This is a genomic window from Sphingomonas profundi, from assembly GCF_009739515.1.
Taxonomy (GTDB): Bacteria; Pseudomonadota; Alphaproteobacteria; order Sphingomonadales; family Sphingomonadaceae; genus Alterirhizorhabdus; species Alterirhizorhabdus profundi.
The window spans coordinates 627,441-684,457 of record NZ_CP046535.1; the positions used below are offsets into that span (position 1 = coordinate 627,441).

Genomic DNA, 57,017 nt, shown 5'->3' on the forward strand with positions numbered 1-57,017 from the left:
ACGGCCAGATCGAGGGCATGGCGCGCATCGCGGCCGAGATCAAAGCCGAAGGGTCAGTGCCAGGCATCCAGATCGGCCATGCCGGGCGCAAGGCCAGCGCCAACCGGCCGTGGGAGGGCGACGATCATATCCCGGCGGGCGATCCGTCCGGCTGGGAGACGATCTCCCCCTCACCGATCGCCTTCGGTGGCGGGCTGTCGCGGACCCCACGCGAAATGACGCTGGCCGATATCGAGCGGGTCAAGGCCGACTTCGTGTCTGCCGCCAGGCGGGCACTCGCAGCCGGGTTCGAATGGCTGGAGCTGCATTTTGCGCACGGCTATCTCGCACAGAGCTTCTTCTCGGTTCACGCCAACAAGCGGACGGACGCCTATGGCGGGGATTGGCACGGTCGTGGACGGTTCCTCACGGAGACGTTGGAGGCGGTGCGCGCGGTATGGCCCGAGCACCTGCCGCTCACCGCCCGCTTCGGCGTGATCGAGTTCGACGGTCGCGACGACGAGGCACTGGAAGAGTCGATCGCGCTCGTGAAGGCGTTTCGCGAGCGCGGACTCGATATGCTCAATGTCAGTATCGGTTTCTCGACGATCAAGGGCAAGACGCCTTGGGCCGAAGGATTCATGGCACCCTATGCCGGGCGCGTGCGGCAGGAAACGGGCCTTCCCGTCGCGACAGGATGGTGCATCGACGATCCCAAGGCCGCCAATGCCGCTGTCGAGCTGGACCTGCTTGACCTTGTAATGATCGCGCGCGCGCACCTTGCCGATCCGCACTACCCCTACGTCGCCGCACTTGCGTTGAACGAGCAGCGGCCGTCGTGGGTGCTTCCCGCTCCCTATGCGTATTGGCTGGAGCGATATCGCGGCATCGGGAAGGCGGCGCCGCAATAGGCTGTCAATCCTGACACACCATCGACCCCGCGAACGCCCGCGCCATGTTCCTGACCACTTCTTTTTGCAAAAACCGGCAGGTGAAAGTAGACTCTGAGGTTTGTACTTCACCTTTTGGAACGCTCTTTATAGTGAAGCAGTTACCGCAGTAAGGAGCTGGACATGACAAATCCTGCCGCCGTGCATGGCAACTTCACTATCGAGCGGCGCTACGCCGCAGCGCCCGCCAAGGTGTTCGCCGCGTGCGCCGATCCCGCGATCAAGAAGAGCTGGTATGCGGAAAGTGATACGCATGAAATCAAGGCCTTCGAGAGCGACTTCCGCGTCGGTGGTGCCGAGCGGCTCACCTATCTGTTCGGGCCGGATACGCCCTTTCCCGGCGTAGAGCTGACGAACGACGGCGTCTTTCACGACATCGTTGACGGAGAGCGGATTATCATAGCGTCGCGCAGGGCGATCGCGGGCAGGCCAATTTCGGTTGCGCTGGAGACGATCGAGATTGCGGAGGCGGACGACGGAACGGCCCTCACCTGCACGTTCCAGGGTGTGTTCTTCGAGGGCTCCGACGGTCCCGCCATGCGTGAGCAGGGCTGGCGCGACCTGCTGGGTCGGCTCGGCCGCTCGCTGGCGGACTGACATGGCGCGGCCACGCCGAAAGGTGGACGCCGAGCCGATCGATCTGCTGCTCAATGCGCTGGGTGATCCGACGCGGCGTCGCATGGTTGAATGGCTGGGCGAGCGCCCGCATGCCGTGTCGGCGTTGGCCGACATGTCCGAAATCACGCTTACAGCTGTCGGTCAGCACCTCCGGGTTCTCGAGGAGGCAGGGTTGGTGACCAGCAGCAAGCTGGGCCGTGTCAGGTCCTGCCAGCTTGACTACAATGGCTTGAAGAGCGTCGAGCAATGGTTAGGCGCACGGCGATCAGCCTGGGACAGACGGCTCGATGCACTGGGATCGGTACTGTCTGATCGACAGGAAGGCGATCGATAGGCGGCGCTGGCTGCCCGCTTCGGCGTGTAACACGGGTTTGGGAATCATACGCTTTCCCATTTCACCATCGTTTACGGGAATGGCGAAAGGGTAGGGCAGCGTGCATCGATCGGGCGCTGCACGACAAGAAAGCCTCTCGGCCGAAGCTTGTATTCTAAGCTGAACGCGCGGCTAGGCCGTTCATGAAAGATGAGTAAGATGGTCTCGATGCGTTCTTGGTCACGCTGCTTCCGGCGCAGCTAGATTGGCCACCCGCTCAGTTGGGTATACCCAGTCGAGCCGAGGATCTATGATCGAACAGGAAAAGCTAAATCCAATCCAGGCAGCGCGGGTGTACCTGCGTGTCAGCACGGAAGAGCAGGATCTTGCCCGCCAGGAAGCGATTGTCGCTGGCACGCGTGCAGCCGGCTTCTACGTGGCAGCGGTTTACCGGGAGAAGGCGTCGGGCGCTCGACCCGATCGACCGGAGCTGTTGCGCATGATCGCGGACCTGCAAGCCGGCGAAGTGGTGGTGGCGGAGAAGATCGACCGGATCAGCCGGCTGCCGCTCGCAGAGGCGGAACTGTTGGTGGCGACGATCCGGGGAAAGGGGGCTCGACTTGCGGTGCCGGGGATCGTCGATCTGTCCGATCTCGTCGCCGACAGCTCTGGCGTTGCTCGCATTGTGCTTGAGGCGGTGCAAGACATGCTGCTGCGCGTCGCGCTTCAGACGGCGCGCGATGATTGAGGTGGTGCCGGGTATCTGGACAGGAGGCTAAGCTATCCCGGGCGTGAGGGATGGACGGCAATGAGGACGACGCGGAAGCGGTACACGGGCGAGTTCAAGGCCAAGGTGGCGCTGGAGGCGATCCGGGGGGACCTGACGCTGGCCGAGCTGGCAACTAAGCACGGCATCCACCCGACGATGATCGCGACGTGGAAGCGGCAGGCGATCGAGGGCATGGCCGCGACCTTTTCGGGCGCGACCGAAGCGGCCAAGGCCGCGGGCGACACCGAGATCGAGAAGCTGCACGCGAAGATCGGACAGCTGGTGGTGGAGCGGGATTTTTTGTCGAAGGGGTACGCGCGATGAGCATTGCGCGACGGCGGCAGATGATCGAGCGGGAGCATGCCAGCCTGTCGATCGCGGCGCAGTGCCGGCTGGTGTCGATCAGCCGGTCGTCCTTCTACTATGCGCCGGTGCCAGAAACGGGGGAGACGCTGGCGCTGATGGCGGTGATCGACGCCTCGTTCCTCGATCATCCCTGGTATGGCAGCCGCCAGATGGCACGGCACCTTCAGCGGCTCGGCCATGCGGTCGGGCGTCGGCGAGCGCGGCGCCTGATGGCCAGGATGGGGCTTGCGCCCATCTACCAGCGCCCGCGGACGAGCGACCCGCACCCGGAGCATCGCATCTACCCGTATCTGCTGCGCAATCTGGAGATCACCCGGCCGGGTCACGTCTGGTGTGCCGACATCACCTACCTGCCGATGCGGCGGGGCTTCCTCTACCTCGTCGCCGTCATGGATTGGGCATCACGAAAGGTGCTTGCCTGGCGGCTGTCGAACACGATGGACGCGGCGTTTTGTGCCGATGCTTTGCAGGAAGCGCTGATGCGCTTCGGCAGGCCAGAAATCTTCAACACGGACCAGGGCAGCCAGTTCACCAGCACCGACTTCACGGGCGTTCTGCGCGACGCCGAGGTGCGGATTAGCATGGACGGGCGTGGTCGCTGGATGGACAACGTGTTCATCGAGCGGCTCTGGCGGTCGCTGAAGTACGAGTGCGTCTACCTGAACGCCTTCGAAACCGGCTCCGAGCTGCGTACCGGGCTCGGCAGGTGGTTCGACTATTACAACGGGCAGCGGCCTCACTCCCGCCTCGCCGGCCGAACGCCGGACGAGGTGTACGGGCGAGACGGCGCAACGCCATATCCGGGGCATGCCCCGGATATGGCGCTCACCAGAATGGCGGCGTAAACCAACCGGGGTATCGCTTAGCTCAGCCGCCAAACTGTCCAGGAAGGCGGGACCACCTCAGATTACGAAACTCGGCGCGAACGCCAGCGCGAAGGGATTGAGCTTGCCAAGCGGGCAGGTCGCTATACCGGCCGCAAACCCGACATTGCTCATCACCGCCGGATCATCGGCCTGCGCGATGCGGGCATAAGCATTGCGCGCACAGCCGAACTGGCAGGGTGCAGTATTGCTCAGGTCAAGCGCGTGACGGCGATCCACAGAGCCAAGACAGCCCCGTCATTGGCCGCGACCGACATAGGCCCGGATAGCTGTAGCGACCTGCAGCGATGATCGGTCGGACGCGCAATATGGGCCTTTTCAGGCGTACATCGCATGAGACCTACCGGCGCCTCCAGCGCCCCGCTAATCGCTCGTGCTCGGACAGGGGGCGACCGAGGCGACGTTCTTGGTGTGGGATGAACTTGCTGGGCCTCACGCGTGTGTCTCCAGCTATAGGCCAGAGCACACGCATCTCCGAATCGTTCGCGCCTACCGGTGAATGCGGACGACCACATCGGCCTAGGCTGATCCCGGCGGCAATCAACATCGTAATCGCATTATAGCCGATCCCTCACGGGTGTCAGCCGAGCCCGTTCATCGTGCCGGATCAGCCATCTCATACGGAACGGTCCGGGGCGTCTCGCTGGCCGTTCCATGCTTCGAGGGTCGCCAATAACGAGACGTACTCATCTAACGCTGTAACAGGAGGATCGATAGGCCTCACCCTTGCTTACGGAATGGTCCTCGTTCAAGTTCCAAAACAGTGCGCAACAGCCAGGTGACAGGATGCCTCGCTATCATTTTCATCTTGAAAGTAGCTCGGGTCCGAGCGCCGATATCGACGGACGCGAGGTGGCCGATGACACCATTGCGGTGAAGGAAGCGGGTAGTACCGCGGGCGAGGTTCTCATGGACGAACTGACCGATGGGCGCACCAAACCCCGCGTGATGGTGACGGTCGAGCGAACCAATGGCACTAAGGTAGCGGTTATCAAGGCATATGCCGAGGTCGAGACCTTCTAAGCCGTCTCCATGACCTCCGCTGCCATTGCCTGACTTGCCGCCCCATTCCCTAACTCTGCCGGGCTTGAGTCACAGCGCGGCGGTGCCGTAAAACTCGCGGCAGGAGGCGTGAGCGATGACGGACCTAAACAACCAAGACTACTATCTTCGTCGCGCTCGACACTCGCGCGAACTCGCGGAAAGCGCCGCCAATCCGAGTATCGCCCGAATCCACTTGGAAATGGCGACGCGCTACGAGGAATTGGCGACCGCCACGAGCGCCGAGGCCGACGAACGACGTATGCCGCCGACGCCTTAGGTAAGAAGAGGCGGCTTTTTCACTTACCTATCGATTTCAGAAAGGCGCTAACTAGTCTGGCTCGGCTGCCGTTTCCTGACCTGCCAGGTAATTGCCTTCCGCAGGACATGCGACAGCTGCTCCACCGAGTAGGGTTTGTGCAGCAGCTCGAAGCCGTGCTGCCCGTTCTGCGACAGCACATGGCTGTAGCCGCTGGTCAGGATGATCGGTACGTCGGGGTAAAGGCGGCGAACTTCGCCGCCCAACTCGATCCCTCCCATGCCGGGCATCACCACGTCCGAGAAGATGACGTGGAAGCGGCCGCAATCCTCGCCGAGCAGCTTGAGTGCGGCGCGCCCGTCCGTCGCCAGCACGGTGTCGAAGCCGATCTCGCGCAGCGCCGCGACCGCGAACTCGCCGACCTGTTCGTTGTCCTCGACCACCAGGACGCAGACGCCGCTTCCGTCGATCTGCTCGATAGCGTCCAAGCCGATCACCGCTCCCCCGTCCGGATAGGCGCGCGGAAGATAGAGAGTGAAGGTGGTGCCCTCGCCCGGCACGCTGTCGACCTTTATGTCGCCGCCCGACTGCTTGGCGAAGCCGATGACCTGGCTGAGCCCGAGACCGGTCCCGTGCCCGACACCCTTGGTCGTGAAGAACGGCTCGAAGATGCGTTCGATCACATCGGCCGGGATGCCGCTGCCCGTGTCGGAAATGGTGAAGGCCACGAAATCGCCGACCTGGGCGGCGTGCCCCCGTAGCGCCGGAATGCCCGACACCGGCCCCGTGGCGATCGTCAGCCCGCCCTCGCCGCCCATCGCGTCGCGAGCGTTGATCCCCATGTTGACGATGGCGGTGTCGAACTGGCTCCGGTCCGCGTTGATGAAGAAGGCCGTCTCGGGCACCTTGATGTCCAGCGTGATGCGCGATCCGGTCATGGTGCGAACCATGGTGGCGACCTCTTCCAGCGAGGTCCCGGCGTCGAACACCTCCGATTGCAACGCCTGCCGGCGTGCGAAGGCGAGAAGCTGGCTGGTCAGCTTGGCGGCGCGATCGGCCGTGTCGCCGATCGCGTCGATGTAGCGCGACCGCTTGGCTTCGGTGAGATTTCCGCGCCGCAACAGGTCGACCGATCCCCGAATGACGGTCAGCAGGTTGTTGAAGTCGTGCGCGACCCCGCCGGTGAGCTGCCCGATCGCATCGAGCTTCTGGCTCTGGCGTAGCTGCTCCTGCGCCTGTGCCAGCTCCTCCTGCGCCTTCGTTCGGTCGTTGATATCGACGCCGTGCTGGACGGCGCCGATGATGCGGCCCTCCACATCGCGCAGCGGATTGTAGATGATCTCCCACATCGGCACCGCATGATCCGGGTGGCCAAACCGTTCGGTGACGGTGAAATCCTCGCCGGCAAGCGCGCGATCAAGGTAGCCCCCGATCAGCGCACCCTGATCGGGGAGGAAGAGGTCGGGAAAGGTTTCGCCGACTTGTGCCCTGTGGCCGTACACCCGGAAGAACTCGGCACTGAAGGCGTCGTTGAAGGCGATGATGACATGGCCCGTGTCGAAGGCGCAGACCGGGTTCGGGTCCGACTGCACGATATCCTGATACAGGCGCAGCGCCACCGAGCCTTCCTCGACACGGTTTTCCAACGTCACATTGGCTGCCCGGAGCCGCGCTTCCGCTTGTTTGTAGGCGGTGACATCGTTGAAGGCGCCCACCATGCGATACGTGCCATCGTCGTCTTGGACGACGGTGCCGCTGCTGGCGATCGATCGCCGTGACCCATCGGGCACGATGATGTCGTAGTTCATGTCGAGGGACTGACCCGCTACGAGCGGGTCCGGACCTGTCCGCCCGACAGCGGCCCCGGTTTCGGCTTCTGCGCGGTCCTTGTCTTCCGGCACCATGCGGTCGAAGATGTGCGCTTCGGTCAGGGCTCCCTCTTCGGGCAAGCCGAAAATCTCTCTTCCACGAGCGTCCAGATCGAGGGCGCCGGTGGTCGGACTCCACGAGAATGCGCCGAGTTTGCCGACCCGCAGCGCCACCTCGGTCCGCGTCCGAATGCGCAGGTCTGCAAGCTCCCGCTCTTTGCGCTGCGTCTGCTCCATGGCGGTGGAAACCAGCGCGACGACCGCTCCTCGTTCGTCACGGAAAGGCGCGTAGGTGTACGTCCAGAATGTCTCGGTGACGCGGCCGTCGCGGTCCATCGTGAACGGCCGATCCACGAACTTGAACGTCTCGCCCGCAAAGGTGCGGTCGACGGCGTCGCGCACGTCGTCGTAGACGTCCGCCCATACCTTGGCGAAGAGGCTCCCCATCGCACCGTTCAGCCGGTTGGAGAGCTGGGGCGCATAGGCTTCGTTGAAGAAGAATAGCTGATCCGGTCCCCATGCCATCCACATCGGTTCAGGCGAAGCCAGGATGAAGGACAGAGCGAGCCGGAAGGCGACGGGCCAGCGATCCTGCGGCCCGAGCGGCGAGGCGACGCAATCGAACTCGCGCAACTGGCGGGCGGCTTCGTCCGTGCCTGTGAACAAAAGTGGGTCGGTCATGCCCCAAGCTTAGGATACTCTGCTCGTTGCGGCCATTGTTTGCGCCGGCCAGCGCTTCCCAAAAAACCATAAAAATTGGAAACGATAAGGCCGTTCCTACTGGCTTGCGCGCGCCCTCTCGTAGTCGACGTGAGTTATGATATCAGCAGGCAGGGAAGCGGGGACGCTGTGCCCCTGCCTGAGCTTTGGACATGCAGAACACCAAGACCCTACCCTTCGTCGATCGCCTCCTCTCGTGGTCGTTCCGGCACCCGATTTCCGCTCCGCAACGCTACGCTGCCGCGACCGTCCTGACCATCGCCATCGGGCTGTTCCGCGCCCTCGTCATCACCTCGATCGTACCCTGGCTGCTGTTCATCCCGGTGGTGCTGGCGATCGGCTTGGTCCTGGGGCGCGGTCCGGGGACCTATGCGGGCGTGCTGGCCGCGATCGTTGCCGGCCTGTCGATTGGGAGTGTCCGTGAGACCCTGTGGCTGACGAACGCGCAGTGGGTCGGCAGCATCCTGTTTGTGCTGGTGACCACCGGCATCGCCGTCTTCTCGGCCGAATTGCGTGCCGCCTTCGCGCGTGCGCGCCAGCTTACCGGCGAGAAGGACGAGGCGCTGGCTCAGCTCGCCGAACGCGAGTCCTTCCTCTCGGGGGTGCTGTCCAGCTCCACCGACTGCATCAAGATACTCGATCTCGACGCGCGCCTGACCTTCATGTCGGATGGCGGGCAGAAGGTGATGGAGGTCAGCGACTTCAACACTATCGCCGGTTGCCCCTGGCCCGACTTTTGGCAGAACGAGGGCAATGCCCAAGCGCGGGCGGCCATCGCTGCCGCCAAGGCGGGACAGAGCCGGAGCTTCATCGGCCAAGCCGCCACCATGGGCGGCACCGACAAATGGTGGCACGTCGCGGTCAGCCCAATCATGGGCGCCGATGGTCGGCCCCAACGCATCCTCTCCGTCTCGCGCGATATCAGCGACCTTCGCGCCAGCGAGGAGGAGCGCGACCGCTTCGTGCGCTTGGCGGAGAACAGCACCGACTTCGTGGCAATGGCGCGAACTGACGGTAGCGTCTTCTACCTCAACGGTGCCGGACGCCGGATGGTAGGCTTGGATGCGGATGCCGGCTCGCTATCCATCGCCGACTTCTTCGCGCCGGAGGAAGCCGCGAAAGTCGCAGGCGAGGTGCTACCGGCGGTCGTGCGAGACGGACAATGGACGGGCGAAATCGACTTCCGCGATTTTCGTACGGGCGAGCCGATCCCAACGCTCTACTCGGTGTTCCCCATCACGGACGCGGGCGGCGCTCTAGTGGGCTATGGCACGGTGACGCGCGATTTCCGTGAGCGGAAGCGGGCTGAGAACGATCTGCACCTGATGAACGGTGAGCTGGCGCACCGCCTCAAGAACGTGCTGGCCGTGATCCAGTCCGTCGCCCAGCAGACGCTGCGCAACGCGCCGGACACCGAGAGCGCCAGCCAAGACCTGTCCGCTCGGCTCGCGGCGCTAGGCGCTGCAACGGACGTGCTGACGGGCAAATCCTGGCGCTCGGCCGACCTGCGCGAGCTGACCGAACGCGCGCTCGCCCCCCACGGCCTTATCGGCAGACGCATCGTGATCGACGGGCCGGCGGTGACGCTGAAACCGGAAGTTACGGTGGCCTTCGCGCTCGCACTCCACGAGCTGGCAACGAACGCGAGCAAGTACGGCGCACTGTCCAACGAAGCCGGGACGGTCGCCCTGAAATGGACCTTGGAAGGTGACGGGGAGGACGCCAGGCTCGCGCTGCGCTGGGAGGAGCGAGGAGGACCCGAAGTAGCGGCACCGGAACGGAAAGGCTTTGGCTCTACCCTCATCGAGCGGTCGCTTCGGTCGTATTTTCGAGGACAGGCTGCAACCGACTACCGGCCAGAAGGGTTGGTTTTTCAACTGGATGCGCGGCTTGGAGACGCCGCGATCGTGACCGGGAAGTAAGCGTGGGCCAGAGTACGCCGATCGGCACCAAGACGATCCTCATCGTGGAGGACGAAGCTCTGATCCGCTTCGATCTGGTCGACTTCTTCGAAGCCGCCGGATGGCAGGTGTTCGAGGCTGAGAACGCCGACGACGCAATCCGCATCCTCGATCATCATAAAGAGGTCCGCGCCGTCCTGACGGACGTGCAGATGCCCGGTTCGATGGATGGCGTGAAGCTCGCCCACTATGTCCGCGAGCGGTTTCCGCCGACCGTCCTGTTCGTCGTGTCGGGCAACCTCCGCATTCCGGACAGCGAGTTGCCGGCGCACACGACCTTCCTCCCCAAACCGCTCGATAATTTCCGGCTATTGCGGGAGTTGGAGGCTGTGCAGCGGTCATGAGCAGCACGAACCCGTAGCCCGGCGAGGGCGCTGTTCGCCGCCATCGCCGGGCCGGCTATGGCAAACCTCCTCGTCACCCCCTTGGCCCTGACGATCCGGCCAGCCCGTCAGCGGATCGGAGCCAGCGTATTCACGCCGGCATCGGCGTCCGTCTCGCCGGAGGGTGGCGCGACGCCGCCATCGCGATAGGATGGTAGTTCGACGCTGCCGTCTGGCACAGGCCGTGCCTCCAGCCGGGCGATCTCGCGCTTCATCTCGGCGATCTCGCGGATCTGCGCATCGATGATCCGGTCGGCGATCAGCCGCACGCGCGGGTCGCGAATGTGTGCACGCTCGCTGGTCATGATGGCGATGGAATGATGCGGGATCATCGCCTTCATCCAGGCGACGTCGTCGACCGTCTCCTGCGAGCGCACCAGCCACAACGCCCCGGCAAAGACGACGGCTGCGCCTGCGACGATGCCGACGTTGGCACGTCGGTCCGGGTACATCCCCCACATGAAGCCGATCATAATTACCGCCATGAGCGCGCCCATGACGAGCGCCATCCACATGCGCGTCTGGCTGAACTCGACGTGGCTGATCGCATAGGTGTTCAGGTACATCAGGCCGAACATCAAGATCGTGGACGTCGCAATCATCGCGGCGAACCGTCGGTAGCTCATGGAGTCGACTCCCTCACGATTGCCGCGGCAGCGCGAACGCCATCGTATAATCGCCGTAGCGCGTGCCGAGCGCACCGTGGCCGCCGGCAGTGATGACGACATACTGCCGGCCGTCACGGCCCATGTAGGTCATGGGCGTCGCCTGTGCCCCGGCGGGTAGCCGCGCCTTCCACAACACCTTGCCGGTCGCGAGATCGTAGGCGCCCAGATACTGATCGGTGGTCGCGCCGATGAAGGCGACCCCGCCGGCAGTGATGATCGCACCGCCGAGGTTTGGCACGCCGGTCTTGATCGGGACGCCCAGATGTGTGCCGAACAGGCCCGTGTCGCGCGCCGTGCCGAACACTTCGCGCCATTTCACCTGCCGCGTCTTGAGGTCGACGGCCGTCAGATGCCCCCAGGGCGGCGCGCTGCACGGCGCCCCGAAGATACCGATCCACGCCTTTACCACCGCGACGTAGGGCGTGTTGTACTGGGTCTGGAGCATGGCGGTTCGCGCGTTCTCACCGCCTTCCTTCTTCTTCATCAGCGCTGGCACGCGCGGATCATCGCGCCGCATGAGCCAGATCTTGAACGGCATCTCCATTGTGTTGACCACGAAGGTCTGGGTGACGGGATCGACCGCCCCGCCGCCCCAGTCGGTCACGCCGTCGAAGGCGGGATGGCCGATGATCGGCTTCAATCCGACGGGCTGGTAGATGCCGGCTCCCTGCGTTCGCTGAATCTCGATGCGGCACATCAGCTGGTCGATCGGGGTCGCGCCCCAGGTCGCCGTTTCGGACGGCGCGGGCGGCGTAAAGGATGGGAAGCCGACCGACCAGGGCTGAGTGGGCGACACCCGAACTTCGGGGGTAGCGCCCTGCTGCGGGGCGGGCCGCTCGACGATGGGTGTGATCGGCGCGCCCGTCAGCCGGTTCAGGAAATAGACCTGGCCCATCTTTGTCGTCTGAAGCAGTGCGGGGACGGTGCGCCCGTCGGGCAGACGATAGTCGAACAGCGACGGGCCAACCGGCAGGTCCATGTCCCACATGTCGCGATGGACGAGTTGGCGTACCCACCGCAGCTTGCCGGTGGCAATCTCCAACGCAACGATGGCGCTGCCAAAGCGGTCGTCAAAGGGACGACGCCAGCCGATCCAATAGTCCGGCGAGGCATTGCCGGTGCCGAGATAGACGAGGCCGTTTGCCGGATCGGCGGTCATCGCGCCCCAGACGTTCGGCGTCCCGCGCGTGTAGACCTGTCCGGGCGGCAGAGGCGCGATCGCATCGGACGATCGGCCGACGTCCCACGCCCACACGGGGCGACCGGAGATAGGATCGTAGGCGCGGACCACGCCCGAGGGGATGTTGCGATTGACGTTGTCGACGATGCGTTCGCCGATGATCAACCTGCCGTTCGCCACCACCGGCGGCGAGGTGCTGATCTGGTTGGCCGGCCCGGAGACGCCCATGTTAGCGCGCAGGTCGATATAGCCGCGACCGCCTTCTCCGAAGCCCGTACAGGGCCGGCCGGTGTCTGCGTCGAGCGCCATCAGCCTGGCATTGAACGTCGGCGCGAAGATGCGGCGGGGGCAGGGGGTTCCGGCCGGCGCCTCGAAATAGCTTACACCTCGACAGACCAGATAGGAGTTGCCGGTGCGATCGGCCTTCTCGTTCCAAGACCATCTGGTCTTGCCGGTCGTCGCGTCGATCGCCTGCACAAACGAGTGCGGTGTGCAGGTGTAGAGCATATCGCCGACGTGGATCGGGGTCGCTTCGGAGTGATACTCCCGCGTGTGCTCCACGGTCTCGGCGCGGTCTGGCAGGTCGCCGGTGCGCTGCGTCCAGGCGAGTTCGAGGCGATCGACGTTCTGGGGCGTGATCTGCGCGACGCCGGAATAGCGCTGGCCGGAGAGGGTGCCACCATAGTCGCGCCAGTCGGCTGCCGACCTCACCTGCGGCACGGGTTGTGGCCCATCGCCAGGCTGTGCCCGGACCGACGCGCCCTGAAGGAGCGCGATGCCGAGCGTCGCGGCACCGACCACGCCGAATGTCGCGGCGATACTTGCATGCCGACCCGTTGAGGGCCGCGCCTTCCAGTCCCTCCAGAGCTTTGGAAGCCAGATCAGCACCAGAAGCACTGTTGGGGCGACGATCCTCGGCACAAGTTGCAGCAGGTCAAGTCCAACTTCCCAGCCGGCCCACAACATCGTGGCGAGCCACAGCGCGGTGTAGAGGCGACGCCCGTTCGGGCTGCCTCTACCGAACAACGCCCCTGACGCGATCATCGCGACGCCCGCGAGCAGATAGTAGACGGAGCCACCCAGTCCCACGAGCACGCCACCGGCAATAAGGAAGTAGCCGCCAAGGATGGCCAGCAGCCAAGCAAATGCCTTCCGCGCAATCTCGGCCATGACCGTCCCCTTGCTCTTCAGCCGTCTGTGTCAAACTGTTGCTGCTCAACGAATGCAGCAGGTTAATGCTCCCGATCACCCGGGAACTTGGCGTTCCATTCCGTCTGAGCGGCCGTACCGTATCGCTGCGCCAGACCGTGATAGAGCCTCTCGCGCGAGATCAGGGAGGCGGCGAACTCTGCGATCAGCGCCGCGGCCAGCAGCGGCATCATCAGGCCGCGGCTTCCGGTCGTCTCGGCGATGATAATGACCGACGTCAGCGGTGCACGGACCACACCCGCGAAATAGGCGACCATGCCGAGCAGTACCACCGCGCCTGTCGGTTCGGCGGGGAACAGGACGTGAATGACATTGCCCAGCCCGGCGCCGGTGGCCAAGGTGGGGGCGAATATGCCGCCCGGCAGACCGGCCGCGGCGGTGGCGAGCGTCGCCAAGAACTTGGCGGGGCCGAACCAGAGCGGCGCATCGGCCCCCGCCAATGCACTGCGTGCGGCGCCGTAGCCGGTGCCCCATGTCAGGCCCGTGGCGGTGCCAATTGCCGCGACCAGAAGGCCGCAAACGGCCGCGAAGGCGATCGGACGCCCGCGCGACAGCCGTCTCGCGCCGCTCCGCGAGAGCCACAGCATCGCACGCGAGAACAGGGCTCCGCTGACGCCACCGGCTACCCCGGCGACCGGCGCAATGACCAGTGTCGCACGCAACGACAGGGTCTGACCGACCAGCCCGAAGTAGATGTAATCCCCGGCAAGGCCGAGGCTGACCATGCCCGCAATCAGCACCGCGGTCATCACCAGCAGGGTCATTCGTTGCTCATAGGCGGCCGCGAGTTCCTCGATCGCGAAGGCGACGCCCGCCAGCGGCGTGTTAAACGCCGCCGCCACGCCGGCCGCAGCCCCGGCAACCAGCACGGAGGCGCGGACCGGCACCCGGAGCAGCCGATGCGCATAGGCCATCACCGTCGCGCCGACCTGCACCGTCGGCCCCTCACGCCCGACGGAGGCGCCGCAGGCGAGCGCGGCGACGGTAAGGACGACCTTGGTGATAGCGGTGCGGGCCGAGGCGAGCTGGTCTGTGGCGCGCTCGGGATCGGCCTTGGCGGCGATGATCTGCGGAATTCCCGACCCGCCTGCCGCTGGCGCCAGTCGCTGGGTGAGCCACGCGATGGTGGCGAAGCCTGCCGGGGTCAGCAGCAGCGGCAGCCCGCCCGCCTTGCTCGCCACGTCGTTGAAGAGATCGCTTGCGGCGTCGGCGAGTCGGGCGAACAGGATGGCCGCCAGACCGACCACGATTGCGCCGCCGAAGATCGCCGCCCGCCGTCGCCACATCGGTGCGGTTGGACCGTGTCGACGGATCAGCACCTTACCGCGGCGGATGTGCTCGCGTGGCGACCGGCGCGAAGGATCAGGATCGTCAGTCAACGGCAGGGCCGACAAAGGCTTCGATGATCGGGCAGGGACCTTCCTCTCCGCTGGCGCACTGCCCCTCCAATTCGCCGAGCCAGGCGCGGGCCGCCTGGAGTTCATCAATCCGGCGGTCCAGCGCTCCTAGGCGCTGGCGTGCAAGTGTCCTGATCCGTACGCGATCGGTGTCGCGGTCCAGCGCGACGAGCTCGCGGATCTCTTCAAGCGAGAAGCCCGCCCTTTGAGCCGCGCGAATGAACTTCAGGCGCTGAGTCTCTGCCTCGCCGTAGCGCCGCACCCCGCCGCCGCTACCCGGCCCGAACGGCCGCTCGGGCTGATCGAGCAGCCCTCGGCGCTGATAATAGCGGACCGTCTCCACGCCGACCCCGCCGGCACGCGCCAGCGCGGAAATCGTCAGGCTGGCCATGCTTGTCTCTGTACCATGGTACGGTCCCACATAGGGTCGGTGGGGAGCTGGTCCAACCGGCTTCGGTAGCAGGAGAATGACGTGAGCGCCCGATTACCCAAGAAGGCCGCCCTCTATCGAATGGTCATGCCCGAGCATATCTGCCCTAACGGGCTGAAGTCGAAGTGGCAGCTGGAGCGGCATGGGTTCCAGGTGGAGGACCATTGGCTCCGCACCAAGCAGGAAACCGAGGCATTCAAGAAGCAGCACGGAGTCGCAACGACACCGCAGACATTCATTGAAGGCAAGCGCATCGGCGGCAATGACGACCTGACCCGGTTCTTCGGCGGCCATGTTCCGGGCAAGGACGAGACGAGCTACCGACCGATCATCGCGCTGTTCGCAATGACGGCGCTGATGGCGCTCGCCGCGAGCACCGCCGCGTTCGGCACGCCGCTGACCGAACGGGCGGCCATGTGGTTCATCAGCCTGTCCATGTGCGTGCTGGCGATTTTGAAGCTCCAGGACGTAGAGCGCTTCTCGACCATGTTCCTGAACTACGATCTGCTGGCGCGGCGCTGGGTGCCCTACGCCTATCTCTACCCTATCGGCGAGGCGCTGGCCGGCGTGCTGATGACGGCGGGCGTGTTGCGCTGGCTTTCGGTGCCGGTGGCGCTCGTCATCGGCGGGATCGGAGCGGCGTCGGTGGTCAAGGCCGTCTACATTGATCGGCGCGAGCTGAAGTGTGCCTGCGTTGGCGGATCGAGCAATGTGCCGCTTGGCTTCGTGTCCCTGACGGAAAACCTGCTCATGGTCGGCATGGCGGTTTGGATGCTGGTGCGGTGAGCTGAAAGCCGGGGCGTCACGTCCGCTCGGGCGACCGGACCTCCGGCATGCTGCGGATGTGAACGTCCTGCTGCGGGAACGGAATCTCGATGCCGTTGTCCTTGAACAGCACCCAGACGCGGTTGAGCACGTCCGAGCGCACATTACCGACGCCGAGTTCTGGATCGGCGATCCACACGAGGATGTCGTGATCGACCGAGCTGGCGCCAAAATCCTTGAGCCACACCGATGGTTTCGGCTCGGCCAGCACGCGCTGCGCGGCGGTCGCCGCCTCGACCATCAGCTTCTGGGCGACCGCGAGATCGCTGCCATAGCCGACGCCCACGGGGATGTGGATACGCACGTTGCGGCTCGAATAGGACCAGTTCTCCACCGGCTCGGTCATCAGCTGCTCGTTGGGGATCAGGTGCTCCTTGCCGTCGCGGGTGACGACCGACACGGCGCGGACGCCGATCTTGCCGACAGCGCCGAACGTGTCTCCCACCACGATCACATCGCCCGGCTTCACCGACCGATCCATCAGCAGGATCAGCCCGGCGATGAGATTGCCGAAGGTCTTCTGCAGGCCGAAGCCGACGGCAAGACCGACAGCGCCCGAGAACACGGTCAGCGCCGTCAGGTCGATACCCAGAAGATCGATGCCAATCAGCCCCGCAACGACGATGACGACGATGCCGGCGAGCTTCTGGACGAGCACGCGCTGCGACAGGTCCAGCGCATGGAGCCGGCCGATGGAGTGGACAAGGATTCGATTGACGATCCGTGCGACAACGAACAGCACCGCGACGATTACGACCGCATTGACCCCGCCCAGCAGCGACAGGCGCCGCTTACCCACCGTGAAGCCGACGCCGTCCAGTCCCTCGATCAGCGGGCGCATGCCGCCCAGCGTACCGGCGGTGGCGGCGATTAGCGCGATGGCGGCAAGCACCGTCGCCGTGGCGCCGCCCAGGCCCGCCGCCTTGGCGATATGGTAGGAGAGCAGTGCGATCGACACGCCCAGCGCCACAGCGACGATCATCAAGCCGATCGGGCTCAGTGCTGCCGAGTTGCCGACGATCAGCAGCAGCAGGCTGGTGATCCCGTAGCGGCAGACGGCGCAGACCAGCTTCGTCGTCATGCCCTCCAGCCGCCCTGTCCAGCGGTGGACGGCGGCCGTCATGCGCGGTGCGATGCGCCCCGCGGCGAACCAGCCAATCCAGTAGGCGCCCGCCACCAGAACGACGGCGATGACGATCGCGTCGACGTTCGGCGAGGCGGGCACTTCGAGGCCGATCCCGCTCAACCATGTCCGCCAATCCATTCGCTGCTCTCCTCAGCCTTCGGCGGGAGCGCCGGCGAGCGCGGCCACGAGGCAGACGACACCGACCAGTACGAACCCCGCGCGTGCCGCCGGGCCGCCCGCGCCCGTCCGTATCGACACCCAGAGCGCCAGAGCTGCCTGCATGGCGTAGAACAGCGCGAAGGCACGCGACGAGAGCGCGATCACCGAGAACGGGTCCGTCATCCAGACGACGGCGATCGACAGGGCACTGGCGGCGATGAAGGCATTGCGCACGCCGAGCTTCCGGCGCGACACCTCGACCATCAGGCCACCGGACCCGATCGAGTCGGCGATCGCGGCGCTGAGCTGGCTGGAAACCGCGCCGACAAGGACGAAGATGCCCAGGATCGGCGCGACGAGATTCATGATGTCGAGGATGCCGGCGACGCCCTCGGCATGTTGCGCCTCCATGAGAAACGGCGTCAGCAGGGCGAGGAAGGCAAGGTAGATCGCCGAGGACAGCCACTGCGCGTAACGCATGGTCCTCACCCGTGTCTGCTGGTCGTAACTGTCGCCCATGTAGCGCGACGTCTCGAAGCCCTGAACGGTGATGAGCAGCCCGAGCAGCAGCGGAATGCCCGAGACCGAGACTTGCGGAGGCGGCAGCACAAGCGGCCCGCCGCTCCGGGTCGCCCACCACACGGCCAATCCGCCAAGAAGACCGGCGATGATGCCGAGCTTGACCGAGACGCTGGCATGGGCCGCATGCTCGATCTTACGAATGTCGCCGGAGAAGGTGAGGGCGGCCAACCCCAGGATGACCCCCGTGACGAGGATGTTGGCGATCAGGCCGTGCCACTCGTCGGGCACGGCGAGCGGCTTCATCGTGAATTCGGCGAGCAGCTTGAGATAGTAGGCCACCGACACGGCATAGGCGACTGCCAGCATGACCTGCGCCGCCCGCATCGCCCACGCCATCGGGTCGTGCAGCGACAGCTGCGGCGCGATGTTTTCGACATGGACGATGTTGAAGCGGATTACCGCTCCGACCGCGTAGGCGATGCCCAGCAGCGCGGCCATCGCAAGGATTGCGGCCGAGCCGAATTCCTTGGCAAGCAGCGGGCCGCAGATCAGGAAGCCCGAGCCGATAATGGAAGCGAGCGGCGTGACCGTTGCGCGCCATGCTGTGGTACGGGCGAACCGGCCAAAGGTCAGGAACGCCGCGCAAGCCATCCCCAGCAGTACGGCGACTGCCGTGATCATGCGTTGTTGTCCTCGTCCTTGCCGTTCCCGACCAGCTCAATTCGGTTAAGCGGCCGCGGAGCGGGCGGATGGTCGCCGGCGGGCCAGCCTTCCCGCTGACGCGTCCGATCGCCGTCGCTCGCTTCGGTCTGGTCGTGGATGAGGATTTGTTGAGTGGGGAAGGGCAGGTCGATGCCGGCGTCGGCAAGTGCTTCCGCGACGGCCTGGAGCACGCGGTCGCGCACTTGCACCACGCCCGACCGCTTGGGCCGGGTCCACCAGCGTACCCGCAAGTTCTTGGACGATCCGGCTAGATCCCAGAGCAGGACGTCGGGCGCGGGGTCTGCGAGGACGCCGTCGATGCCGCGCACCGCGTCCAGCGCGATAGCTTTCGCCTTGGTCACGTCGTCGCCATAGCCGATGCCGATGTCATACTGACTGCGGAGCAGATCGTAGGCGGTGATGACGGTGACGGGCTCGGTGTAGATGACGCTGTTGGGCACGATTATTCGCTGACCGTCATAGGTGCGGATGTAGGTCGCACGAGTTTCGATGGATTCGACGGTGCCGGTGAAGCTGCCGGAGGTGATTTCGTCGCCGGCACGGAAGGGATGTCGGATCAGCAGCAGGATGCCGGCGAGCAGGTTCTGGAAAATGTCCTTGAAGGCGAAACCGATCGCGACGCCACCGATGCCCAGCACCGAGAAGAGCTTGGCAGGCGTCATCGACGGGAAGGCAACCGTCACGGCCACCAGCAGCCCCAGCAGCATCAGCGCGATATAGGCCAGACGGCCGAACGCTGTCGCTGCACTGGGGAACTCCGACCGCCGCTTGGCGACATTCTCCACGCCGCGGCGGACGCCGGAGGCGAGAGCCCAGAATATGAGGAAGACCACGACACCTGCCACGAGCAGCGGCAGCATGGCGAGGAAATCGTTGACCATGCCGTTCACCGTTGCCCAGATTTCGCTGGGGTGGACGCCGGTGGCGGCGGGCGGTGCGGTTTCGTTCATCTCATTACCCATCATGCCGTTCCGCCAAGCCAGGCGGTGCTGTCGCGGAGGTGACGCTTGTAGTCCGGTTCTGCGAGCGCGCGCTTTAGCTCTGCCGCCCGCTCGGCGACCCGCGCCAGGTTAAAGCCGTTCAGCGCTTCCTTTGCGAGCGCCTCGAGCTTGTCGGCATAACCGCTGATCGAACGGAGCCTAGACGGATCGTCGCACTTGAGCGCCACTTCTCCCAGTGCGCGAACGTAACGGAGCGCCGCCACCATGTCCGAGGCGCAATATTGGGCGAGCGCCCCAAACGACCGATCGAGGAAGCTGCCGAAGGTTTCTGGGTGGGCAATGACCCGCAGGGCACCGTCCTCGTCAGTCCGCAGAGGGGAGGGGATCTCGCGCCCCGCCAGGTCGGACAGCGCGGCACCGAGCCAGTCGAGGCACGTCACTGCGGTGAACGGATCGTTGACCCCCGGAGAGAGCGCTCTGGCGGCGATCTCGACCAACTCGTCGATCAGGAAACGCAGGTCTTGGAGCGCAGTCCGCTTGGCGCCGATGCCGAAGGCGGCGCATAGCATTTGCGCCGTATCCTCATCACACCGGTCGGCAGGAAATGCCTCGACGAGGCTACGGCCGACATGCGCGAAGTCGCCGGGCTGATATTGCAGACGGAGGATCAGGTCGTGCTTGCGCGCCTGCTCGATCAGCGTGTCATCGTCGATCGTCTGAATGTAGCCGGTGTTGTCCGCCTCGATCAGCCGACGACGGCTGGCTTCACCTGCGGAGGCGTTGCGACGGAAAGCGGCGGGAAGCTCATGCTCTCCGGCTTCGTCATTGTGCCCGGAGCCGATGAAGCGGGGAAAGCGCTCGCCGACATGCCGTAGCAACCTGTCGCCCACGTCCTCGATGACGCTGTTGATGTGCAGCTTACTCGGCACGTGATGGATGAAGAAGATCAGCACCGCGATCGAGCAGATCGCCAGCAATACCGCGACCAGCAGCGCCATGTTCGGCACAAAGCCGACGCCGCCGCTCTCCTCCGGCGAGCGGATCGTGCGAAGGACGACCAAGCAGTAGAGGAAGGTCGCAATGAAGGTGCCGAGCGTGACCTGGTTGCCGCGATCCGACATGAAGTTGCTGAGCAGGCGAGGGCCGTACTGGCCGGATGCGTAAACGACGGCGGCGATCGTCACCGAGAAGACGGTGCCGGCCACCGTGATCATGGATCCACCAATTGAGGACAGCACCTGCCGTGCACCGTTCGGCCGTGAGGCGTACAGCCAGGCAAAGCGGTCCATCCACCCCGATCCTTCATAGCTGTCGAGGGCGATCATCCCTCCCGCGAGGAGGATTGCCGCGAAAGCCATGAGCGAGGGAATGAACCAGTAGCTCTCACGAAGCTGATCCGCGAGCCGTAGCAGCCGCGCCTTCATGAGCGAATTGTCTCGATGGTAATGGTACGGTCCCCCCTCATTCTTCCTTAGCGGCGAAGCGCGCGGAACGGCTCAAGGTTGCTTTCGGTTGTGCTTATCGCCGCACGGTCGCACTACCAAGTCATGCAGACCAAAGCCATTTTGCGGGGCGAACCCGCGTGACGGAGCCTGAAGAGAACGGACGCGTGGGTTGGGATCGTCTGCCGCTCCATCGATGGTGGCGCGAGCAGCTCGTCTCCTCCGTGGATCATGAGCGGGTGATGGAGCGGATCGTCGGGGAGAGCGGATGGTCCGGTCGCTACGCGTTCATGACGATGATGTCGGCGGGCATTGCCGTTCTTGGCCTGCTCCTCTCGTCGCCGGCCGTAGTGATTGGCGCGATGCTGATCTCGCCCTTGATGAGCCCGATCCTGGGGCTCGGCTTCAGCCTCGCGCTGTTCGATTTTGCCGAGATGCGTCGATCGCTGACCGCGCTCGCGATCGGCGCGGTTGCAGCAGTAGCGTTCACCGCGCTGATCGTGATGCTGTCCCCGCTAAAGGCGCCCACCGCTGAGATCCTGGCGCGGACGCGCCCCAACCTTTTCGACCTGCTTGTCGCGCTCTTCGCGGCGCTGGCCGGCACATTCGCGATCATCCGGGGACGGGGGGAGACGATCGTCGGCGTCGCCATTGCCACCGCGCTGATGCCGCCCTTGGCCGTCGTGGGCTACGGCTTGGCGACCTGGAACATGCCCGTGCTCGGCGGCTCGCTCGCGCTGTTCGTCACCAACTTCATGACGATAGCCCTCTCGGCCACAATCATGGCTCGGGTCTATGGCTTCGGTCATTACCTCTCCGGCCGACAAACCTGGACGCAAACCTTAGTCCTCCTGCTGGTCTTCATCGGCATGTCGGTCCCTTTGGCGATCTCCCTTAGCCGCATCGCCCGCGAGACAGTGGCCGCCGCCCAAGTGCGCTCCTTCCTGGGCGACAGCTTCGGCACGAATGCGCGCGTGACGCAGCTCGACGTCGACTTCGACCGTGAGCCTGTCGCCGTGAGATCAGTCGTGATCGCTCCTAGAGCGGGCGCGAAGGACAGCCGATTGCTGGAGAAGCAGCTGGCCGCGCGGCTGGGCCGTCCAGTTCGACTTCAGCTCGATCAGGTGCTGCTCGACCCCTCGGCCGGTGCCCTCGATGCGCAGCGCGCCGAAATACGCCAGGCCTCCGAGACGGCCGCCTCCGAGGATGCCGCAGCGACAGCAACAGCTCGGCTCGTCGCCTTGGCTGCAGGCGTGTCGACAGACGCGGTGACGATCGACCGCGAACACCGCCGCGCGACGGCAACGGCCATCCCTTTGGCCGGCGCAACCCCGGAAACCTACCGCGTTCTCGAGGCTCGCACCGCCGCAGCCGCATCCGGATGGGAGGTCGTCATCGTCCCGCCGCTACAGGCTCTCCCCGTCATCAGCTTCGCCGACAACGTCGACCAGCTCGATCAGGCTGCCCGTGACGCGGTACTGCTCTCCGGCTGGGAAGCGCGTCGCTGGAACATTCCCGCGCTGCTCGTTCCCGGCCTGCCCGACGGCGATCCGCCGCCGCGGCCCAATCTGTCGCAACGCCGCGGACTTGCGATCGCAGCCGTGCTTCGTGAGAACGGCATCAGGGCGATGCCTGCGAGGCCGGCCGGCCAGAGCTTCACGCTGGGGACTGGCGCGCCATGAACCACGGTTTTGCCATCACGCCCTTCGATGCCGCAGCGATCCTCATCGTGCTTGCGGCGACGCTCGGCTACCTCAACCATCGCTTCCTAAAGCTGCCGCAGTCGATCGGGCTGACGATCATGGGAGCGGTCGCCTCGCTGATCGTGGTCGGGCTGGACCGGGTCATGCCGGCCAGCTCGGTCAGTCACGATATCGTCCGGTTCATCGCCGGCATCGACTTCCACACCACGCTCATGGACGGGATGCTCTCCTTCCTGCTCTTCGCAGGCGCGCTGCATGTCGACTGGAGCGAGATGCGGCGAGGACGCTGGCCGATCCTGATCCTCAGCACCGTCGGCGTGATCCTGTCGACCATACTGATCGGGCTGGGCATTCGGTTCGCAGGGGGACTGCTGGGTCTCTCGGTACCGCTGGCCTGGGCCCTCGTTTTCGGCGCGCTCATCAGCCCGACCGATCCGGTCGCGGTGATGGGCATTATGAAGGAAGCCGATGTCCCTCCGACGCTCCAGGCGACGGTCGCCGGCGAGAGCCTGTTCAACGACGGTGTCGGCGTCGTCGTCTTCGCCATCATCCTCGCCGCCGCGCTGAGCGGGACGCCGCTCTCCGTCACCCATGCGGCGGAGCTGTTCGCCATCGAGGCAGGCGGCGGCATCCTGCTCGGCCTCGTCACAGGCTGGCTGGCCTATCGGGCGATGCGATCGATCGACGAATACAATGTCGAGGTAATGATCAGTCTGGCGGTCGTGATGGGCGGCTATGCGTTGGCGAGCGCGCTGCACGTCAGCGGTCCGGTCGCGATGGCGGTGGCCGGGCTCATTATTGGCAACCACGGCGTGGCGCATGCGATGAGCGACACCACGCGGGACTACCTTCTAAAATTCTGGGCGCTGATCGACGACATCCTGAACGCCGTGCTGTTCCTCCTGATCGGGCTGGAGGTCGTCACCATTCCGGCTGACAGCAGGCTCATCCTGCTCGGGCTGGCGGCGATACCGCTGGTCCTGGTGGCTCGCACCCTCGCCGTGGTGGGTCCGCTCGTTGCCATCCGGCCGTTCCTGTCGCTCGGTCGGCTAGCCCCCGTCACCCTGATCTGGGGCGGCCTGCGCGGCGGCATTTCGGTGGCGCTGGCGCTCGGGCTGCCGGAAGGCCCAGCGCGTTCCTTCGCGCTGGCCGCCACCTACATCGTCGTGCTCTTCTCAGTCATAGTCCAGGGCGGCACGGTCGAGCGGGTCATCCGCTGGCGCTCGGCCAAGGCATGAGCCCGGCCGTATTGAGCGCGCTCGTCCTCCTGGGCGCGCTGCTGCTGTTCGTTTCCGAAAAGGTTCGCCACGACCTTGTCGCGCTTCTGGCCCTGCTCGCCTGCGTCCTGCTCGGCCTGACCAAGCCGGCCGACGCGTTGGTCGGCTTCGCCGATCCCGCAGTGGTCGCCGTGGCCGCCATCCTGGTCGTCGGCCGCGCCATCGAGCTGTCCGGCGTGGCGTCCGGCATCGCCCGCGTGCTGATCCCGGCACACGCGACGTTCAGCCTACGCCTTGCGATGCTGCTGGCCGCCGGGATGGTTCTCTCCGCCTTCATGAACAACATCGCGGCGCTAGTTATCACCATGCCGATCGCGGCGGAGATCGCCCGATCCGCCAAGCGGCCACCCGCTGCGACGCTCATGCCGCTGGCCTTTGCCACCATCCTGGGCGGCATGACGACGCTGATCGGCACGCCGGCCAACCTGATCCTTTCGTCGGTGCGGGAGCAGGAACTGGGCCGCGGCTTCGGCTTCTTCCAGATGACGCCGGTGGGGGTAGCCGTGGCGCTGGTCGGGCTGGCCTACCTGGCCACGGTCGGATGGCGCCTCCTACCGGTCCGGGAGAGCAGGGAGAGGACGGCCCGGCCGCCATGGCGGGTCTACGAACTCGCCGTCCAGGCCGACGTCGCGCGAGCCGTCCTCTTGTTGGGCCTGCGAGCGGCGGCAGCGCGGCTGCTTGCCGTTCATCGCGGCGGAGGGCGCGTCGAGGAACCGGGAGACATTCGTGTGGGCGATCGGCTTCTGGTCGTGTCGCGCCGGCAGCAGTGGGCGGTGGCGAACGCGACGGGCCTGCACGCCGACATCGGCGAGGGTGATCCTTCGGTGGTAACCGCGCGGGTCGCGGTGGCACACGGATCGTTCCTGATCGGTCTCAGCCACGAAGCAGTGCGGATCCGCAGCCTTGAGAGTCTGGCTGTAGTCGCGGTGGGGCCGCGCGCTGCCCGGCACAAGGTGCCGCTCGCTACGCTCCGGATCGAGGCCGGCGACCAGCTGTTCGTACGGGGTAAGCCCGCCGACATCGCCGCCTTCGTCGGACGTGCCCGTCTGCTCGAGATCGATCGGCTGGATCTGGTGCCGCTGTCACAGCGCAAGGCAATCCCGATCATCGCCACCTTCCTGCTTTCCGTGATCGCGATCGTCGGCTTCGGTGCGCCGCCTTCGATCGCGTTCCTCGCCGCAGCGGTCGTCCTGGCGGCCACCCGGCTGATCCCGTCGGACGAAGTCTATCGTTCGATCGACTGGAGCGTGCTCGTGCTGCTCGCGGCGATGATCCCGGTCGGGCGCAGTTTCGAGGCGAGCGGCGCCGCCGAGTTGGCCGCTCAGTGGCTCGGCAGCGTCCTCGCTGGGCTTCCGCTGATCGCAGTGCTCGCCGCTCTCTGCTCGGTCACTCTGCTGCTGTCGATCTTCCTGAACAACGTCGCGACCGCCATCATCATGGGGCCGCTCGCGATCGACGCCGCCCGCCTGCTGGACGTTTCTGCCGATGCTGCGCTGCTCGCCGTGCTGATCGGGACCTCCGCGGACTTCCTCACGCCGATCGGTCATCAGAATAACCTGCTCGTGATGGGGCCGGGCGGCTACCGCTTCACCGACTATGCAAAGGTCGGAAGCCTTTTGGTTGTTCTCGTGATTGCGACAGCGGCTATTGTGCTGGCATCATCCTACTGATCCGGTCGCCTTCTGTCGGAGCTAATTCGCGCGTCATGCGCTTCCACTTCGACACCTCAGGGTGCCCACGCGAACCATAGGAGCTGCACTATGAGCATCGAAGGCAAGGCCAAGGAAGCCGCTGGATTCGTCAAGGAAGAGGCTTTCGAGCACGGCGACTCGCCGGCATCGAAGGAGAAGGCACAGGAAGGTCGTGACCTCCGCAACGAAGGTCGGGTCGAGGATGGCAAGGCGCCGAAGACGACCGAGCCGGGTACTGGTCACAAGGAAAAGTGAGCAGCCGCTGCGGGCGATGGAGCGTACTGCTGATCGCCCGCAGCAATCTCCTTGGCACCATTCGAACGCAGCAAGCCGTCAATCATTTTACATAATCTGTGCTATCGATCTGAAGACCACTGACGTGGTTGGACCTGCCCTGACGCATTGAGCCGAAATCGGGTTCTACAGCGGCCAAATCCTGTCCCCGCAACCAACGCCTGCGTTTGTATAGCTGGCGTCGGCCGCGGTGACCCAGTGTTACCTACGCCGCTTGGACTGTGGTGGGTAGCAGCCCGCTGATCGCATACCACGCTTCCGCAAGCTCTCGCACCTGCGTCTCCCGGCAGAACCACCCCGCCGGCCGCCGACCAGGCCCCCGGCTCGCATCCCAAGCCCGCGCCGTGATCAGCAGGTGCGCATGGGGGTGCACCTGCCACTCGTCACCGTCACCCGCGAGTGCGTGAACGCCAAAATCGACGATCATACCTTGGCTCAGGATGTGGTCCTCGCAGAGCGCCAGCACCATCTGCCGCCAATCGGCGGGCGTGCGATCCACCGGCAGCGACGCGACCGCGTGCATCGCGGTGGCGAGCTCGGGCCGCCGGCTGCGGGAGAGGTCGTCCGCCTGCACCCACAGCGACCTGCCCGTGATCGGCATCTTCGCCGCACGAAGCGGCGCCACCCGGCCGGTGTCGACGAGGTCGGCTGAGCGGCTAGCGAAGTCGGGCGTCGGCCCGACCTCGTCATGGCCGTTCTGGCGCATGATGTAGAGGTAATTGCATTCGGCGGTGCGGTGCGTGGCCCTGAAATCCTGGCCGCCTTCGCCGATGGTGTCACGGCAGATGTAGCGCAGGTTGAACGGGCGTGCGGTGTGGACGTGGGCCATGGGTATTCTCCTTCGTAGGTGGGCGGTGTCGGTCAGGTGAGTTGAGGGCCCCGATCAAAGATCGGTGCCGAGGCGCCGCTGCCATGCGAGCCAGCGGCCGAGATCGCGGCGGGCGCTGGCCTTGGCGGGACCGGCGGCGAGCAGGGCCAAGTGCATGATCGCGAGCAGTTCGGATGCAATCATCGTCCCGACCGGCGCCATCTCTCCGGTCTGCCAGGCCTCAAACAGCGCCTCGCGACCGAGCTTGCGAACCGGCAGGCCGAGCGCTTCGGCGTAGGCGCCGAACTCCGGCGCACCTGCGCCGCCGTGATCGACAGCGAGGTCGGTGCTGCCGCAGGCGAGCAGCTTGGCGAGATCATCCAGCATGGCGTGCGCAAGCTGCGGCGCGACCTCGCCGGCCGTGGTCAGCAGGGCAGGGATGCTGGTCTGTGCCAGCTGCCAGCCGACGACATGGCCCGGCGCCCTCATGACCTGCGCCGCTTCAAGCACCAGCACGCTCCGGTCCTGGTCGAGGCTGGACAGCGCGATGTGGAGCCCGAAGGTCCAGTCGTCGCCGTCCAGTTCGGCAACGAGCATGCCGATGCCGGCAAGGAAGGCGGTCTCCTCTGCGGATGCGTTCGCCATGGGCAGATGACCCTGCGCGGTCGTGAGCGCGACAATGCGCGTCGCCTCCGACAGGGGCTGGTGTGTAACGGTCGTCATTTTGGGTGATCTCCAGGCATGCGCGCGCACGCCGCCGACAGCATCGGCAGGGTCCGCGCGGATTGGTGGTGCAGGCGGTCAGATGTCAGGCGAGGAAGCTGCGCTCATCCTCTTCGCGGCGCAGCCGCAGCGCGGCGTCGTCACGTGCGCGAGCGACGGTGCCGGCGAGCGCCAGCGGCCGGGCCCAGCGCGCGATCGGTGCGCAGGCAAACTCGTGCAGGTGCGCGAGCGCAGGGTTATCTTCGAGCCACGCGGCGAACGCCGCCAGCGGCCCCGCGATCATCATCGGGTCGGCGTGGCGCGCCGCCAGCCAGTGCAGCCACAACAGGTAGGTGGCGGCGACATCCTCCTCGACATAGCGGACGACTGAGGCGTGCTCGCCGGCACGCCAGAGCGCGCCGACGTCGCCGCCGCTGACGCTGGTCTTCACCGGGATCTGAAGGCGGTGGCAGAGCTCGGCGAGCGGGTGCCCACGCGTTGCGCCATAGGCGCCGAACAGATCGCAGAGATCCGCGTGGCGGTCGCCGTAGCGATTGCTGTGCGCCAGCCTGGCGAGGCCCGGCAGCGCGAACTGCCGCGCGCTCATCGCCGACAGCCGCAGGACGTTGAGATCGAACGCACGACCGTTGAAGGTGACGAGCGTCGCCTCGCTATTCAGCAACTTATCGAGCTTCGTGTAGAACGCCGGCTCGTCGCCCTCCGAGCAGGTGAGCGTATCGAGCGAGAACGCGGCATGCCCCGGCCAGCAGGCGGCGCGCAGCACGCAGGCGGCGACGGGGATGTGCCGCGGCCAGGGCGGAAAGGAGCCGTCCGCCGGCTCGTTCTCAACGATCGTCTCGATGTCGGTGACGGTGACATAGTTCGGGTTGTGATCGTCGGTGGGCCGACGAGGCTGGTCATGGCGCATGCTGCGCACCTCCTTGCTGTTGTCCGACGCGCGCCTGCTGGTGCGCGCCGACCGGAAGAGGCTTGGCCGAACCGCGCGTGTCAGCGCGGCTCCCCATTTTCCTCTCACCCCTTCCGATCACACTCGACGCTCCACCGATCAGGATCTGCCGGGCGCCCGGCGCATCGGCTTTTCCCTCGACCGGGGCAGAGATGTCCGTCCGCGGGGTGGCCGAAGCGCGGCGGCGAAGCGCCAGGTCATGGCTGGTCATGTCGTTGCTCCTTGTGGTGATCATCGCGAACCCCGCAGCGCGAGCGCGGCGCGGTAGTCGGCCTCGCAGGCGACCGCGCGGCGCATCGGCCGCGAGCGCGCGAACAGCGCGAGCGGCGGGGCGGCGATCTCGTCGCTGGTCAGCCAGCGGCGCAGCGCCAGCATCGGCTCGTAGAAGAGGCCCGGCTCGGCCGCACGTGTCGCCGCGATCGTAGCCCACAGCATCAGCCGCGTCGTAGCTACGCCGAGCGCGTAGCGGTCGATCGCCGCGATGCCGCCCGCACGCCAGGTCTTCTCGCGCTTGGACGGATCGGGCAGCATCGGCAGGCCGAGCCTGCGGCACAGCAGGCGCTCGCTCCCGCCCGACGCGCCACTGGCGAGCAGCGCCGGGTCGACCGTGTCGATGTAGCCGTCGAGCATGGCCGCGAGGTTCAGCTCGCGGAACGTCCGCCGAGAGGCGGCCTCGATCCCTAACAACTCGAGATCGGCATCGGTGATGACGACGAGTGCCTGCGGGTCGATCAGCGGATCGAGCAGGCTAGGAAGGGGGTGTTCCAGCGCAGACAGCGCGCCTGCCTTGCGAAGGCTGACGGTGCAATTGCCGTCTGGTGCCTGCTCAAAGCGCAGCACCGCGGCTGCGATCGGACGAACGGCGAGCGCCGCCATGGCGGGCGGCAGATCTTGCACGGGCACGGTGATGATGCCGACGGCCTGCACGACGGCGTGCGGCAGCCGGTAGAAGGGCTTCTCGATCATGGCTGATGTCCTCGGATGTCAGAGGACAGGGCGCGGCAGCGATCCTGCTATTTTCCGCTCAGTCCCGGTCCTCGCCTCCGGGCTCGCCCGCAAGAGCCTCATTCTGGCCGCGGCAGCGTGCCGCTCAGCCGCGTCCCGGAGACTGCGGCGGCATGCCGCGCGGCATCCCGCGACGCCGTCTGGCCGGAGCGGGCGGGAGCAGCACAGGCGCGGCAGGCGGTTGCAGGCGCTTCGGCAGAAGCGCTTGCAGTGCCTCGTCGGTCAGACCGGTTCGCTTGGCGGCGGCTGTGCGCAAGCGCGCCAGCACCGGCGCGGATGCAGCCTCGTCCTGCGCGCGCAGCCAGGCGCGCACCACCGCATCGGGGTGGCGGAACACGTCGGGCTCCTCGCCGATCCGCTGCTCTGCTTCGCGCAGAATGAAGTAAAGATGCGGATCGAAGGCGTTGCGCTGGATGTGCGGCGGCACATCGGCCATGCCGGTCACGCGCGCTGACGTTATGGTGTGACCGAGAAAGCGCTCCTCCTCGATCTTCGACTGCAATCTTGCCCGACCCGTCCAGATTGCAGCGCGCACGCCAGCCTCCTGCTCACGCTGGATCCGCCACGTCGCCTCGAGCGACTGCTGGATCTTGGGATGGGCAAGGCCAAGATGATTGTCTCCGGTGACATGCAGAAGGTCCGCATCGAAGCTGCCGACCAGCCCCTGATGGCGGGTGAGCCGCGGAATCCGATGGCCGAGCCCGTCCAGCACGCGCTCGGCGTCTAGCATCGCGAAGTGAGCATCCCTGCGGTGCTGCGGCGATGTCTGTGGATCACGCGCGTGGCTGAGGTTCAATCCGGCACGTGCTGCGATGATGCGGGCCAGGTCACTCGCGTCATCCGCATCGACCCGGGCACGAAGGCGAAGCTCGAGTTCACTCCAGCCGGGGGCGATCTGACGAGGTGCAGGCGCGGGTGGCCGCGGAGACGGGCTGGGGTCGGCACGCTCGGGCTGCGAGCTGCAAGGTGGCGCCAGCGGTCGCGATGCCGGCTTGATGCCCGGCTTCGCAGCGTCGATCGGAGCAATGATCGACGTGTTGATGCCGCTGGCTGCAAGCTCGGCGGCGCCCACATCCGCAAGCGTGCGAGGCGTTACAGACGGACCGCTCGGCAAAGCGAGTTGCGGTGGCGACTCGTCGTCAGTCGGCTCTGGCAGGGAGATTCGGGCGCTCGCGAGCAACCTCTCCTTGCCTCGTTCCGCAAGCATGCGCGTGATGACGGGCGTGCCGCGCCACCGGTCGATTGATGTGCGCAGCCATGGCGTCGTGTCGTCGAGAGCATCCTTGTGGATCCCGGCTTCGCCATGCTTGCGTAGGTAGGCGGCGACAGCGGCGAGTTCGCGCTGCTGCGTGCGGTGCACGCCTTGCAAGCGGCTCTGCGGACCGGAGAGGTCAACGCTGGCGACCAGCCCCGCCGGATCATCCTCAGCGCGCACGACGAGGCCGTGATCGGTGACGCTCAGCAACAGCGGCTGCTCCGCAATGATCTTCACCGCGGCGTTTGGACTAAGCGCCGCCTGTTGGCGCGTCGCAGTCGCCAAGTCCCTCAGCGGCAGTTCGGCCCAGGCCTCCGTGACAGCGCGGATTCGTTCGGCGGCCGTGCTCTCCAGCGCTGCGGCGTCCCGCTCGCGCTCGACAATCGCGTCGCGCTCGGGCTGCAGTTCCAGGTCCAAGTCAGCCAACGCGGTGTTGGCGTAGTCGGCCAGGCGACGCCATCCCGCAGCATCGTAGGTGTCGCGTGCGTCAGCACCACGCGCCTTGTCGGCGTAAGCCGGTGCGAAGCGCGCGGTTCGCTCCGCGCGGCTGCGCGCCATGTCGATGAGGATGCGAATGTGCGCCGCTTCGTGGCGGAGCGCGGCGGCACGCATTGCTTCCTCGCGGGCCGTCGCCTCCTCGTCGGCCAGACGCTTCCGTGCCGCAGCATCGGTCACCTGCGCGATCGCTCCGGCCACTGCGCGATGCTCGTTGTCGATCCGCGCCACCGCATGCTCGTGATCCGCGTCGGCCTGTGCCATCACGCGCTGCCAGGCGATCGCGTCGTTTGACATACCGTGCTCGGTCGGCGTGCCCGCGCGCTCAAGGACTGTTGCGGCACCGCGCAGGTGCCTGTGCGTCGGGCCTTCGATGCCCATCGCTTCGTGCGTGTGTGGGTTGAGACGTATGTCAGCGCCGAGCCGCTCGAGTTCGATGTTGCTGAGCCGCGCGAACTCGCAGCGCAGGCGCTTGGGCCAGTCGCGCCGCGTGAACGCGGCCACCTTGGTTGGTGCAAAGTTGAGGTCACCGTCAGCATTGATGGTGATCAAGCGCTCGGCATGCTGCAGGTGGCAATGATCGTTGTCGGGATTGTTGAGCCGGTCCGCACGATGTTCGGCAAACATGACGGCGATGAAGCCAGGCTCGGCGTCTGCCAGCTCGGATCGGCCCTGCGCCTGAATAAAGGCGTTCAATCCCTGCAAAATGGCCTGCCTGGCAGTGCCGTCGAGCAGACGGTGAAAGCTGGCGTCGCCGGCGAACACCGTGCGGGTGGCGCGGCCTGCCGACAGCTTGAACGGGGGCGATGCCGCCGATCGATCGGCACGCGCCTTCGTGGCACCGCTCGCCCGGTCGAGCTCTTCTATCCAGGCCATTGTCTTAGGGGCCGCGTCATCGATCCACGCGACACCGACCTCCTGCTTGCGACGCGGAAGTGCGATGCCGCGTGCGACTCGATCGCGTTCAGCGAGGATGATGTCCCGGAGCGACGCCGGGCATTCGTTTCGCTGCGCAACCGCCAGCATGAAGTCGGGGTCAGCTTCGTAGCGCAGGTTGAGGCGTGGCGGACCGCCCGTCGATTGCGTCCGCTGTGCGTGCTCGAATGCCTCGATCCTGTCCCACTGCCCGGTACGAACTTTGCCGTCAGGATCGAGCGTGGTCAGGAAGGTGGTGGACGTCTCGCCAAGGTTGCCATGTCCTTCGGCATAGCTGTCGAAGACCGCAGCGGAGCGGGCGATCTCCTCGGCACCTTGGTCGCTGCCCTCATCATGGTGCCGGGCGGCATAGCTGTCGAACGCCGCCGCGCTGCGTGTCGCGACCGCATTCTTGGTGAGATGGAAGCTCTGCTCGCCCTTGGCCGACGTCAGCCTCGCGCTCGCGGGAGAACCCGGTATTCCGAACAGCGGTCGGCGATCAAAAGCCGCCTTGCCGCGGTCATGCCGCGTGATCCCGTCGACCAACTCGCGTACGCGGCCACCGAGCAGCTGGACCGGATCGTCGAGCAGGTCGGCAAGATCCTCGGGCACGTCGCCCGGGATCATGCGGCGCGAGGCGCGGCGACGAAGGCTGGAGAGCGAGGCCATGCGGCGGGTCCGAGCGATCCGATTTAAGATGCGGGGGCAGGGCCCCTCGCGCGAAAGAAGCCCGCGGCAGGCGCCCGACTGCTCCACCGAGCAGACGAACTCGACCGTGCACATGAGTATAGGTCGAAAGGCTAACGGCGGCAATGTTCCACATGCCGATGTTAGCGTTTTGCACAGACCTTGTAACCCCTTCAGTCGATCTTCCTTGAAGCGTGTAAGGTCACCGGCTTGCATAGCTTGCATATGCTCCGGGCAATGTAAGCCTACGTGCCGCCATGTCTTGCTACGCGCTCGGAACGGTCGATCTATTATGCAAGGGCGAGTGGCGGCGAGCCTTGTTGCATGTTCGCCACACCACCGGACACTTGCAGATACGCAAGTGTTCGCACTTGTTCCTTGGGCAGGCGCATTAGAATAGATGGATGCCCGCCCGGGACGGCGGGGCCGCATATCGCGCGGACCAGCTCCTCTCCCCGGCTCGGGAGGTCGGGTTGGAAGAGATCAATCAAGCGCTCGGAGCGCTGCTCGACGGGGTCGCGGATGTCCTGACGTCGGGACTAGGCGACGCCGCAGCCGTGCACGATGAGAGCCGCGCAATGCAGGCCGAGCTGCGTGGCCACGCCATGACGCGTGCGCTGCTGGGCCGGCAGCTGTCCGGCTTGGCGTCCTCGCTCACCGGCGAGGTCCAGCGCCGGACAGAGCCGCGCTACGCCGCCTACCTCCAGCATCCGCGCTACGGTCGTGAACAGCACATCGACGAGGCCGAAGCTGCCGACCGCAGCCTGAACAAGACGCTGCTCCCGCTCCTGGATGCACCCACGCCGGCGAACGCGCTGGCGTTCTGGGGAGCGGCGGTCCGGGTGCGCGCGATCACCGCGGTGATGGGTACGGCGTGCATCTACCCGCCGGTGGGCGAGGGGGCGAGCGTCCGCCGACGGCGCCGCGAGATGACCGCGGCCGATGTGCCGGCGCCCGTAGCAAGCGTGCTGCTCGCCGCTGCCGCCGGAGAGATGGAGCGCGGGGACGCGATCGTCGCGCTGCAGGCGCTGGAGCCCACCGGGCACAATCTCGGGGCTGTCGTCACCAAGCTCGTCGCCTTGCTCGAGCACGCAGATGGTATGGTGCACCTGAACCGCGTCGTGGACGCGCTGCAGCGTGCGATGTTCAGCCGCGATCAGCAGGGTGAGCGAGCGGGGCAGGCGAGGGCAACAGCCGGGTCAGGTACAAAGGAAGTCGAGCGCGCGCTGCGCTCGCAACCCGCTGGGGGCGAAATCCGGGAGGCGCGTGCGCCGGTCAATCAGCCACCGAAGTCACCGCCAGCTCGTGCTGACCGACCCTCCCCGGCACCGGCACTGACTGCCGGCGGCCGCGCCAAGTCTGCGCTCGAGCGGCTCGGCTCATCAGGATCGACCCTCCAACAGCGGCTCGCCGCATCGCACGCGCAGATGAGGAAAGGGTGATCATGTGCCGGCAAAGAGGCACCGCGCGGGCACCGCCGAAGGGAACACCACCAGATCGGCAGGGGCGGCCTGCAGCGCCAGTAAGATGTGATTGGAGATGAGACATGGGACGCGAAACGAAGATCGAGCCGGTTGCCGGCACGATGACTGCAATAGACAAAGTGCTGTATCTCTTTGAAAAAGAGAAAGGGGGTGTTGGCTCTACCGGCACACTTATTACCATCGCGCACATGCTGATGATGCGCGGAACGCCGGTCGAGTTCATCGAGGCCAGCATCAGTCAGCTCGATGTGGAGAATGCCTATGGCGGTCACCACGCCGTGCATCGCGTTGATCTCACCGGAGCCGATGCCGACGAGCGCGTGATCGACATCGTGGCAGAAGCGCCGGAGGGCGCGCGAATCTTCGCCAACGTGCCGGGCGGCAGGCTGGCCGAGATCGAGGCCGTCCACCGGCTCGTCCGCCACGCCAACGAAGGCGGGTTCCTGTCTGCCCGAACCGAGATCGTCTGGACCATGGGTCTCGACGCTGCCTCGGAGGCGACGCTGCGCGCGCTGCTCGGCGGCGAGCTGCCGGGACCCGTCCATCTGAACCTGCCGGCATGGATCGGCGGGCCGGCGGAGTTCGTGGCGCTCCGCGACGACGCGCTGGTCGAGCAGATCGAGGCGACCGGCGGGACGGTGTTCGTGACCCCCTCTCTGCCGATCCAGCTCTACGACCGCTTCCGCCGCGATCAGATCGCGCTCGACCGTCTGGCGACGACAAAGGGGGTCACTCTCGGCAGCCGCGTGGCGCTGTCGCAATGGGAAAAGGATGTGGTCACGCGGCTCGGGGATCTGTTCTGATGGCATCGGCATCGGAACTGACGAGGCTCTATCAGGCCGTGTACGGGCGGCCCCCGTCAGCGCCCACGGCAGCGGCGCTGCTGCGGATGGAGGCGGTGTTCGGCCTGGCGCATGATGATCCGCTCGCGCGACTTCTCGTAATCCAGCTGTACGCGGCCGACGACACGCGTGCTGCGGGAGCAGAGCTGACGGCGCTGGCGAAGGAGCTCAAGGCCGTCCTCCCGCAGGTCAAGGGATTGATCATGCAGGTCAGCCACGCACGCGACAAGGAGGACCGTCGCTCGGTAGCGCGGGCGCAGGGCGGGATCGCCGCGCGAGCAGGCAGCGTGAGGCTCGACTGCTATAATCCGGCGCTGCCCATCTGGCGCTATCTGGCGGAGGCATTTCGGCACCGCCGCGGTGTGCTCGACGAGGATGAACGGATCAGTGCGGCCCGATTTGACCTTGCTTGCCTATTCGGGTTGTCCGCAGTCATAGCAGGCGTGGCTTACGCAGTGGGACGAGCGCTCATCTGAGCCCAACCGGTACGGCCGCTGCCGAAGCGTCCCGGCTCACACATCCAGCACTGAAAATGCGCCCGTTCCCGAACGGGTGCATCCTCCGCACAGCATGAGAGCATGTCGTCAACATTGATGAGGAGAAGGATCATGGACTATCCTCGCGTGCGTTACGAGCAGACCGAACATGACAACTACCTTGAACACTACAACTTCGACGGAACGTACCGCGGCGTCATGTTCCGGGATGCCGAGGCTGCCGTGGCAGCGCTGCGACCGGGTCGAGCCGAGGTGGACTGCTCCGCGATCGAGCAGGGCTTCCTGCCGCGCGGTGCCTACCTCGTGTCAGGAGCAGGCTGGGCTGTTGCCACCGACGAAGATGTTGGTTTGGACGTTCCCAACACCATAGATACGGCACCGCGCCTCCCACTCGAGCCTGCAGTACCAGTACGGCTACTAAGCCACGTGTACATCACCGAGGACTCGGACCGTGCTGCACGTCGAAGCCATCCGGCAGCGGCCCGCCGCTACGATAGCATCGTTGAAGACATGCAGCGGGTCAGCAAAGAAAGCAGCAGAGCGCAACCGCAAGGCCGCTGCTGATGGTGTCCACAGGACCGACCTGACATCGGCCATAAGTCAATGGTGCACCTACCTCGCGGGTGAACTTAGGTCAGCTGGGTGGATTACAGCCTGGCCGCTTTCGGGCGCTCGGACGGCGTGAGCGGACGCTTGTTCATCTAACAGACCGGAGCTACCTGACGATCCCTCAGCTACTCGGCTCAAGTCGGGCGAGAAGGTCATCGCATTCATAGTAGAAGTAGGTACCGGGGACGGCGCTCATCTTCGGCTTATATTCCGCGAATTGGGCTGTCGCTCGATCATTGTGGTCCTTGAACCGCAGCGAGTTGAACAGGTCCCCGTCGAGGTAGAGGTCGTACCGACCGTGCTCGCCCTTTCGGATTGCTGCACGCGCAGCTATCTCGATTTGTTGGAGCTGCGCAAAGGGTAGCCCAAGGCTGTTAAGCGAGATGTGGTTGTCACACCCGCCTATGTGGAGCAGCGGATCGTCGTAATATTCGTTCGATCCTTGACTAAAAACGCCATAAACGTCGAGGTCGAGAACCTTGTGGTAGATGTCGCGGATTTCGCGGTAGAGCTGGAGGATTCGTTCCGGGCTATAGGTGTAAGTGGCAGTCTTGCCGACCATGCCTACCGTCCAATTCGACTTCAGCAGGATGCTGTCGGCGAAGGATATAAATGACACGTCGGGCGTCCGCCCCGCTAGCGCGTCGATCGCCTCGCGCAATTCTATCAGCTTGTCACGCGTTAGCCGGCCCATCTCAATCATGAGCGTCATGTCGGCGGCGTCGATCATCGCGAAAACCGAGTTGCTACGCAGGTGAAGCCTCTCGAGCCATTCCCCATCGACAAAAATCGTTGGTCGTGAATCGTAGTCCCAAATATCGAGGCAGGACTTGATCCGATCTTCCGGCAAGAACGTCTTGAGCTCGTGAAAGCGATCGTGAGTGTTGGCGTAGACGGAGATCTCAAGCCCATTATCCGCGACGCGGTTGACACTGATGTTGGTAACGTAGCCGACGGTATAGGGGTCTGCCTCTTCATCGCGTGCGGTCTTGATCCACTCGGCTTCCCACTCCCGCGCCCAACGCACATCCATGAGTTGGATGTCTCGCTCCAGCGGGGCTTTCCGCCAGTCGTAGCGGTCGAAAACGGGGTGCTCGAACATGTCCTGACGGTAGCCGCACGGAGTCGGAAATAGTAGCTTGGCCGACATCCACGGCTGACGGTTCAACGGCGCGCGGTCTCTTGTCCCGTCCGCGTTCCCCAGGGGCTCTCGCAACACGGTTGGCCGCACGGCAAATTTGCGCGAAGCTGCGACAGAAACGTGGAAAAGCCGGAAGGATTGCGATGCGGCGGGGACGGCTTCGGAGGGAGGGCTAAGCGGATGGCGCAGTTCGCGAGCTGGTGCACTCATTGCGACACCCCCGTCGGCGCGCACTATATGCGTGTCCTGACCGGCGACGCTTCCCGCCTCCACTTCGGCATCGGCGCGACGGCCGCCATCGTGCCAGATCATTACGCTTCGGAAGAGCATGTCGCGCGCGTCTTGCGGATGCTTGGCAAGCCGGGTGCTGCGGCACTGATCGAGGAGAAGCTCCCAACGACAAAGGCGATCCGGTCGGGTGATCTCGGCGAGATCTATGCGACGGAGTGGATCGCAGCCAACACGGTCTACCAAGTCCCTGTCAAGCGCCTGCGGTGGAAGGACCACCGCAACATGGCCATGCGCGGGGAGGACGTGATCGGGATCGCGCTTGATCCTGCGACCGCTCAACTTTCGTTCCTGAAGACGGAGGCAAAGAGCCGGGCAAATCTGACGTCCCGCGTCCTGACTGAGGCTCGGGCGGGCTTGGATAAGGAAGGCGGCCTGCCTTCGGCGCACGCGCTCAGCTTTATTTCCGCGCGGTTGGTGGAGCTCGGCAACCTGCCGCTCGCCGATGCGATCGACAATGCCACCCTGAACGTCGGCATCCCGCCCGCAACGGTACGGCATCTCCTGTTCACGTTCTCGGGCAATGCCCCGGACGGACTGCTGACGGACGCACTTCGAACCTACGCCGGCATCTATGGCCAGTGGAGTGTCGGCCTGAGGGTCGATGGCCATACTGCCTTCGTTGGTGCCGTTTACGACAAGGTGATCGCCGATGCCCACTACCCCTGAGGCGATCAAAGCGGCGGTGGAAGTCGCAGCCTCGGCTGGCTTTCGCGGAAGGCTTCTCGCCCGCGGCCAGGCGAGGGCGATGATCTGGCGCGACGGCGTCCTACCGCCCGATGCGCCGCCTTTTACGCCGCAGCTGAGCTACGACCTGACAACCTACGCCTACGCGCTGCTCGATTTGGGATTGCGGCTGCGAGAGCTCGAAGGTGATCAGCCTGCCGCGCGCAGCGCATTCGAGCAAGCAGCGACTGCGCTCGAGTCGGTTATCGCGAAAGGCAGTCCCACTGAACCAGAACGCGACTTCCATTTCATCATGGCTGCGGGGGCTTATCACCTCGCCCATCTATCGGCGCGCGCATACTCCTTACTCAGTATCGTTGCCGCTGATGCAAACTTCTCGCAGACCGAACGTGCGCTCGGCCTGTTGATGCGGCGCGATTTCACTGCCCTCGAGGAGATGGTGCTAGCGTTCAAGAGCGCCGGAATGGGCAGCGACGCACGGATCACCGCTGGGATCGCGGCCGCGCTCGATGCCGCGGCTGTCCCTGTTCGCGAGGGAACTGTCGACGCCTCCGTCGACAGCGATCCGGCAGACACCCTCATCGAGAGTGTCGATATCGCTCTCACGGACGGCTTCTTCGGGGCCATCGCCACCTACCTGCTGGCGCTCGCGCGAGGTGAGCAGGCGCTCGTCGATGCAAGCCTTGCTCGACTGCGGCTAGGCCTCAGTGCTGCAGCGGAGCTGAACCTCGTCCCGCAATGGTGGGCCCACCGCCTCGCCGTACACCTGCTGAGCGACTTGTGGGCTACGAGCTTCCATCAGCGAGTGCCCCTCGTCCCGGCGGGTCCGCCCGCCGCCGGCTGGGCGAGCCTTCGCGAGCTGTTCATCGCCCTCCTCTTCCGGCGCGAGCGTGCCGAGGTGGACTTGTGGCCATCGCAGATCGACGCGGCCGCCCGCGCTGCTGATCAGCTCGATGACCTCGTGGTTTCCCTCCCGACCAGCGCCGGCAAGACTCGCATCGCCGAACTTGCCATCCTGCGCTGCTTGGCAGGCGAGCGCCGGGTGATGTTCGTGACGCCGCTCCGTGCATTGTCGGCGCAGACCGAGGCGACGCTGCAGCGCACCTTTGCGCCGCTCGGGAAGACCATCTCCGCGCTCTACGGGAGCATCGGCGATAGCGGCCTCGACGAGGACGCGATCCGCCAACGTCATATCGTGGTCGCAACACCGGAGAAGCTCGACTTCGCCCTCCGCAACGACCCCTCGTTGCTCGATGATGTCGGCTTGCTCGTTTTCGACGAGGGGCACATGATCGGCCTCAACGAACGCGAGGTCCGGTATGAAATCCAGATCCAACGGCTGCTGCGGCGCCAGGACGCGGCCGATCGGCGGATCGTCTGCCTGTCCGCGATCCTCCCGGACGGCGACCAGCTCGAGGATTTCGCGGCCTGGCTGCGCCGGGACTCACCCGGCGGGTTGATCAAGAACGATTGGCGCCCGACCCGTCTCCGGTTTGGCGAGGTGACCTGGAATGGGCAGACCGCCCGCTTGAATCTCCGCGTCGCCGAGGAGCGGCCTTGGGTCACGACCTATCTCACCGGCGCCCCGCCGCCGCACTTCGCGCCCCCTAAGCGGCTTCGAACTGCGCTCTACCCAAACAATCAGCGCGAACTCTGCCTCGCCACTGCGTGGCGGCTGGTGGACGACGGGCAGACCGTGCTGATCTACTGCCCCGAGCGTCGTGGTGTCGGCCCGTTTGCCGACGTGATCGTCGATCTACATGAGCGCGGAGCGCTGGCATCGCTGCTTACATGCGACCCTAATTTGCTCAACACGGCGCTGACGCTGGGCGAGGAGTGGCTGGGAGCCGGTCACCCGATCCTTCGCTGCCTCCAACTGGGTGTGGCACTGCACCATGGGGCGCTGCCGGCGGCGTACCGGAAGGAGATCGAGCGGCTGCTGCGCCGAGGCATCCTAAAGGTGACAATCTCGTCGCCAACGCTAGCGCAGGGTCTGAACTTGTCAGCGACCGCAGTGGTCATGTCGTCGCTCTATCGAGCCGGTACCCGGATTGAGGCATCCGAGTTCAAGAATGTGATCGGTCGCGCCGGCCGCGCCTATATAGACGTCGAAGGCCTTGTCCTCTTTCCGATCTTCGATCACCACACGAAGCGGCGGCGCGCTTGGGAGGGTCTGATCGAAGACCTCGGCGCCCGCGAGATGGAAAGCGGGCTGGTCAGGCTCGTCGCGGAGCTGCTGGTGCGTATGAACCGCCTAGTCGATGGCGACGCCAACCAGCTCGTCGAGTACGTGGTCAATAACGCCGCCGCGTGGCAGTTCCCGGAGCTGATCGGTGAGCAACCGGAGGTCCGGGAGCGCGCCCGGCTCGCTTGGGATCAGCAGCTCGCGATGCTGGATACGGCGATCCTGAGCTTGATCGGCGACGAAGACGTTGCGGATGATGCGATCGCCCGGACGCTTGATGCTGTGCTACAGGCCTCGCTCTGGCAGCGGCGGCTCCGACGTCTCCCTGCCCCGACCCAGCTAGCCCTTCAAACCGCGATCGTGACCCGCGCGCGCGTGATCTGGAACGAGACAACGGCGGCGCAACGCAGGGGATATTTTCTGGCAGGAGTGGGGCTCCAATCAGGGCACGCCCTCGATGCGGTCGCAGCCGATGCCAACCAACTCCTGGTGCAGGCGAACGGCGCGATACTGAACGGCGATGCCGACGGTGCAATCGCCGCGATCACCGCGATCGCGGAGCGGGTCTTCACGTTTGCGCCGTTCATGCCCGAGCCTCTGCCCGCGAACTGGCGGCAGGTTCTGCGCTCCTGGCTTCTCGGCGAGCCGCTGGCCGCCGCGGCAGCCGATGATTCGAGCGATGTGCTCCGCTTTGTCGAAAACGGCCTCGTCTACCGCCTGCCGTGGGCGCTGGAGTCGATCCGCGTCCGTGCGGTCGCCAATGGCGACCTGATTGGCGATCTCCCTCTCGACAACTTTGAGCTCGGGCTGGCGGTCCCCGCGGTGGAAACGGGAACCCTCAGCCTTCAGGCCACCTACCTGATCCAGGCCGGCTTCAACTCGCGCTTGGCAGCGATCAAGGCTGTCGCCGACACGGAGGCGTCCTTCACATCGGCGGCGGAGCTGCGCGCCTGGTTGAGGAGTCCGGAAGTCACGACTTGGAGCGCGGCGCCAGACTGGCCGACCGCGGCGACCAAGCCGATGTGGCTCGAATGGGTCTACGGGTTCGTGCCTACGGATAGCCGCGCGTGGGCAGAGCGGCGCTACCAGGTCGGCGTGAAGTGGACCAGCTTCCCTCCGCCCCCGCCGGGCATGCCGGTAAGGTTTCAGAACGTCGTCACGCGCTTGGCAGAGAACGTCACGACGGAGGAGCAATTCGTGCTGTCACCCACGGGCGAGCGCATCGGCGACTTCGGCTGGGGGGTTGACCCGGCGCATCTGGGCTTGCTCCGCGCAACGGTCGCGAACGAGCCCGGCCGGATCGACATCAGCTACCTCGGTCCGGACGACCTCTGGGCATTGTAGCCTTCAGGCGTGCTCATGGGTGCCGCTGCCGTCCTCGTGGCTGCGCCTCGCTTCGTCGACCTCCTGCCGCGAGCGCGTTGCCTGAGCCTCTTGACGTAGGCGCCGTCGACCAGCTGGTCTGGCGGGAGATCGAGCGCGCAGTTCGCGAGTGATGCGATCACGTTGTCGGTCAGGCGGAGCCCCGGCGGGAGCGTGCCGAAACGCCCGTCGCTGTTTTCGTCGATCGCCTCGTAGAGGGCCTTGAAGAAGTCGGCGCGAGACCGACGGTTGCCCTTTGTCGCCGCGGCCGTGATCGGATCGGTCGCCTCGAGCTGGACGTGCTCGGCGTCGCGCCCGAGCGCCGCCACCACCTCGTGGATCCGGGGCCAGTATTTCAGGTCGAACTCACCGCGAAGCGATGCCATCTTCTGCTTGACCCATGACTTGTAGAGATAATTGTCGCTCGCGGCATCCTCGATCACCCGGCAGATATGATAGTGGGTATTGCCGGAGAAACCGGAACGGTCGTGCAACTCGGACCGTTCGACGAGTAGAGAAGCCAGTTCGGCAGCACGCGTCGCAATCAGTTCATTGACCTTGAGCAGCCGATCGCGGGCTGCACAGGTTTGTGCGACTTGGCGTGGACTCCATAACGCCGCCGTGGTGACAACGACGCCGAGCAGTTTTGGCACGCCGTAATGGCGCTCGCCAAGCCGATCGAAGATTTCGACGTAGGCGTCAGCCACTTCCGATCGCCGCTCAAGCAGGCGCTCGATGATGGCATTTTCACCCGCCAGGATGTCGTGGTCGCCATTGTAGGCGAGTTCTGCCCGCAAGGCGTCCTCGCATGCCTTGATCGCCTGATCGCGCTTGTCGTCGGTCATCTTCGTCTCGTCCACTGTCACCCGGAGAGCGGTAGCCTCGCGCTTTGGCCCTGTCGGCACCTCAAACCCAAAAATGCGTCAGTGCGTCGGATACCTGTGGACACCGGCTCCGACCGCCGCTTGAAGCAACTCCGACACGCGATCGCGTCAACGCAGCTGAAAGGACAGCCATGGCCGAGGCGGACCGCGTCACGATCGATATACCCGAGTTCGCGACGATGTCCGATGACGATGTCGCGGCACACCCTCTGATGCGGGTCTTGGATGGACGCTGCAGCCCGCTTACGCCAGCTGCCATCAAACCCATGCGCCATCGCGGCAGCGCCGGCGGCACGACTATTCCCCTGCAAAGAATGGGGTCTTCTTCGCATTTGGATCATTCGGGGTTTCCAATTGCGTCCGTGGGTTACATCACCGTCATAACGGTGATGGGACGTCCTGGGTTAGCCAAGAACAGGGGCTTGGTGTGGTGTCTGAAATATCGGGGGCGTCGGATCGGCAGAGTGCGGTAAGGTTGCTCGCATGTATCGACGCGGCGGGGGCTGCGGCGGACGCAGGCCAGTGGGACGAGGATATCGTTGCTTCGCTGCACGCGCAGTCGCGGTTACAGGCGCTCGACTTCTGGATGCGCAATCCGGACTATCTTGCAAATGAGCTTCTGACCGTCTTCGAGGAAACGGGCGACGCATCGCTCGTCCAGCTGGCCGAGCGCATATTTGACGATCGCGAGCCGGATCTTCGGCGCCTGCCGATGATCCGCTACCACTTTGGGGCCTTTGAGCCGCTCGACAATGCGCTGTCGATCCTTGTCGCGGCAGGTCTCCTGAAGATCAGGCGTCAGGGATCACCGGGCCAGGTTCGCGAGCATATCTACCTGCTGACTATCAAGGGCCGCGAGGCGATGGCGTCGCTAGCCGCGGCCGCTCCGGAACTGGCCTGGTACCGCGATCGCGCAGCGATCGTCACTCGCATTGCCGGTGACAAGGGCGGTAGGGCGCTCAAGGACCGGCAATATCTCCAGGCTGAATATGCCGGGACCGAGCTCAACCATATTATCGCGCCGATCACCGAGCGCGTGCGCAAAAGGCTGGACTCCATTCTGGAAAGGGCCGGACGATGACGGCAAGCTGGCTCGAGACAGTGGCGAAAAAGGCAGGCATGAGCCCGGCCGAGGCCGAGATAGCGCTTCGCAGGAGGGGCATCACAGCGGACCGTCCGATGCGCCCTGCGCGGACGCTGACCATCACTGCAATTGCGTTCAAGGGCGAGAAGGGCGTCAAGGCGCAGGGTGCGATCGATTTCTGCTGGGGGGGGGTTGAAGCCAGGCATTTGGGCGATCACCAGCGAGAAGAATTTTGCCGGAAAGTCGAGCATAATCGAGATCATCCTGTGGTGCCTGCGCGGGATGCCCAAGGACCTTCAGGGCGATGTGCGTAAGTGGCTGAGCTGGGTTACCCTGGACTTCCTTGTCGATGCCCAGCCTTATCGTATCGAGTTCACCGTCGAGGCCGGTGTTCCCACCGGCACGCTGATGCTCATTCGGCCGGGCGGCGCGCCAACGATCGTCGATCGCTTTTCCTCGGACGAGGGATTCGCGGCCGCCATGTCGCAATTCATGATGAACACGCTCGATCTTGATCCCATCCCTGCGATGCAGGGCAAGGAAGGCGACAAGACGGCGGTCGAACATGGCTGGACGGCCTTGTCGGGCGGACTCTATTTCGGCGGCGACCACAAGCTGCTGCTGGGCGATGTCCAGATGGGCGGGCTGCCTGCCCGCATGCTGCAGATGTATGTCGGACTCCCCTGGGCGCTGACGGTGATGCAGGCACGCACCGTCAAGAAGGAGGTCGAGCAGGAGCAGGACCAGAGCTACAAGGCAGCGGCGCGCGCGGCGGCGGAAGCGACAAAGGCGCGAACGCGCCTCGAGACCGATCTCGCGGGAGCGCAAAAGACGCTGGCAGGGCTAAGTTTGTGAATCAGCGTGCAATGTTGACCCCGTTCGGGGCTGATCGGCGTGCAAAATTGACCCCCCTGAACTGAGCGGTTCACGCCCGGCGCTTTGCGCAGGAGCGGTCGGGGAGAATGCTGGTCGTGGAGACGGTGGCGCGCATCCGGCGCGAGTTCTACGTCAAGGGTAAGAGCATCAAGGAGATCGTGCGCGACCTGCGGGTGTCGCGGAACACGGTGCGCAAGGTGCTGCGGTCCGGCGAGACGGACTTCTCCTACGAGCGGACGGTGCAGCCGCTGCCGAAGCTCGGGCCATGGTCGGCGGATCTCGAGCGGCTGCTGGAGGCCAACGAGCGCAAGCAGCGGCGCGAGCGCCTGACGCTGGTCCGGGTGTACGAGGAGCTGCAGGGGCTGGGCTACCGCGGCGGCTACGATGCCGTGCGTCGCTATGCCACGGCATGGCAGCGTGAGCGGTCGGCGGTCACGGCCGCGGCCTACGTGCCGCTGAGCTTCGCGCCCGGCGAGGCCTACCAGTTCGACTGGAGCCACGAGGTCGTCGTCATCGCCGGCGCGACGACGACGGTGAAGGTTGCGCACATGCGGCTCTGCCACAGCCGGATGTTCTTCGTGCGAGCTTATCCGCGCGAGAGCCAGGAGATGGTGTTCGACGCCCACGACCGGGCGTTCGCCTTCTTCGGCGGCGCCTGTCAGCGCGGCATCTACGACAACATGAAGACCGCGGTGGACGCCATCTTCGTCGGTCGTGAGCGGCGCTACAACCGCCGCTTCCAGCAGATGTGCGGCCACTACCTCGTCGAGCCGGTGGCGTGCACGCCGGCATCGGGCTGGGAGAAGGGCCAGGTCGAGAACCAGGTCGGGCTCGTGCGCGAGCGCTTCTTCACGCCGCGGCTGCGCTTCAGGAGCTACGACGAGCTCAACGCCTGGCTGCTCGACCGCTGCACCGCCCATGCCCAGCGTGCCGCGCATCCCGAGCTCAGGGACTACACAGTCTGGCAGGTGTTCGAGGCGGCCGACCAGCCTGCGCTCATCGCCTACCGTGGTCCCTTCGACGGCTTCCACGCCTTGCCGGCGGCGGTGTCGAAGACGCTGCTGGTCCGCTTCGACTACAACAAATACTCGGTGCACGCGAAGGCGGCGGGCGCCCGGTCGAGGTGCACGCCTATGCCGAGCGCATCGTCATCCGGCAGGACGGCGAAGTCGTCGGCGAGCATGCCCGGCGCTTCGGGCGCGACCAAACGGTCTACGACCCTTGGCACTATGTGCCGGTCCTCGAGCGCAAGCCGGGTGCGCTGAGGAACGGTGCGCCCTTCAGGACTGGCCGCTGCCGGTGGCGCTGGAACGCGTCAGGCGGAGGCTGGCGGGCCATGCCGACGGCGACCGCCAGATGGTGGGCATCCTGGCGGCGGTGACGACGGACGGACTGGACGCCGTCGAGGCGGCCTGTGCCGAGGCGCTGGCCGGCGGCACCGTCAGCCGTGACGTCGTGCTCAACGTGCTCACCCGCCAGCGCCAGACCGCCGCGCCCGCCAGCATCGCCACGCCCGAGGCTCTGCGGCTCGCCCGCGAGCCCGTCGCCGACTGCGCCCGCTACGACAGCCTGAGGAGGCCTTATGGAACGTCACGCCATCCTGGAGATGATGGGAACGCTGAAGCTCGTCGGCATGCGCCATGCCTATGACGAGGTCGTCGCCGATGCCGTGAAGCGGCAGCACTCCGCTCAGCGCGTCGTCGGCGACCTGCTCAAGGCCGAGATAGACGAGAAGCAGGCCCGCTCCATCCGCTACCAGATGACGACCGCCAAGCTGCCGCTCGCCAAGGAGCTCGCCGACTTCGACTTCGCCGGCACCGGCATCAACGAAGGCCTGGTCCGCGATCTCGGCACGGGTGCCTTCCTCGAAGCGCAGCGCAACGTCGTGCTGGTCGGCGGCACCGGGACGGGCAAGACGCATCTCGCCATCGCCATGGGCCGTGCCTGCGTGCGGGGCGGAGCGAGGGTCCGCTTCTACAACACCGTCGACCTCGTGAACCAGCTCGAGGCCGAGGCCCGTGCCGGCGCCCCGGGCGCATCGCCGACCACCTGTCGCGGCTCGACCTCGTCATCCTCGACGAGCTTGGCTACCTGCCCTTCGCGCTCTCGGCGGCCAGTTGCTCTTCCACCTCGTCAGCAAGCTCTACGAGCAGACCTCGGTGGTGGTGACGACCAACCTTGCCTTCGGCGAGTGGCCCACGGTCTTCGGCGACGCCAAGATGACGACCGCGCTCCTCGACCGGCTCACCCACCACTGCGACATCGTCGAGACCGGCAACGAGAGCTGGCGCTTCAAGAACCGCGAAGCCGCCTGAAACCCTTCCCCGGACCCCATCCCCAGGTTGACCCGGTGGGTCCACAGGCACCTCCCACGGCCGTCACCGCCTGCGCTCGTGGCGGCGCGCGGCGCCGGCCGCGGGGCCCTCCTGTGGACTACCGGGACAACCCGGCTGCCATCAGAAAAGGGGGTCAAACTTGCACGCCGATACGGGGTCAACTTCCCGAGCCGATTGACAATGGGTTTTCTTCGACCGCACCGGCCCTTGCTCCGATCCGCCGGATAGCGAAATCAGCATCGGCGGCAAGTTTCACGAATTTGAAATCGGGATGCCTGGTCTCGAACGACAGCTTCGGACGGGGCCTGCGGCGCCGACCCCAGATCTGAAAGACAGTCGGAACATTGTGCGGCTTGCCATTGAGGACAAAGGCGTTGTCCGGCACGTCCATTTCTTTGAGCAGGTGGAATGCGTGATCGAGGCGCTCCTGCGTCCTGATCTTGCGAAACGTCTTGGGCAGGATGAATGCAATAACGCTTGCCCACTTGGCGGCATGATTGAAGAAGCTCACCGCCAAGGCGGAATTTGTGCCAAATGGTGGATTGCCAACGATAGCGATCGGTTGTCCGAAGTCGAGGCTTACGTTCAGGAAGTCAGCGGTTCTCACGCCAGGAAAGCGTGGGTCGCGATCGTATCCCAAACTGCCGGCCGGAAACAACCTGAAGAACGCTCCTTGGCCCGCGCTCGGTTCGACCATCAGGTAGATGAGTGGATCGATGTACTTGTCAAAGAAGTTGTATAGCGTCTCGGCTACTTCTCCGGTGGTGTAGAACTGGTCCAGGCTCATGTCCGATGTGGCATTGTCGTTGGACGCTGCGCGGCCGAACGTCACCAGAGGTGATGGCTCGAAGATTTCAGCCGGAGACGGCGTGGGGCTCATGATGCGCGTGTCTTCTTTGGTGTTGGAGCGGATGCGTCACCGGCTATGTCGCTGGTCCAGTGCTCGCCGACAGAACGGCTACGCTCGTCGACTATGCTTGCGCCTCTGCTGGCTGGTACTCGAGGGCGGGCGGCGCGACAGGGTTGCACCAGTCGACACTCGAGACGTAGAGCGACAGCAGGTGCTCGGAGAGGCCGGCGGCGCCTCGGTGCGCAATCTTGGCCCAGGCGTTCCAGCGGTCGGTGCGTGCCACCAGCCATGCATAGAAGCGGTCGCGCTCGCGCGTGTGGCCGAACGTGGTCGACCAGATCGTGCTGACCAGCGGCATCTTCTTGCCGGCTTTGCTGCGATCGATGAGCGTGATGGCGGGGGTGGACGCGATCTCCTCTCGCATGAAGATGCAGGGAAGGGTGGCGAGATCCACTGTCGGGTTGGCGATCTCGACCAGGTCACGGCTGCGGAGCAGATCAAGGGTCTGCTTGCCGACAGGCGCGCTGAAGATGTCGTCCTCTCGCGTGACCTTGAGCATGAGCAGCACGGCCCAGCCCTTATCGGTGAGTACATCGTCGAAAGCGCCATTACCCTCTGTGGTGAGCCCGTGAGCGCGCAGCCAGCTGCTGTACATCGCTCTGATCGCGAACCCTCCTTCAAAGAGATCGCCTGCGATTTCACGGGGCGAGGTGCCGACGCGCCGCCCCGCGACCGACAAAGCTGTCAGCAGGAGCTCCATCTGCTCGGTAAACCAGCCCGGCAGAGGCGCGGTCATCTTGAGTTCACCTGCCCACAGCGCGTGCCTGATGCTCTGCCATTCATTGCCATCCTCGTCCCGCACCTGGTCATCGGTGAAGCTCGAGCGGAGCCAGTACCCCCAGGGCAGATCCGGATCGCGGGTAGCCGCGTAGACGGTCGGCACCGGCACAGGCCGGTAGCCGATCGGGCCGCTGCGGCAGTGCTGGCACTGCACGCCCGTCCAGCGACCCCCGCTGTGGGCGCAGGTCACGCGGTGACCCTTTCGGCGGTGACCGGCAGCGACGCCGTGCCGCTCGGTGCGGGCAGTGCGGCCGGCTTGTCGAGCGCCGCGAGCCTGCTTGCGAGCTTCGCGCACTCGGCCGCGACGTAGTCGACACCGCGATAGCTGTCGCCGCGCACCTCCCGCGCGCTAGGGCGCCGCGAGGGCAGGTGGTCGCCATCCTGATCGCACTTGAAGCCCAGCCACCAGACCCGATCGGGCTTCCCGGCGGCGGGGACGTGGCACATCGCCTCGGCCTCTTCACCGTGCTCGCACAGTCCGCTCTCGTCGAGGCCACGGTGGGCGGTGATGCCGAGCGCGGCCGGGATCGCGTCGTGCTCGAAGCCGAACAGCGGGTGCCCCGCCTCGATCCCGACATAGCCGCACAGATATCCACCGTCCGCGCACCGGCGGTGCATGCAGACGAGACCCGTCGCCGGGTCGGTCCAGACCCGCTTGTCCGGCTCCTCCTGCCAAGGCCCGTCACGCCATGCGAGCTTGCGGGTGGCGAAGCTGTTGTAGAGCTGATGCGTCATGGGTGACCTCCGCTGATCAGCCGGCAGAGATCGCCGGCGCGTCCTCGCGACCGGTCCTACTTACGCTCGCCCGCGCACATGTCAACTACTCGACGCCACGCGGCGTCGAGCATATATGGTTAACGGCGCAGGCTCCTCCCTGGCACAAGCTGGAACCCCGGTTCACCGGCAAGCTCTTCGAGATCGTCACGCACATCGTTGCATGCGCTCGGCGGCAGCAGCCGACGCTCGCTGATCCAGCGCCACACCGCTGCACCAGCAGTGCCGATATCCAGCACGAGGCGCTGCCCGGCACCACCGAGGTCCGCTCGGATCGACCAGAGATCATCAAGAGATTGACGCTCGACCAGGCGTATCCTCGACGGATGCGCCCGCGAACTGCCAGCCTCGTCGATCTGTCCCCAGAGTTCGGCGAGGATCACCACGACGAGTGGATCGGTCGGGGAGGGGGAGGGAGGTGCGTCCCCGCCAAGTCTCGCGGTGATCGCGCGCAGGATCGACAGTTCGTTGTTGCGGCAGATTGGGATAGCGATGCTGGGCGTGAGATGCCCGTCCATCATCAGGAACGCCGCGATCAGCCTGCAGCACTGTCGCCACGTATAACCGCGGCGGATCGCGGCATCCTCCTGCATGCTGGCTGGCCAATCGTGCCGCGCGAACTGCTTCAACCGTGAGCGCAGCTTGCTGCGAACCTCATCACTCATGGTCGGGTAAAGATCGGCCGCTTCTGCTCCGGGACGCGCAGTGAGGGCGACATACGCCATGTCCTCGAGGTGTGAGGCGGATAGTCGCGGACGGGGCGAGTCGGTCATGATGTTGGGATAGGCCGTCGGTCGCGGCGTCACAAAGCCCGAGCGCCAGTTACCGACAGCGCGGGTTTCCTCAGAACGCGTGCCACTCGGGCGTCACAGTCACGTTGGACCAACCCTCGGCACAATCGACCTCTTCGATCCGGAGGCTTATCAGCGCGGGAGGAGGATCGGCGAGAGAACCCAGAGTCTTCCCGGTCATGGCGCCGGCGCGCGTCGGCGGAACGGTGCCTGGGCAGGAGAACACGCAATGATTGCGGCTGTGCTCGCGGTAAAACCAGGATTTCCCCTTCGCTCCGCGCTGCTCGATGGACGCAAGAAGATAGTGATGACGGCGCGACACCGAGACGATGTTCAGCCCCGTTCTGTATCGGATAGCAGCCAGCAGCAGGTGATCGGCGCGGAGAATGCGGCCGCTCGCAGGTTTCAAGCGGTCGAAGGCTGCGTTGACCTCTCCCGGCGTGATACCGGCTTCCTCCAGCACTTGCCTGAAAGTGGCTGAACAAAAGAACGGGCGGACTGCCATATTCAGCCAGCGTACCTCCATGATTGGGTTGGAGAAAGGGTCGAGACACAGCTGACGGAGCGACGGTCGCTGAGGGCCAGACGTACATGCGTCAGAGGCTGCCCACGTCCGGGAACAGGCTGCGGTGGATCGTCAGCCGCATCGTGTCCTGCAGCGCACGCCGCATCAGGCAGCGCTGAACGCGCGTGGTCCGCTGCCAGGGATCGGCGCCGCCAGCCGTTGAAGCATCGATCAGGGCACGGTCGCTGCGGTGCTTGCGGCGGGCCAGCACGCTTCCGGTCACCGAGGCGATTGCAAGGGCGATCAGCCGAGGCAGGTGCGCCGCGGCTTCGATCAGCAGATACAGGATGACAATGGCAACGATGCTGGTTGGCGTGGACATGGAATTCTCCTTTTCCTGAACCCTCCGAGGTTCATATCCAACCATCTCCGCACTCAACTTCGCGCCGCCATTTACCGGATGTGCGACGCCCCAATCTCAGAACCGATCGAGATCACGGAGCGACACCCCCGCCAACATTAGCTGCCCGAGCCCAAGCGCTCGCTGTCATAGGACGATGTGGTGTCGCTCGATACGGATCGCCTCGAATTCCTCCCCCGGTGTGCATGGTAGTCTTACGATCGGCGAGTGCGCGAGCAGGTCACGAATGCTGTCTACGGTCATCGCCCGGCCGTTGGGCATTTTGGACGCGCCAAGCCCGGCTGCGTTGTGGGCGGCGCCATCGACCGTCCGGTGCACGCCCTGGAACGCGTCGCCCGGCTCGGCGAAGACGATGAAGCAGTGCCTCATGCGCCACCCCGTACCGGCTTGCTCCAATCAACCTTGTTGAACGCGGAGATGATCGGCGACCAGTCCACCATGTCGAACGTCACCCGGTCGAGCTCGCGACCGAGCGTCTTCAGGCGTGCGCCGATGCCGTAGCCATCGCCCGTCGTGACGCCGGCATGACCCATGATTTGATCCAGAATATATTTTTCAATGGTAGCGTCGCGCGCCAGATCCTTGAAGTTATGCCGCAAGCTGTGGAAGGCGAGTCGCGGATCGTCGCCTACTACCCGGTCGATTACGCGATTGGCGACCTGCGACGCGGCCTGGCAAAGCTTGTCGAACTTGTTAGATCTGAGCTCCGGGAACAGCCTGGTCTCGCCGGCTCCACGCAGTGCCGATACATAATCGTCGAAGCCGAGCCTCAGGATCATGCCGTGCAGCGGGATCATGCGTCGTGAGGTCTCGTTCTTCACTTGAGCGTCGATCCCCAGATCCAGATAGCGGATGCCGCCGTCCGTCTTGACGTTGACGAGCTCGGTCTGCCCGATCTCCTCGATGCGCGCGCCGTTGGTCAGCCCGAGCAGGAACAACCAGGCCAGCGACCGGTCGGAAACCGTGTTGCGGGCCGAGGACCACGACTGCGGCCTGACGAACAGGTCGCTCGCGAACAGGCGGGCGAGCTCGTCGTCGAGGAACGGCCGCCTGAAGCCGCTGTGCTTGCTATAGCCCTCGATGTGGATGCCCGCGCCCGCATTGCTGGCGATCCAGCGCTTGTTGAACGCGTGCTTCAGCAACGCCTGCAGATGTCCGATGCGGCGCTTCACCGAGGCCGGTGCGACCTTCGGCTCCTGACCGTCTCCATATTTTGCGAGGCGCGCGTTGAAGGTCAGCGCCCGGTCTGCCCGCGGCATCGACGCGGGGAGTACGGCGACGGCGTCCCGGAAATTGTAGAGCTGATCGGCGGTGATCGTGCTCACCGGCACGTCGCCCATGAAGTCGATGAAGTCGATGACGGTGGTACACGCTTCATGCGCTCCCTGCGCACCAGGTGCAGGCGTCTTGGTCTTCCACGCCTCGAGCAACTCGCCGAGCCGCATGTCGGGACGCAGGCGTGAGGTGGTCGGTCGAACGGGCGTGCTGATCGCCAGCCTGAGCTCGACCTGCTCGCGCTCGACGGCAGCGGTGACCGCATTCATGATGGCGATGTCGTTCTCGGCCGAACGGGCAAGATCGGCGAAGCCATCCCCGTCGCGGTAGCCGCCATGCACCCAGACGATCATGTGCTCGGCCATGCGCAGCGCATCGGCCCGCGACCGCGTGCGGATCACACGCATCCACAGGTCGCCCGGCAGGCAGGCCGGGTCCATGGCAGCGATCCCCTGCGGGCTGGGATCGTTGAAGGTGGCGATCGGGGCGCCGCCCAGGATGGTCGATGCGGCCTCCTCTGCCCAGAAGATGTTGGCGAGGACCGGAAAGCGGTCCAGCCGGCCACCGACATGGGCAGCAGAGATTCGAGCGACTGCGTCGGCTGCGACCGCAGGCGTGATGATGGTTCTGGATGTCCGCTCGGCGATGGCGGCCCGCGCACGGGCGAACTGCTGCTCGAGCTCGGCATTGAGCGCGGGGAACAGCCTCCGTGCCTCATCAGGGTCCTTCGTGTCGAGCGACCGCTTGAACAGCTGCCGTCCGCCGAACTCGTCACGGAGCGGCTTGGGGATCTGCCGCCGGATGTAGAATGTGCCCGTTTCAGGATGCCGCCACGGCGTCGCCATCGTCACCATCTGTCGTCCCGCTGTACCCGTCCGCTGTACCAGGCGGAGGTGAAACCAACGTAAAAGCTGGATTTCTGCGGATTCGACCGGCTTTGGTGACCCCTACGGGACTCGAACCCGTGTTTTCGCCGTGAGAGGGCGACGTCCTAGACCGCTAGACGAAGGGGCCGTGCGCGGAAGCCGGCTCATTGGCGGGCGCGGTCGCGTTCGTCAAGTCCCGTCGGGCGGCGGGTTGCGGGCGGGCCTTGCCCCTCGGCCCGCGCGGCTTCTACACCCAAGTGGGGCAGGAGGGGGAGCGGCATGGCGAAGGCACGGGATCATGTGATCGACGGCAGGCGGGATCGGCTGGTGATCCTCGCCTCCTCGCTCGGCACCGTGTTCGAGTGGTACGACTTCTTCGTCTACGGCACGCTCGCCACGGTCATCGCCAGATTGTTCTTCCCCGCGGCCAGCGAGACGGCCGGCTTCCTGCTGGTGCTGGCGACGTTCGGCGCGGGCTTCGGCGTGCGCCCGCTCGGCGCCATCCTGTTCGGCTATCTGGGCGATCGGCTCGGCCGCAAATACACGTTCCTCGTCACCGTCACGCTGATGGGCGTGGCCACCGCCGCCGTCGGCCTGCTGCCCACCTACGCGCAGGCCGGTATCGCCGCGCCTGTGCTGCTCGTGATCTGCCGGCTGCTGCAGGGCCTGGCGCTGGGCGGCGAATATGGCGGGGCCGCGATCTACGTGGCCGAGCATGCGCCGCCGCACCGGCGCGGCTTCTACACCAGCTTCATCCAGGCGAGCGTGATCGGTGGCTTCCTGCTGAGCCTGACGGTGGTGCTCTCGGCCAGCGCATTCGTCGCCCCGGCCGCGTGGCAGGCATGGGGCTGGCGCATCCCCTTCCTGTTCTCGATCCTGCTGCTGGCGATATCGCTGTGGATCCGGCTCAAGCTGAAGGAGAGCCCCGTCTTCCAGGCGATGAAGGCCGGCGGCGCGGTCGCCGCCAATCCGGTGCGGGAGAGCTTCGACAGCTGGGCGAAGGTGAGGCTGATTCTGGTCGCCCTGTTCGGCGTTGCCGCCGGGCTGACGGTGATCTGGTACACCGCGCAGTTCCAGGCGCTCTACTTCATCCAGAACACGCTGCGGATCGAGGACGATGCCGCGCGGCTGATCGTGGGGGCGGGGGCGGTGTGCAGCCTCGGCTGGTTCATCCTGTTCGGCTGGCTCAGCGATCGCATCGGCCGCAAGCCGCCGATCGTGATCGGCTATGCGCTGACCCTGCTGCTGGTGTTCCCGCTGTTCCACTGGATGGCGGCGTCCGCCAATCCGGACCTCGCCGCCGCCATGGCGCGCGCGCCGGTGGAGGTGGCGGGCAGCGACTGCACCTACGATCCGTTCGCCACGAAGGGCCAGGCGACGCCGTGCGGGCGGCTGCTGGACGCGCTGTCAAGAAAGGGCGTGGCCTACACCAAGATCGCTGGCCCGGCGGGGGCGGCGCCGCGCGTCAGCATCGGCGGGCGGGCGATCGACGCCGCCGATCCCGCCGCGCTGGATGCGGCGCTCGCGGCGGCCGGCTACCGGCTCGGCAAGATCGTGCCGCCGCCGGCCGACGCGGCCCGGCTGGTGCTGGCGATCGTGACGATCGGCGCCCTCGCGGGCATGACCTACGGCCCCGCCGCGGCGCTGCTGGTGGAGCTGTTCCCGGCGCGCGTGCGCTACACCTCCATGTCCGTGCCATATCATATCGGCACCGGATATTTCGGCGGTTTCCTGCCGTTCATCAGCCAGTATATCGTCGCGCGCACCGGGGATCCGTTTTCCGGCCTGTGGTACATGGCCGGCGTGGTCGCCATGTCGCTGATCGTCACCATGGTGTGGCTGCCGGAAACGGCGGGAAAGCCGCTCGACTGATCCGCCGGCGCCCTCACCTGCGTCCTAATTGCAACAGGGGCGGCGGGGAAGGGGCGACCTGATCTTAGTGGTAGTAGGACGCGGGGAGCGTATCGCGGATTGCGCCAGCATCAAGGTGGCGTTGCGCCAACGACACATCTTTTCCGGGGAGGAATTTTATGGCCATCACTCGTCGACCGACACTCTTGCTCGCCCTCGGCGGCGTCGCGCTCGCCGGCCTGACCGCGCCGGCACTGGCCCAGGATGCGGGCACGGCCCCGTCCACCCAGGCCGAGATCGGCACGCCGGCACCGGCCGACGCCGCCGCGCAAGGGTCTCCGGCGCAGACCCAGGCCGAGAATGCGACGGCCGACGACAGCCAGATCCAGGACATCGTCGTCAGCGCCCGCCGCCGCGACGAGACCTTGCAGCAGACGCCGATCGCGATCACCGCGATCGCGCCGGCGCAGCTGGAGGCCAAGGCGACGATCAACATCGGCGATCTGCAGGGTTCCGCGCCGAACGTGCTGATCACCAGCCAGAATACCGGCGGCGCCGCCTCCAACGTCTCGATCCGCGGCCTTTCCTTCGCCGATGTCGACAAGTCGTTCGAGTCCACCGTCGGCATCGTCGTCGACGGCGTGTTCATCGGCACCTCGACGGGTTCCTACCTCGACTTCTTCGACATCGCCTCGATCGAGGTGCTGCGCGGGCCGCAGGGCACCCTGTTCGGCCGCAACACCATCGGCGGCGTGATCAACATCCGCCGCACCCGCCCGACCGGGGAGTTCGGCGGCAAGTTCGAGCTGAGCTACGGCAATTACGACAGCTTCCAGGCGCGCGCCGTGGTGAACGCGCCGATCGTGAAGGACCTGCTGGCGGTAAAGGGCTTCTACTTCCACAACCAGAGCGACGGCTATTACCGTTCCGGCATCACCGGCAAGCGCCGTGGCGCGTCGAACAACGAGAATTTCGGCCTCTCCTTCCTGTTCACGCCGAGCAGCAACTATGACGCGCTGGTGACGCTGGAGAAGCAGGTCCAGGATTTCGACCCGGTCAATTCCAGCATCACCAAGACCGGCGAGGCGTTCTGCACCCAGGCGATCATCGATGCGTTCGCGGGTGGGCCGAACCGCGTGCAGGGGCCGCCGGCGAACGAGTGCAACCGCAACACGTCCGGCCGCGATCTCTATACCGTGTTCGGTTCGGCGGGCTCCGGCAAGTTCCGCGCGCCGGCGGCGACGCTGGAGCAGAACCTCGACCTGGATTTCACCAAGCTGACCTCGATCACCGGCTATCGCCGGATCAAGGAGCGGCAGATGCAGGACGTCGACGCGCTCTCCGCCGACCTCTACTACTTCGATCGCAAGCAGCGCTTCTGGCAGTTCACGCAGGAGCTGCGCGCTGCGGGCAAGTTCACCGATACGTTCGACTATGTGATCGGCGGCTTCTACTATCAGCACCGCTACTCGCTGGCGCAGACGACGCGCTTCTTCGGGTTCACGGATCCGAACGCGGATCAGCTGACGATCGGCAAGTCGCAATCCTATGCGGCGTTCGGCGACTTCAACTGGGCGTTCGCCGATCGCTTCCGCCTGTCGTTCGGCGGCCGCTACACGCATGACAAGAAGCAGAACGAACTGACGATCGGGCAGGGGGCGAGCTTCGGCAACTTCAAATATTCCGGAAGCAAGTTCACGCCGAAGGTCGGCGTCGACTATCGGCCGACCGACGATCTGATGGTCTATGCCTCGTGGTCGCGCGGCTACCGCTCGGGCGGCTTCTCGGGCCGCGGTCTGACGCCGCAATCGTCGCGGACGCCTTATGGCCCCGAGACGGTCGACTCCTACGAGATCGGCCTCAAGACATCGTTCTTCGATCGCAAGCTGCTCTTCAACATCGCCGGCTTCTACGCCGACTATAAGGATCTGCAGCAGAACACGACGGTGCCCACCTCGGGCAACGTGGGCAACGAGACGATCGTGACCAACGTCGGCTCGGCGCGACTGAAGGGCATCGAGATGGACTTCACGGCCA

General features: G+C 65.5%; 50 protein-coding genes, 1 tRNA gene and 2 pseudogenes (2 of these 53 cut by a window edge). 26 read left to right on the plus strand and 27 right to left on the minus strand.

Annotated features, from left to right (window positions below; translation table 11 throughout):
* From GNT64_RS02900 to GNT64_RS02920, 5 genes are all read left to right on the plus strand, one after another.
* Positions 1 to 890 carry the 3' portion of an NADH:flavin oxidoreductase/NADH oxidase gene (locus tag GNT64_RS02900; protein WP_156678149.1) on the plus strand. 226 nt of this gene lie to the left of the window's left edge, so 890 of the gene's 1,116 nt are visible here — the last part of the coding sequence; its start codon lies off the left edge, out of view; its stop codon occupies positions 888 to 890.
* A gap of 162 nt (positions 891 to 1,052) precedes the next feature.
* Complete coding sequence (locus GNT64_RS02905) at positions 1,053 to 1,526, plus strand: SRPBCC domain-containing protein (RefSeq protein ID WP_156678150.1); 474 nt, start codon at positions 1,053 to 1,055, stop codon at positions 1,524 to 1,526.
* 1 nt (position 1,527) lies between these two features.
* Positions 1,528 to 1,881, plus strand: coding sequence for an ArsR/SmtB family transcription factor (locus GNT64_RS02910; protein WP_156678151.1), 354 nt, complete (start codon positions 1,528 to 1,530; stop codon positions 1,879 to 1,881).
* 289 nt (positions 1,882 to 2,170) lie between these two features.
* Positions 2,171 to 2,608 (plus strand): recombinase family protein, encoded by a 438-nt coding sequence (locus GNT64_RS02915; protein WP_479683743.1) that lies wholly within the window; start codon positions 2,171 to 2,173, stop codon positions 2,606 to 2,608.
* Positions 2,609 to 2,668: 60 nt separating this feature from the next.
* A protein-coding gene (locus GNT64_RS02920; protein WP_156678152.1) for an IS3 family transposase occupies positions 2,669 to 3,840 on the plus strand; the annotation gives its coding sequence in 2 pieces (ribosomal slippage) (positions 2,669 to 2,924 and positions 2,924 to 3,840; 1,173 coding nt in all).
* Between the two features lie 57 nt (positions 3,841 to 3,897).
* Here GNT64_RS02920 and GNT64_RS22380 read toward each other — a convergent pair.
* Positions 3,898 to 4,098 (minus strand): hypothetical protein, encoded by a 201-nt coding sequence (locus tag GNT64_RS22380; RefSeq protein WP_231639215.1) that lies wholly within the window; start codon positions 4,096 to 4,098, stop codon positions 3,898 to 3,900.
* On the opposite strand from GNT64_RS22380, the gene GNT64_RS22385 reads away from it, so the two are divergent.
* The gene (locus GNT64_RS22385) at positions 4,027 to 4,170 is read left to right on the plus strand and encodes a hypothetical protein (RefSeq protein WP_231639622.1); all 144 of its coding nucleotides are present in this window, start codon (positions 4,027 to 4,029) and stop codon (positions 4,168 to 4,170) included. The two genes, GNT64_RS22380 and GNT64_RS22385, sit on opposite strands and share 72 nt — an antisense overlap.
* 495 nt (positions 4,171 to 4,665) lie before the next feature.
* Entirely contained in the window at positions 4,666 to 4,902 is a 237-nt protein-coding gene (locus GNT64_RS02930) for a DUF6894 family protein (protein WP_422396647.1), read from the plus strand.
* A gap of 345 nt (positions 4,903 to 5,247) precedes the next feature.
* Here GNT64_RS02930 and GNT64_RS02935 read toward each other — a convergent pair whose 3' ends face one another.
* On the minus strand, positions 5,248 to 7,728 hold the full coding sequence (locus GNT64_RS02935) for a PAS domain-containing sensor histidine kinase (protein WP_156678154.1): 2,481 nt from the start codon (positions 7,726 to 7,728) through the stop codon (positions 5,248 to 5,250).
* A 191-nt stretch (positions 7,729 to 7,919) separates the two neighbouring features.
* Between GNT64_RS02935 and GNT64_RS02940 the strand changes: the two genes are divergently transcribed.
* Together GNT64_RS02940 and GNT64_RS02945 are read left to right on the plus strand one after the other, a co-directional pair.
* Positions 7,920 to 9,689 carry an HWE histidine kinase domain-containing protein gene (locus GNT64_RS02940; protein ID WP_156678155.1) on the plus strand — a complete coding sequence of 590 codons (1,770 nt, stop codon included), beginning with the start codon at positions 7,920 to 7,922 and terminating at the stop codon, positions 9,687 to 9,689.
* Positions 9,690 to 9,691: 2 nt separating this feature from the next.
* Positions 9,692 to 10,072 (plus strand): response regulator, encoded by a 381-nt coding sequence (locus GNT64_RS02945; protein ID WP_156678156.1) that lies wholly within the window; start codon positions 9,692 to 9,694, stop codon positions 10,070 to 10,072.
* Positions 10,073 to 10,179: 107 nt separating this feature from the next.
* Here GNT64_RS02945 and GNT64_RS02950 read toward each other — a convergent pair whose 3' ends face one another.
* The 4 genes from GNT64_RS02950 to GNT64_RS02965 all read right to left on the minus strand — a co-directional run bounded on the left by GNT64_RS02950 (position 10,180) and on the right by GNT64_RS02965 (position 14,956).
* A complete protein-coding gene (locus tag GNT64_RS02950; protein WP_156681389.1) occupies positions 10,180 to 10,737 on the minus strand; it encodes a DUF305 domain-containing protein in 558 nt (185 codons plus the stop codon).
* A gap of 13 nt (positions 10,738 to 10,750) precedes the next feature.
* Positions 10,751 to 13,129 carry a membrane-bound PQQ-dependent dehydrogenase, glucose/quinate/shikimate family gene (locus GNT64_RS02955; RefSeq protein WP_156678157.1) on the minus strand — a complete coding sequence of 793 codons (2,379 nt, stop codon included), beginning with the start codon at positions 13,127 to 13,129 and terminating at the stop codon, positions 10,751 to 10,753.
* Between the two features lie 62 nt (positions 13,130 to 13,191).
* Positions 13,192 to 14,454 (minus strand): chloride channel protein, encoded by a 1,263-nt coding sequence (locus GNT64_RS02960; protein ID WP_197277374.1) that lies wholly within the window; start codon positions 14,452 to 14,454, stop codon positions 13,192 to 13,194.
* An 85-nt stretch (positions 14,455 to 14,539) separates the two neighbouring features.
* Positions 14,540 to 14,956 (minus strand): MerR family transcriptional regulator, encoded by a 417-nt coding sequence (locus tag GNT64_RS02965; protein WP_156678159.1) that lies wholly within the window; start codon positions 14,954 to 14,956, stop codon positions 14,540 to 14,542.
* 120 nt (positions 14,957 to 15,076) lie between these two features.
* Between GNT64_RS02965 and GNT64_RS02970 the strand changes: the two genes are divergently transcribed.
* On the plus strand, positions 15,077 to 15,781 hold the full coding sequence (locus GNT64_RS02970; RefSeq protein ID WP_156681390.1) for a MauE/DoxX family redox-associated membrane protein: 705 nt from the start codon (positions 15,077 to 15,079) through the stop codon (positions 15,779 to 15,781).
* A gap of 16 nt (positions 15,782 to 15,797) precedes the next feature.
* On the opposite strand, the gene GNT64_RS02975 is transcribed toward GNT64_RS02970, so the two are convergent.
* Genes GNT64_RS02975 through GNT64_RS02990 form a run of 4 tightly spaced genes read right to left on the minus strand, consistent with a single transcriptional unit; the run spans position 15,798 to position 20,715 of the window.
* The gene (locus GNT64_RS02975) at positions 15,798 to 17,084 is read right to left on the minus strand and encodes a mechanosensitive ion channel family protein (RefSeq protein WP_231639217.1); all 1,287 of its coding nucleotides are present in this window, start codon (positions 17,082 to 17,084) and stop codon (positions 15,798 to 15,800) included.
* 12 nt (positions 17,085 to 17,096) lie between these two features.
* Positions 17,097 to 18,308, minus strand: coding sequence for a hypothetical protein (locus GNT64_RS02980; RefSeq protein WP_156678160.1), 1,212 nt, complete (start codon positions 18,306 to 18,308; stop codon positions 17,097 to 17,099).
* Positions 18,305 to 19,300: a mechanosensitive ion channel family protein gene (locus GNT64_RS02985; protein WP_197277261.1), complete on the minus strand. Its 996-nt coding sequence runs from the start codon at positions 19,298 to 19,300 to the stop codon at positions 18,305 to 18,307. Before GNT64_RS02985 ends, GNT64_RS02980 begins: the two co-directional genes overlap by 4 nt.
* An 11-nt stretch (positions 19,301 to 19,311) precedes the next feature.
* Positions 19,312 to 20,715, minus strand: coding sequence for a DUF2254 domain-containing protein (locus tag GNT64_RS02990; protein ID WP_156678162.1), 1,404 nt, complete (start codon positions 20,713 to 20,715; stop codon positions 19,312 to 19,314).
* 158 nt (positions 20,716 to 20,873) lie between these two features.
* Here GNT64_RS02990 and GNT64_RS02995 point away from each other — a divergent pair, with 158 nt between their 5' ends.
* The 4 genes from GNT64_RS02995 (at position 20,874) to GNT64_RS03010 (ending at position 25,659) form a co-directional block, all read left to right on the plus strand.
* A complete protein-coding gene (locus GNT64_RS02995; RefSeq protein ID WP_231639218.1) occupies positions 20,874 to 22,415 on the plus strand; it encodes a DUF389 domain-containing protein in 1,542 nt (513 codons plus the stop codon).
* On the plus strand, positions 22,412 to 23,674 hold the full coding sequence (locus GNT64_RS03000) for a cation:proton antiporter (protein ID WP_156678163.1): 1,263 nt from the start codon (positions 22,412 to 22,414) through the stop codon (positions 23,672 to 23,674). Before GNT64_RS02995 ends, GNT64_RS03000 begins: the two co-directional genes overlap by 4 nt.
* Complete coding sequence (locus GNT64_RS03005; RefSeq protein ID WP_156678164.1) at positions 23,671 to 25,383, plus strand: SLC13 family permease; 1,713 nt, start codon at positions 23,671 to 23,673, stop codon at positions 25,381 to 25,383. The genes GNT64_RS03000 and GNT64_RS03005 overlap by 4 nt, the downstream gene beginning before the upstream one ends.
* Positions 25,384 to 25,473: 90 nt before the next feature.
* Positions 25,474 to 25,659, plus strand: coding sequence for a hypothetical protein (locus GNT64_RS03010; protein ID WP_156678165.1), 186 nt, complete (start codon positions 25,474 to 25,476; stop codon positions 25,657 to 25,659).
* 244 nt (positions 25,660 to 25,903) lie between these two features.
* On the opposite strand, the gene GNT64_RS03015 is transcribed toward GNT64_RS03010, so the two are convergent.
* The 6 genes from GNT64_RS03015 to GNT64_RS03040 form a co-directional block, all read right to left on the minus strand.
* Entirely contained in the window at positions 25,904 to 26,527 is a 624-nt protein-coding gene (locus GNT64_RS03015) for a MobA/MobL family protein (RefSeq protein ID WP_156678166.1), read from the minus strand.
* A 54-nt stretch (positions 26,528 to 26,581) separates the two neighbouring features.
* On the minus strand, positions 26,582 to 27,229 hold the full coding sequence (locus GNT64_RS03020; RefSeq protein WP_156678167.1) for a hypothetical protein: 648 nt from the start codon (positions 27,227 to 27,229) through the stop codon (positions 26,582 to 26,584).
* An 85-nt stretch (positions 27,230 to 27,314) separates the two neighbouring features.
* On the minus strand, positions 27,315 to 28,136 hold the full coding sequence (locus GNT64_RS03025) for a ribonuclease H-like domain-containing protein (RefSeq protein ID WP_156678168.1): 822 nt from the start codon (positions 28,134 to 28,136) through the stop codon (positions 27,315 to 27,317).
* Entirely contained in the window at positions 28,126 to 28,386 is a 261-nt protein-coding gene (locus GNT64_RS03030; protein WP_156678169.1) for a hypothetical protein, read from the minus strand. The genes GNT64_RS03025 and GNT64_RS03030 overlap by 11 nt, the downstream gene beginning before the upstream one ends.
* A gap of 20 nt (positions 28,387 to 28,406) precedes the next feature.
* On the minus strand, positions 28,407 to 29,141 hold the full coding sequence (locus GNT64_RS03035; protein ID WP_156678170.1) for a hypothetical protein: 735 nt from the start codon (positions 29,139 to 29,141) through the stop codon (positions 28,407 to 28,409).
* 124 nt (positions 29,142 to 29,265) lie between these two features.
* Positions 29,266 to 32,514, minus strand: coding sequence for a hypothetical protein (locus GNT64_RS03040; protein WP_156678171.1), 3,249 nt, complete (start codon positions 32,512 to 32,514; stop codon positions 29,266 to 29,268).
* A 491-nt stretch (positions 32,515 to 33,005) separates the two neighbouring features.
* Here GNT64_RS03040 and GNT64_RS03045 point away from each other — a divergent pair, with 491 nt between their 5' ends.
* The 4 genes from GNT64_RS03045 to GNT64_RS03060 all read left to right on the plus strand — a co-directional run bounded on the left by GNT64_RS03045 (position 33,006) and on the right by GNT64_RS03060 (position 35,919).
* Positions 33,006 to 33,974, plus strand: coding sequence for a hypothetical protein (locus tag GNT64_RS03045; protein ID WP_156678172.1), 969 nt, complete (start codon positions 33,006 to 33,008; stop codon positions 33,972 to 33,974).
* A 104-nt stretch (positions 33,975 to 34,078) separates the two neighbouring features.
* Positions 34,079 to 34,819, plus strand: a complete 741-nt coding sequence (locus tag GNT64_RS03050; RefSeq protein WP_156678173.1) for a hypothetical protein — start codon at positions 34,079 to 34,081, stop codon at positions 34,817 to 34,819.
* Positions 34,819 to 35,334 (plus strand): hypothetical protein, encoded by a 516-nt coding sequence (locus GNT64_RS03055; RefSeq protein WP_156678174.1) that lies wholly within the window; start codon positions 34,819 to 34,821, stop codon positions 35,332 to 35,334. Before GNT64_RS03050 ends, GNT64_RS03055 begins: the two co-directional genes overlap by 1 nt.
* Before the next feature lie 132 nt (positions 35,335 to 35,466).
* On the plus strand, positions 35,467 to 35,919 hold the full coding sequence (locus GNT64_RS03060; protein ID WP_156678175.1) for a hypothetical protein: 453 nt from the start codon (positions 35,467 to 35,469) through the stop codon (positions 35,917 to 35,919).
* A 166-nt stretch (positions 35,920 to 36,085) separates the two neighbouring features.
* Here the strand turns inward: GNT64_RS03060 and GNT64_RS03065 are convergent, their stop codons facing one another.
* Positions 36,086 to 37,066 carry a hypothetical protein gene (locus GNT64_RS03065; protein ID WP_156678176.1) on the minus strand — a complete coding sequence of 327 codons (981 nt, stop codon included), beginning with the start codon at positions 37,064 to 37,066 and terminating at the stop codon, positions 36,086 to 36,088.
* A gap of 219 nt (positions 37,067 to 37,285) precedes the next feature.
* Here GNT64_RS03065 and GNT64_RS03070 point away from each other — a divergent pair, with 219 nt between their 5' ends.
* Both GNT64_RS03070 and GNT64_RS03075 read left to right on the plus strand, forming a co-directional pair.
* Entirely contained in the window at positions 37,286 to 38,062 is a 777-nt protein-coding gene (locus GNT64_RS03070; RefSeq protein WP_156678177.1) for a Hachiman antiphage defense system protein HamA, read from the plus strand.
* Between the two features lie 79 nt (positions 38,063 to 38,141).
* Positions 38,142 to 41,609 carry a DEAD/DEAH box helicase gene (locus tag GNT64_RS03075; RefSeq protein WP_197277262.1) on the plus strand — a complete coding sequence of 1,156 codons (3,468 nt, stop codon included), beginning with the start codon at positions 38,142 to 38,144 and terminating at the stop codon, positions 41,607 to 41,609.
* Here the strand turns inward: GNT64_RS03075 and GNT64_RS03080 are convergent.
* On the minus strand, positions 41,576 to 42,472 hold the full coding sequence (locus tag GNT64_RS03080; RefSeq protein WP_197277263.1) for a hypothetical protein: 897 nt from the start codon (positions 42,470 to 42,472) through the stop codon (positions 41,576 to 41,578). The two genes, GNT64_RS03075 and GNT64_RS03080, sit on opposite strands and share 34 nt — an antisense overlap.
* A gap of 469 nt (positions 42,473 to 42,941) precedes the next feature.
* On the opposite strand from GNT64_RS03080, the gene GNT64_RS03085 reads away from it, so the two are divergent.
* The 4 genes and pseudogenes from GNT64_RS03085 (at position 42,942) to istB (ending at position 46,786) form a co-directional block, all read left to right on the plus strand.
* Positions 42,942 to 43,592 (plus strand): hypothetical protein, encoded by a 651-nt coding sequence (locus GNT64_RS03085; RefSeq protein ID WP_231639219.1) that lies wholly within the window; start codon positions 42,942 to 42,944, stop codon positions 43,590 to 43,592.
* Between the two features lie 195 nt (positions 43,593 to 43,787).
* Positions 43,788 to 44,450, plus strand: a complete 663-nt coding sequence (locus tag GNT64_RS03090) for a hypothetical protein (RefSeq protein WP_197277264.1) — start codon at positions 43,788 to 43,790, stop codon at positions 44,448 to 44,450.
* Positions 44,451 to 44,557: 107 nt separating this feature from the next.
* A pseudogene (istA, locus tag GNT64_RS03095) lies at positions 44,558 to 46,121 on the plus strand (IS21 family transposase).
* Positions 46,054 to 46,786, plus strand: a pseudogene (istB, locus tag GNT64_RS03100) (IS21-like element helper ATPase IstB). Before istA ends, istB begins: the two co-directional pseudogenes overlap by 68 nt.
* A gap of 178 nt (positions 46,787 to 46,964) precedes the next feature.
* On the opposite strand, the gene GNT64_RS03105 reads toward istB, so the two are convergent.
* The 9 genes from GNT64_RS03105 to GNT64_RS03145 all read right to left on the minus strand — a co-directional run bounded on the left by GNT64_RS03105 (position 46,965) and on the right by GNT64_RS03145 (position 53,277).
* Entirely contained in the window at positions 46,965 to 47,687 is a 723-nt protein-coding gene (locus GNT64_RS03105) for an SAM-dependent methyltransferase (RefSeq protein ID WP_156678180.1), read from the minus strand.
* Positions 47,688 to 47,778: 91 nt separating this feature from the next.
* Entirely contained in the window at positions 47,779 to 48,600 is an 822-nt protein-coding gene (locus GNT64_RS03110; RefSeq protein WP_156678181.1) for a hypothetical protein, read from the minus strand.
* Positions 48,601 to 48,683: 83 nt separating this feature from the next.
* Positions 48,684 to 49,232, minus strand: coding sequence for a hypothetical protein (locus GNT64_RS03115; protein WP_156678182.1), 549 nt, complete (start codon positions 49,230 to 49,232; stop codon positions 48,684 to 48,686).
* A 119-nt stretch (positions 49,233 to 49,351) separates the two neighbouring features.
* A complete protein-coding gene (locus GNT64_RS03120) occupies positions 49,352 to 50,044 on the minus strand; it encodes a hypothetical protein (protein ID WP_156678183.1) in 693 nt (230 codons plus the stop codon).
* Positions 50,045 to 50,114: 70 nt separating this feature from the next.
* Positions 50,115 to 50,588, minus strand: coding sequence for a hypothetical protein (locus GNT64_RS03125; protein WP_156678184.1), 474 nt, complete (start codon positions 50,586 to 50,588; stop codon positions 50,115 to 50,117).
* A gap of 70 nt (positions 50,589 to 50,658) precedes the next feature.
* Positions 50,659 to 50,949 carry a hypothetical protein gene (locus tag GNT64_RS03130; protein WP_156678185.1) on the minus strand — a complete coding sequence of 97 codons (291 nt, stop codon included), beginning with the start codon at positions 50,947 to 50,949 and terminating at the stop codon, positions 50,659 to 50,661.
* A gap of 165 nt (positions 50,950 to 51,114) precedes the next feature.
* Positions 51,115 to 51,357, minus strand: coding sequence for a hypothetical protein (locus GNT64_RS03135; RefSeq protein WP_156678186.1), 243 nt, complete (start codon positions 51,355 to 51,357; stop codon positions 51,115 to 51,117).
* Positions 51,354 to 53,117, minus strand: a complete 1,764-nt coding sequence (locus GNT64_RS03140; protein ID WP_156678187.1) for a site-specific integrase — start codon at positions 53,115 to 53,117, stop codon at positions 51,354 to 51,356. The genes GNT64_RS03135 and GNT64_RS03140 overlap by 4 nt, the downstream gene beginning before the upstream one ends.
* Positions 53,118 to 53,201: 84 nt before the next feature.
* Positions 53,202 to 53,277: transfer RNA gene (locus GNT64_RS03145), tRNA-Glu, on the minus strand.
* A 131-nt stretch (positions 53,278 to 53,408) separates the two neighbouring features.
* Here GNT64_RS03145 and GNT64_RS03150 point away from each other — a divergent pair.
* Together GNT64_RS03150 and GNT64_RS03155 are read left to right on the plus strand one after the other, a co-directional pair.
* Complete coding sequence (locus tag GNT64_RS03150) at positions 53,409 to 55,001, plus strand: MFS transporter (protein ID WP_156678188.1); 1,593 nt, start codon at positions 53,409 to 53,411, stop codon at positions 54,999 to 55,001.
* 158 nt (positions 55,002 to 55,159) lie between these two features.
* Positions 55,160 to 57,017 carry the 5' portion of a TonB-dependent receptor gene (locus GNT64_RS03155; RefSeq protein WP_156678189.1) on the plus strand. It continues 524 nt past the right edge of the window, so only the first 1,858 of its 2,382 coding nucleotides appear in the window; it begins with the start codon at positions 55,160 to 55,162; its stop codon lies beyond the right edge, outside the window.

Excerpts from the sequence above, each read along its gene's own strand:
- GNT64_RS02905 (WP_156678150.1), top strand. The coding sequence starts at position 1,053 with ATGACAAATCCTGCCGCCGTGCATGGCAACTTCACTATCGAGCGGCGC.
- GNT64_RS02910 (WP_156678151.1), top strand. The coding sequence starts at position 1,528 with ATGGCGCGGCCACGCCGAAAGGTGGACGCCGAGCCGATCGATCTGCTG.
- GNT64_RS02915 (WP_479683743.1), top strand. The coding sequence starts at position 2,171 with ATGATCGAACAGGAAAAGCTAAATCCAATCCAGGCAGCGCGGGTGTAC.
- GNT64_RS02930 (WP_422396647.1), top strand. The coding sequence starts at position 4,666 with ATGCCTCGCTATCATTTTCATCTTGAAAGTAGCTCGGGTCCGAGCGCC.
- GNT64_RS02935 (WP_156678154.1), bottom strand. The coding sequence starts at position 7,728 with ATGACCGACCCACTTTTGTTCACAGGCACGGACGAAGCCGCCCGCCAG.
- GNT64_RS02940 (WP_156678155.1), top strand. The coding sequence starts at position 7,920 with ATGCAGAACACCAAGACCCTACCCTTCGTCGATCGCCTCCTCTCGTGG.
- GNT64_RS02950 (WP_156681389.1), bottom strand. The coding sequence starts at position 10,737 with ATGAGCTACCGACGGTTCGCCGCGATGATTGCGACGTCCACGATCTTG.
- GNT64_RS02955 (WP_156678157.1), bottom strand. The coding sequence starts at position 13,129 with ATGGCCGAGATTGCGCGGAAGGCATTTGCTTGGCTGCTGGCCATCCTT.
- GNT64_RS02960 (WP_197277374.1), bottom strand. The coding sequence starts at position 14,454 with ATGTGGCGACGGCGGGCGGCGATCTTCGGCGGCGCAATCGTGGTCGGT.
- GNT64_RS02965 (WP_156678159.1), bottom strand. The coding sequence starts at position 14,956 with ATGGCCAGCCTGACGATTTCCGCGCTGGCGCGTGCCGGCGGGGTCGGC.
- GNT64_RS02970 (WP_156681390.1), top strand. The coding sequence starts at position 15,077 with ATGGTCATGCCCGAGCATATCTGCCCTAACGGGCTGAAGTCGAAGTGG.
- GNT64_RS02975 (WP_231639217.1), bottom strand. The coding sequence starts at position 17,084 with ATGGATTGGCGGACATGGTTGAGCGGGATCGGCCTCGAAGTGCCCGCC.
- GNT64_RS02980 (WP_156678160.1), bottom strand. The coding sequence starts at position 18,308 with ATGATCACGGCAGTCGCCGTACTGCTGGGGATGGCTTGCGCGGCGTTC.
- GNT64_RS02985 (WP_197277261.1), bottom strand. The coding sequence starts at position 19,300 with ATGAACGAAACCGCACCGCCCGCCGCCACCGGCGTCCACCCCAGCGAA.
- GNT64_RS02990 (WP_156678162.1), bottom strand. The coding sequence starts at position 20,715 with ATGAAGGCGCGGCTGCTACGGCTCGCGGATCAGCTTCGTGAGAGCTAC.
- GNT64_RS03000 (WP_156678163.1), top strand. The coding sequence starts at position 22,412 with ATGAACCACGGTTTTGCCATCACGCCCTTCGATGCCGCAGCGATCCTC.
- GNT64_RS03005 (WP_156678164.1), top strand. The coding sequence starts at position 23,671 with ATGAGCCCGGCCGTATTGAGCGCGCTCGTCCTCCTGGGCGCGCTGCTG.
- GNT64_RS03010 (WP_156678165.1), top strand. The coding sequence starts at position 25,474 with ATGAGCATCGAAGGCAAGGCCAAGGAAGCCGCTGGATTCGTCAAGGAA.
- GNT64_RS03015 (WP_156678166.1), bottom strand. The coding sequence starts at position 26,527 with ATGGCCCACGTCCACACCGCACGCCCGTTCAACCTGCGCTACATCTGC.
- GNT64_RS03020 (WP_156678167.1), bottom strand. The coding sequence starts at position 27,229 with ATGACGACCGTTACACACCAGCCCCTGTCGGAGGCGACGCGCATTGTC.
- GNT64_RS03025 (WP_156678168.1), bottom strand. The coding sequence starts at position 28,136 with ATGCGCCATGACCAGCCTCGTCGGCCCACCGACGATCACAACCCGAAC.
- GNT64_RS03030 (WP_156678169.1), bottom strand. The coding sequence starts at position 28,386 with ATGACCAGCCATGACCTGGCGCTTCGCCGCCGCGCTTCGGCCACCCCG.
- GNT64_RS03035 (WP_156678170.1), bottom strand. The coding sequence starts at position 29,141 with ATGATCGAGAAGCCCTTCTACCGGCTGCCGCACGCCGTCGTGCAGGCC.
- GNT64_RS03040 (WP_156678171.1), bottom strand. The coding sequence starts at position 32,514 with ATGGCCTCGCTCTCCAGCCTTCGTCGCCGCGCCTCGCGCCGCATGATC.
- GNT64_RS03050 (WP_156678173.1), top strand. The coding sequence starts at position 34,079 with ATGGGACGCGAAACGAAGATCGAGCCGGTTGCCGGCACGATGACTGCA.
- GNT64_RS03055 (WP_156678174.1), top strand. The coding sequence starts at position 34,819 with ATGGCATCGGCATCGGAACTGACGAGGCTCTATCAGGCCGTGTACGGG.
- GNT64_RS03060 (WP_156678175.1), top strand. The coding sequence starts at position 35,467 with ATGGACTATCCTCGCGTGCGTTACGAGCAGACCGAACATGACAACTAC.
- GNT64_RS03065 (WP_156678176.1), bottom strand. The coding sequence starts at position 37,066 with ATGTTCGAGCACCCCGTTTTCGACCGCTACGACTGGCGGAAAGCCCCG.
- GNT64_RS03070 (WP_156678177.1), top strand. The coding sequence starts at position 37,286 with ATGGCGCAGTTCGCGAGCTGGTGCACTCATTGCGACACCCCCGTCGGC.
- GNT64_RS03075 (WP_197277262.1), top strand. The coding sequence starts at position 38,142 with ATGATCTGGCGCGACGGCGTCCTACCGCCCGATGCGCCGCCTTTTACG.
- GNT64_RS03080 (WP_197277263.1), bottom strand. The coding sequence starts at position 42,472 with ATGACCGACGACAAGCGCGATCAGGCGATCAAGGCATGCGAGGACGCC.
- GNT64_RS03105 (WP_156678180.1), bottom strand. The coding sequence starts at position 47,687 with ATGAGCCCCACGCCGTCTCCGGCTGAAATCTTCGAGCCATCACCTCTG.
- GNT64_RS03115 (WP_156678182.1), bottom strand. The coding sequence starts at position 49,232 with ATGACGCATCAGCTCTACAACAGCTTCGCCACCCGCAAGCTCGCATGG.
- GNT64_RS03120 (WP_156678183.1), bottom strand. The coding sequence starts at position 50,044 with ATGACCGACTCGCCCCGTCCGCGACTATCCGCCTCACACCTCGAGGAC.
- GNT64_RS03125 (WP_156678184.1), bottom strand. The coding sequence starts at position 50,588 with ATGGAGGTACGCTGGCTGAATATGGCAGTCCGCCCGTTCTTTTGTTCA.
- GNT64_RS03130 (WP_156678185.1), bottom strand. The coding sequence starts at position 50,949 with ATGTCCACGCCAACCAGCATCGTTGCCATTGTCATCCTGTATCTGCTG.
- GNT64_RS03135 (WP_156678186.1), bottom strand. The coding sequence starts at position 51,357 with ATGAGGCACTGCTTCATCGTCTTCGCCGAGCCGGGCGACGCGTTCCAG.
- GNT64_RS03140 (WP_156678187.1), bottom strand. The coding sequence starts at position 53,117 with ATGGTGACGATGGCGACGCCGTGGCGGCATCCTGAAACGGGCACATTC.
- GNT64_RS03150 (WP_156678188.1), top strand. The coding sequence starts at position 53,409 with ATGGCGAAGGCACGGGATCATGTGATCGACGGCAGGCGGGATCGGCTG.